Here is a 57,671-nt window from a genome sequence, read left to right as displayed (position 1 = left end):
CGAGGTCGACTTCGCGAGGGTCACCACAATGGCGTCCTCCAGCGGCTTCACGGAGTCGACGAGGTAGTTGTTCTGGACGACGCTGTAGACGAGCAGCCGCCCGTCGGCGTCCTTCACGTAGCCCGAGAGCGCGGAGGCGCCCGTCAACGATCCGGTCTTTCCACGGGCGTTGAGAGCGGCGGGCGTGTCGCACATCCGGCTCCGCAGCGTCCCGCCGACGAACCGGTCCGGGTCGCAGGCCACGGGAAGCGACGTGTACCAGTCGGCGTACCAGGGCTCGTCCTGTACGGAGAGGAGCAGGTCGGCGAGTTGCCGGGCGGCGAAATTGTCCTTGCGCGAGAGCCCGGACCCGTCGACCTGCCGGATCTTCGTGGCGTCGACCCCGGCGCCCTTCAGATAGTCGGCGACGGCGTCGATGCCGTCACCCCAACTCCCCGGCTTTCCGGTCGCCTTGTAGCCCATCGCCTTGGTGAGGGACTCGGCGTGCATGTTGTTGGACAACTTCATGAACGGGATCAGCAGGTCCTTCAGCGCCATGGAGTCGTGCCCGGCGAGCCGCTTCGCGTCCTTGGGCGTCGCCCGGCCGAGCTTGGTGGAGCCGGCGACCTTCACCCCGTGCGCGGCGAGCGCGTCCCGGAACACGGAGGCCGCGTACCCGGTCGGCTCCCACACGGTCACCCACTCCTTGGTGGTGTCCCCGCCCACCGGCACCGTCCCGCTCACGGTGATGGTGTTGGTCCCGTGCCGCCGCTCGACGGCCACGGTGTCGTCTCCCCCGGACCCGACGGTGCTCGCCCGCACGTCCAGGTGCACGTAGTCGTTCTTCGGCGTGACGCTCACGGCGGGCTTGTCGCCGACCCTGGCTCCGGGCTTCACCTCGACGATGACGGTCCCGGTGTCGTAGTCGGTGTCGGGGGCGACGCTGAGCGCGGAGATCTGGGCGGCGTAGTACGAGGACTCGTCGTCGCCGCCCCAGGTGTCGCCGATCCGGTGGTCGTCGAACCGGGTGTCGTCGGCGACGAGCCGCCCGCCGACCCGCTTCACACCGGCCGCGGCGACGTCGGCGGCCAGCCGGTCGTAGTCGGCGGCGAGGGTGGTCGGGTCGCCGGTGCCGCGCAGATACAGGTCCCCGCCGAGCACCCCGCCCTTCACCCGCCCGTCGGCGAGCACGTCCGTACTGAACCGGTAATCGGGGCCGAGCGTCCCCATGGCCGCGGCGGAGGTGGCGAGCTTCGTGTTGGAGGCGGGCATCAGCCGCCCGGTCGGATTGTGCTGGTACAGGGTCTTCCCGGTCTTCGCGTCGGCCACGACCACGCTCGCCGCGCCGCCCTCCATCCGCGGATCCCCGAGAATCGTGTCGATGGCCTCCGGCAGCCCGCTGGGCGCGGAATCGGCGCCGGCGGACCCACCCCACGACAGTCCGGCGGCGGCCACAACGAGCACGAGGGGCCAGGCCCACCTTCGAGCTGATCCATCACGTCTACTCATGCCACAGGAGAATGTCGGAAGCGCACCCCCCCGCCAAGACCTACAACTGAGCCACCGAGCCACCGCGCAAACGACAAAGGCCCGGCTGTGTGAACAGCCGGGCCTGAATCGCATGGGATGCGGTGGTGGAGATGGCGGGAATCGAACCCGCGTCCAACGGTGCAGCAGCAGGGCTTCTCCGTGTGCAGTTCGCTTCGATTTTCTCGGCCCCGGTGATCACGCGAACAAGTCGCCGACGGGCCCAGTCACTGTTTGATTTCCTTTTCCGCCCCGTGACCGGACGGAAAAGTTTAGTTTCCTAGATTATGCCAGGATCCGGGTCGGAAACATCCCCGGGCTGACACCCTTTTAGGGTCCTTCAGTCGCTGTTATTAGGCAGCGAGGGCGAAGGACTGGGAATCGCTCTTGGTGTTGGCGATTATTGGTTGCGACATATGGTTAACGAGATCATTGCCGCTTCCTCGACACGCTTCCCCTGCTTCGACATCCGCTGTCGAAACCGATCATCCCCATGTTGGCACGCTATTCAATTGGATACTGCTCAAGGTGGACCTTGCGGTCCGGCGCCCCTGCGTGAGGAGCAGTCCCATCGTACGTGACCAACGCACGACGGTGCCAGCCTATTCCTGACGGGCGTCAGCCCATCCGCTCGTTGTTCCGCTGCCGCCGCTTCGCCGCCGCGATCGCCCGGTCCGAGTCCCGGCGGTCCTGCTTCTCGCGGAGCGTCTGCCGCTTGTCGTACTCCTTCTTGCCCTTGGCGAGCGCGATCTCGGCCTTCGCCCGGCCGTCCTTGAAGTAGATCGCCAGGGTGACGATCGTGTGACCGGTCTCCTGGGACTTCGACTCCAGCTTGTCGATCTCGTCGCGGTGCAGGAGCAGCTTGCGCTTGCGGCGCACCGCGTGGTTCGTCCACGTGCCCTGGTTGTACTCGGGGATGTGCGCGTTGTGCAGCCACGCCTCGCCCCCGTCGATCTGGACGAAGGCGTCGGCCAGGGAGGTACGGCCCTGACGCAGCGACTTGACCTCCGTGCCGGTCAGCACGATGCCGGCCTCGTAGGTGTCCATGATCAAGTAGTCGTGGCGCGCCTTCTTGTTCTGCGCGACCATCTTGCGCTTGCCGTCCTTGTCGGACGACGCCCCCTTCTTGCCCTGCTTGGGCTGGGACTCCTTCGGTACATACATTGCCTTGGCCATAGTGCTGACCATTTTCGCACTAGGAGGGGTGCCCGAGGCCAGTCAATACTGTCTCCGCCCGCCGCAGGGTGTCCGCCTGCGTCTCCAGGTCCGGGGTGATGCCGCGGCCGTCGACCGTGCGGCCCGAGGGAGTGCGGTAGTGCCCGACGGTCAGCTCCGCCACGGAGCCGTCGGGGAGCCGGCTCGGCATCTGGACCGAGCCCTTGCCGAAGGTCCTGGAGCCCACGACGACGGCGCGGCCGCGGTCCTGCAGGGCTCCGGTGAGCAGTTCGGCCGCGCTCATCGTCCCGCTGTCGACGAGCACGACCACCGGTCTGGACGTGTCCGCCCCGCGCTCCGCGTGCAGGGACCGCTGGGCCCCGCGCACGTCGTAGGTCGCCACGAGTCCGCCGTCGAGGAAGGCGGAGGCCGCCCGGACCGCCTCGGTGACCAGCCCGCCGGAGTTGCCCCGGAGGTCGAGCACGACGCCCGCGCGCGCGGGTACCGCGGCGACCGCCGCCCGCACCTGGTCGCCGACGCCCTTGGTGAAGGCGCTCACCTTCACGAGCGTCGCCCCGTCGGGCAGCCGCGTGGCGGCCACGGAGTCGGTCGACAGGGTGGCGCGCCGCAGGGTCTCGCTCCACGCGCGCGTGCCGCGCTGCAGGCCTACGTGCACGGCCGTGCCCGCGTGCTTGCCCCGCAGGAGCGCGAGGACTTCGGTGACGGGGTGTCCCGTGACCGGCTCGCCGTCGACCGCGGCGATCCGGTCGCCCTCGCGGATGCCGGCGAGCTGCGCGGGCGAGCCCTCGCGGACCCTGGTGACCTGGACCTGGCCTTCGGCGGTGCGGCGGGCCCGCAGGCCGATGCCGGTGTACTCGCCGTCGAGGGCCTGCTCGAACTTCTCGTACTCGCGCCGGGAGTAGACGGATCCCCAGCGGTCGCCGCTGCGGCTGACCGCGTCCTCGGCGGCCTTCGTGGGCGACTTCCCGTCGGCCATCGCCTCGGCCGCCGCGTCCGCCGGGTCGGTCGGGCCCACCAAGGGCTTCTCGTGCGCGGCGACCAGCGAACTGTCCCCGGTCTCCGCGGCCTTCCGGTCCTCACCCGGCCAGGAGCCGGTCGCGGCGCCCGCCCCGAGGACGGTCACGAAGATCAATGTCAGGGTCGCCCCACGGCCGATGCGGCGGGGCCTGGAGGACATTTCCGGACCTGACATGTCGGTGAGTCTAGGACAACGAAGGGCGCCGTACGGGTCGTTGACCCGCACGACGCCCCGTGGCGCGAAGGACTCTCGTCACACCTTCAGGTACTTGCGCAACGCGACAAACGCGGCAAGCGCCGGCATCAGCACGCTCACGGCCAGGATGAGCGGCAGCTTCGTCAACACCGAGTCCCAGCCGATGAAGTTGATGAGCTGCAGCTTGTCGGAGAGCGCGACGCCATTGTCGATCACGAAGTACTGGCCGGCCGCGAGGAACACACAGGCGATGCCGCCGCCGATGAGCCCGGCGACCGCGGCCTCCATGATGAACGGCGCCTGGATGTAGAACCCGGACGCGCCGACGAGCCGCATGATGCCGGTCTCGCGGCGGCGGCTGAACGCGGACACCCGGACGGTGTTCACGATGAGCAGCAGCGCGACCACGAGCATCACCGCCATCACCGCGCCCGCCGCGTAGTTCAGGTAGCCGAGCAGCCGGAAGAGGTTGTCGAGGACGCCCTTCTGGTCCTGCACGGACTGCACACCGGGCCGCCCGTTGAACGCGGTCGCGATGACGTTGTACTTCTCCGGGTTCTTCAGCTTGATCCGGTACGACTCCTGGAGCTGGTCCGGCGTCAGCGAGCTGGCCAGCGGGGAATCGCCGAACTGCTCCTTGTAGTGCTTGTACGCCTGGTCCTGGGACTCGTGCGCCACCTTGTCGACGACGGGCAGCTTGTTGAGGTCCCTCAGGATCTCCTTCTTCTGCTCGGTCGTGACCGGACCCTTGGCGCAGTTCGGGTCGGAGTCGGCGTCCCCCTTGTTGCACAGGAAGATCGAGACGTTGACCTTGTCGTACCAGTAGCCCTTCATCTGGTTGACCTGGTCGCTCATGAGCAACGAGCCGCCGAACAGGGCGAGCGAGAGGGCAACCGAGATGATCACGGCGAAGGTCATCGTGAGATTACGACGGAGGCCTACGCCGATCTCCGACAGAACGAATTGGGCACGCATAGCGTCACTAACGCCTTTCGCAGCTTTCTTGCTCGGTACTTCTCGCGGTTCTCAGTGCTGGTAGCCGTAGACGCCGCGCGACTGGTCGCGCACGAGGCGGCCGTGCTCCAGCTCGATGACGCGCTTGCGCATCTGGTCCACGATGTTCTGGTCGTGCGTGGCCATGACGACGGTGGTGCCCGTCCGGTTGATCCGGTCGAGCAGCTTCATGATGCCGACCGAGGTCTGCGGGTCGAGGTTGCCCGTGGGCTCGTCCGCGATCAGCAGCTTGGGCCGGTTCACGAAGGCCCGCGCGATGGCCACGCGCTGCTGCTCACCACCGGACAGCTCGCCCGGCATCCGGTCGTCCTTGCCCCCGAGGCCGACGAGGTCGAGGACCTGCGGCACCGACTTGCGGATCTCCCCGCGGGACTTGCCGATGACCTCCTGTGCGAAGGCGACGTTTTCACCGACCGTCTTGTTGGGAAGAAGACGGAAGTCCTGGAAGACCGTGCCGAGCTGGCGGCGGATCTGCGGGACCTTCCAGTTGGATACGCGGCCGAGGTCCTTGCCAAGGATGTGCACCTGGCCGTGGCTGGCCCGCTCCTCACGCAGGATGAGGCGCAGGAACGTCGACTTGCCGGAGCCGGACGAGCCGACCAGGAAGACGAACTCACCACGCTCGACCTCCAGGGAGACATCCCTGAGGGCGGGCCGGGTCTGCTTGGGGTAGACCTTGGAGACGTTGTCGAATCGGATCACGGTTGCGCCTCGGTGGGTCGGGGGGCGTCGGCGGTAGGTGTGCGTGACCATACGCGAAGCCGCATGCGGAGCGCAGGCGCCGTCCCTCGTTGAGCGTTTTGTCCCGCTGTGATGCCCGATACGGCGCCGGAATTGTCCCTCCCGTGGCTGGTCAGGGGCGGTACTTCCGGGGGGACGCGCCGAAAATCCGGGAAGCTGGCACAGTGGTAGGGGGAACGGTTGCGTTTCCCGGAGCGTTGAGCGGAGAGAACCCAGGGGTACCCGGTGGCAGGCTCCGCCGCGCGGGAGGAGGAGAAGCGCATGACCTACGACCGATTGGTGTGCGCGAACTGCGCGGCCCCTGTGAGCGAGGGCCGCTGCCCGGTGTGCCGGGCCAATCGCGAGCGGCTTCAGCAGCAGAACCCGCTGGCCGCGCTGAGCCCCATGGCGCTGGTCGCCCTGGTGGCGGTGCTCGTGGCAGCGATGGCACTCCTCGCGCATCAGACGGTGTAGCCGCCGCACACAGACATGCGAAAGGGCCCGGAGCCGATCGGCTCCGGGCCCTTCGCGTGTTCGTACTGCTACGCGGCAGCGCCGCCGCGGTTGTTCGCGAGGCGCGGCAGGAGCCGGAAGCCGACACCGCCCGCGATCATCGTGGCCGCACCGATCACCAGGAACGTGGTGCCGGAGGAACCGGTCTCGGCGAGCTCACCGCTGGCCTTGGCGTTGCCGGAGCCGGTCTGCTGGGCCGGGGCGGAGCCGGTGTCCTGCAGGCTGTCCTTGCCCTGACCCTGCTCGACGGGGTTGTTGTTGCCGTCGGGGGTGGTCTGGTCGCCACCGCCGGTGGACGAGCCACCGGTGCTGGAGCTGCCACCCGTGGAGTCGTCGCCGCCGGTCGAGGAGCCGCCCGTGGAGGACGAGCCACCGGTGGAGGACGAACCGCCGGTGGAGTCGTCCCCACCGATGCCGCCACCGTTGTTGCCGCCGCCGGTGGAGTCGTCCCCACCGTTGCCGCCGCCGTTGGACTGGTCGCCGTTGGCGCCACCGTTGGACTCGTCGCCGCCGTTGGCACCGCCGTTGTCGTTGCCCTCGGTGACACCCGCGACGCCGCCGTTGGTGTTGCCCTCGGTCACACCGGCGACGCCGCCGTTGGTGTTGCCCTCGGTCACACCGGCGATGCCGTTGCCCGGGTCGCCGTCGTCGCCGCCGTCCTCGCCGCCGTCGTCATCGCTGCCGGACTTGCTGTCCCAGCAAATGAGGCCGAGCGGGCCGCAGGTCTTGCCGCTCTGCTCATCGATCGTGTCGGCGGATGCCACACCCGCGGCGGTCAGCGAGGCACCCGCGGCGATCACCGCACCGGCCGCTATCCGCGCAACACGGATCCGCGTCTTCTTGGTCATCAGTCTGCTACCCCCAGTAGCCAATCGTCAGTGGAGCAGCGCCAGGGACTGCGTTCAACCGGAGGCAGCAGGGGACACGTTCGCCCCTCCCCCGTTCACACGCGTCCCACGAATACGCATGCCGCGCGCCAGCCTTTCCACTTTTGGGATCAACGTCAAGGGCGTTGCGCACGCTATGTCCACAAGTAGGCGATCTGACCGCCTTACGAACATGTGACTGTGACGTAAATGCCAGTCCACTCTTCACGAGTGGCACACATCTGAGGTCGGGAGTTCGAAAAAACGAAAGGCAACTACCGTTCAGCGAACGGCAGTTGCCCTCGTTTTCGTTGAATCCCGGAGTTACTTCTCCTGCTGCTTGCGCCAGCGGATTCCGGCCTCGATGAAGCCGTCGATCTCGCCGTCGAGAACGGCCTGCGGGTTGCCGACCTCGAACTCCGTACGCAGGTCCTTGACCATCTGGTACGGGTGCAGGACGTACGAACGCATCTGGTTGCCCCAGGAGCTGCCGCCGTCGCCCTTGAGCGCGTCCATCTTGGCGCGCTCCTCCTGGCGCTGACGCTCGAGGAGCTTGGCCTGGAGGACGTTCATCGCCGTGGCCTTGTTCTGGATCTGCGAGCGCTCGTTCTGGCAGGAGACCACGATGCCGGTGGGGATGTGGGTCAGGCGGACCGCGGAGTCCGTCGTGTTCACGCCCTGGCCGCCGGGGCCCGAGGAGCGGTAGACGTCCACGCGCAGGTCCGACTCGTCGATCTCGACGTGGTCGGTCTGCTCGACCACCGGGAGCACCTCGACGCCCGCGAAGGACGTCTGGCGGCGGCCCTGGTTGTCGAACGGCGAGATGCGCACCAGGCGGTGCGTGCCCTGCTCGACGGAGAGCGTCCCGTACGCGTACGGCACCTGGACGGAGAAGGAGGTCGACTTGATGCCGGCCTCTTCCGCGTACGACGTCTCGTAGACCTCGGTCTTGTAGCCGTGGCGCTCGGCCCAGCGCAGGTACATGCGCTGCAGCTGCTCGGCGAAGTCCGCGGCGTCGACGCCGCCGGCCTCCGCGCGGATGTTGACGATCGCCTCGCGGGAGTCGTACTCGCCGGACAGGAGAGTGCGGACCTCCATCTCGTCCAGCGCCTTCTTCACGGCCGTGAGCTCGGACTCGGCCTCGGCGCGGGTGTCCGGGTCGTCCTCCTCCTCGGCCATCTCGAACAGCACACCGAGGTCGTCGAGCCGGCTGCGCAGCGCCTCGGCCTTGCGGACCTCCGCCTGGAGGTGGCTCAGCTTGCTGGTGATCTTCTGCGCCGCCTCCGGGTCGTCCCACAGGGACGGCGCGGCCGCCTGCTCCTCGAGCACGGCGATATCTGCCCTCATCTTGTCGAGGTCCAGGACGGCCTCGATCGACTCCATGGTCGAGGAGAGGGACTTCAGCTCTTCGGATACATCGACGACTGCCACAGGACCAGCCTAACGGCTGGTGCAAGTGATCCGTCCCGGCCGCCCCCAGGGCCCGTCCCGGCCGCCCCCAGGCCCTAAGGCTGCTCGGGCGCGGAATTGTTGCTGTCCGCGGGCGGCGCCTCGTCCGAGCCGGACGAGGTGGCGGCCCAGACGCCGCCGCCGACCGCGGCCACGAGGACGAGCCCGGCCACGCCGAGCGTGATGCGTCTGCGGCGCGCGGAGTGCCGGTTGCGGGCCGATCCGGGCCGGGGCGAGCCGTGGGCGCGGGGCGCGCGGGCCGTGCCGCGGGCGCCGCCCGCCAACTCGTCCGGTGCCGGGACCCTCATCGACGTATGGGTGTCGCGGTTGGCGTCCTTGGGGGCGGAGCCGGGGATCAGGGAGACGGCGCCGCGGCGGGGCCGCTCCGGGGGCTCCTCCGGCGTCTCGGTCCGCGGCTCCGGCTCGTCGGGGGCGGTCTCCGTCTCCGGCTCGTCCACGTCGAGCGGGGGCAGGCCGGTGAGCATCGGCTGGAGTTCGCGCAGGCGCGCGGCCAGCTCGGAGGCGCGGAGGCGGGAGGCGGGGGCCTTGGCGAGGCACTGGATGAGCAGCTGCCACAGCTCGTCGGGGATGCCGGGGAGCGGGACCACCGTCTCCGTGACGTGCCGCCGCAGGATGGCTCCGGGGTGGCCGCCGCCGAACGGGGTGAACCCGGCGAGGAGTTCGTACAGGACCGTCGCGAGCGCGTAGATGTCCACGGCCGCGCGCGCGGGCAGGCCCTCGATGACCTCGGGGGCGAGGTAGTCGGGGGTTCCAATGATCTTCGTCGCGCGCGTGCGGCGCGGGGTGTCGATCAGCTTGGCGATGCCAAAGTCGGTGAGCAGCGCCGGGTGGGCGCCGCCGGGGCCGAGCTCGCCCTGCATGTCCAGGAGGATGTTCTCCGGCTTGACGTCGCGGTGCACGATGCCCGCGGCGTGCGCGGCGGCGAGGCCCTCGGCGACGTCCGCGACGACGGCGACGGCGGCCTCGGGCGGCATCCGGCGCTCGCGGTCGAGGCGGGTGCGCAGGTCCGTGCCGCGGACGAGATCCATGACGAGCGCCAGGTCGTTCCCGTCGACCACCAGGTCGCGAACGCCCACCACGCGCGCGTGGTCGAGGCTCAGCAGGGCGGTGCGCTCCTGGACGAAGCGGCCGACCAGTTCCTGGTCGGAGGCGAGGTCCTCGCGCAGCAGTTTGATGGCGACCGGACCCTCGGGTCCCTCGCCCAGCCACACCGTGCCCGCACTGCCGCGACCCAGGATCTGGTGTGCGGTGTACCGGCTGCCGATCTTCCGTGCCAAGGCTGCTCCTACAGACGCGTGTTGGCGCCCAAGCTACGCGGCTCGGACGCCAACCTACGCATCAGAGGGGGAAATCACCCGTCGGATGTCGACAAATCTCCAACGTCGCGGACCGGGCACGGTCCTGACGCCGGTTCAGCTGCCGGTCCTGGCGCCGGTTCAGTTGCCTGTTTTGTTCCCGACGGTGCTGATCCAGTCCGACACCTGGGAGAACCAGTCGGAGAGCTGGGCCCAGTAGCCCTTGCCGGTGCCGATCCAGTCCTGGAGCGGGGTGAACTCCCAGACGAGCCAGCTGACCACGAAGAGCATCACGATCATGAACAGGCAGCCCTTGAGGCAGCCGAGGCCCGGGATCCGCATCCGGTTGGGGCTGCGGCGCCGCGGCTCGCGCGGCTCCGGCTCCCGGCGCGGGGCCTGGCGGGGCGGGGGCTGCTGCGGCGGCGCGTACTGCTGAGGCCGCTGCTGGGGGCGCTGCGGTGGCTGCTGCGGCTGCTGGTACTGCTGCGGCTGTTGCTGCTGCGGGCGCGCGACCTGGCGCTGCGGGCGGCGGCGCAGCGGGTCATCGTTCGGGTCGAGGTACTGGACCTGCGTCTGCTCGTTGCGGTCGCGGGCGGCGCGCAACTGGTCGCCCCAGGCGTCCGGCATCTGCTGTGGCGGGCCCTGCGGCACCGGCGGCATCACGGCCGTCGGATCGGCGGCGTCACCGCCCTGGTCGTTGCCCTGCTGCTGCATGATGCTGGTCGCCGCGTTCGGGTCGTACGCGGACGCCGCCGCGGCACCGGCCGCGGCCCCCGCGAGGCCAGCTGCCGCCGCGTTGTTCGGCAGGACCTGCGTGGGGTCCGCGTCCGAGGTGCCGGGGGTGTCCGGGACCTGAGCCGGGGTGGGGTCCGGCATCAGGAGCGCGCCGACGCCCTCGGCGGCGGCGATCTGCGCGCTGCTCGCGTGCACGCCGATGCCCTCGGCGACGGTGCGCAGCCCGCGCGCGAGGTTCTCCGCGCTGGGCCGTTCGTCCGGATTCTTGCGCAGGCAGCGCTCGATGACCGTCCACAGCGGGTCGGGAACCGTGGACGGGCGGCGCGGTTCGGCGCTGAGGTGCTGGTGCAGGACTTCGAGCGCGGAGCCGCCGGAGAACGGCGGCCGGCCGGTGACCAGCTCGTACATCAGGATGCCCGCGCCGTAGATGTCGACGGCGCTGGTCTGCGGGCGGCCCTCGGCGGACTCGGGCGCCACGTAGGCGGGCGTGCCGACGAACTCGTGGGTGCGGGTCAGGCCCGGGGAGTCGGCGAGGCGGGCGATGCCGAAGTCGGTGAGCATCGGGGCCATCTCGCCGTCGGCCTGCTTGAGCAGGACGTTCGCCGGCTTGAGGTCGCGGTGCACCACGCCGTCCGCGTGCGAGGCGGCCAGCGCGTCGGCGATCTGGGCCGTCATGAGCGCGGCGCCGACCGGGGAGAACGGTCCGTTCTCCCGCAGGTAGCGGTGCAGGTCGGGGCCCTCGACGAGGTCCATGACGAGGGCGAGCAGATCGCCCTCCACCACGAGGTCGCGCACCCGCACGATGTTCGGGTGGGTCAGCCGCAGCAGGACGGAGCGCTCCCTGAGGAAGCGCATCACCACGTCCGCGTCGTTGGCGAGCTCCTCCTTGAGGACCTTGATCGCGACGGTCTCGCCGGGCTGCCCGGCGACGGCCGCCTCGGCGCCCGCCGTCTCGCGCTGGCGGGCTCGCCAGACGGTGCCCGTGGCGCCGCGTCCGAGCGGCTCCTCGAGCAGGTACTTGCTCCCTACCGGCCGCACGTCATGCGCTCCCTGCATCGGTACTTGCTATGGGTCACCTGGTTCCGGGTGTTCCGACCCACTCTAGTGGCGGATTCCCCGGCGGTTGCTGTCGATCTTCTGTGGTCCCCGGTTCGAACCGGTCCATTCCGGCCTCCCCGCACACGGTCCGCGGTACGGCCCGGAGTACGGCCCGGGGCCTACCCGTGTTCGACGGAAAGACGCACGGTTGGGGCCGTTGGTTGCCGAGGGACGACGTGACTGATCTCAAGCGGGCAGCGAGCAGGCACTTTTGCGGGCAGAGCCGACCAATCAAGATCACTTACGGGTGGCTGGCGGGCGTGTTGTCGGTGGCAGGTGACAGGATGCCTCCAGCACTGGCTGACGTGCCCGTGGCGGTGGGGGGAATCTGCGGTGGGGGACCGCGGGCAGCCCCTCTGTTTCCGGGCGCCCGCGCAGAAGGGACCGCAGGCGGCGATGCAGATCCGGCTTACCGTCGTAGACCCCCTGGGCACGCGCCCCGACATGATCGCACGTGGTGACGACACACTCGCGCGCGGTGTTGACGTGCTCGTCACGGCCCCCGCGGGCACCGCGCTGGCCGCGGTCGCCACCGGTCTGGCCACGGCCGTCGCGGGCGGCGAGGCCGGGACCACGACCTTGTACGCGGGCATGCAGCGGCTCGACGCCCAGCGCTGCGTCCTCGGTGAGCCCCCGCTGATCGACGGCGCGGTGGTCGCCCTCGGCGCCCCGGTGGATCCGGGCCCCGAGCCGGACGGGGCGGCGGCCCAGCTCCATGTGGTGGCGGGGCCCGACGCGGGCGGCGTCCACCTGCTGCACGGCGGGCAGATCCGCATCGGCCGCTCCGCCGACGCGGACGTGCCGCTCGACGACCCGGACGTGTCCCGCCTGCACTGCGCGGTGACGCTCGGCGCCGACGGCCGGATCTCGGTGGAGGACCTGGACTCGACGAACGGGACGTCGGTCGACGGCCGCCCGATCGACACCCGCCCGGTCCGCCTGTCCCCCGGTTCGCTCGTGCGCCTCGGCGAATCCGCGCTGCGGGTCTCCGTGGCCGGTGACGCCGCCCGGCCCACGCCGCTGCGGACGGCGTCGGACGGGGAGGGGCACGTACGAGTGCTCTTCGCCGAGCAGCCGGTGGACGCGCCCGCACCGCCCCTCGCCACCGACCCCGCCCAGGAGACCCGGCACGCGTACGGGGACTCCGCCTGGGGCTCCGCGGGTGACACCACGGACGGCGACGGCGTCGCAGGCACCGCGGACGGCGGGCAGGGCGGCTCCCGGCCCCTCGTGCCCGAGCCGGAAGCAGACGAAGAAAACGAGGGGCGCGCACTCACCCCCGCGCGCGGCACCACACTGCCGCGCACCCCGCGCAAGCGCGGCGGACTCTCCCGGCTGCTGCGCCGCGGCAGGCGGGACGAGCGCGACGGCTTCGACATGGACGACCAGCAGCACGAGATCCACGAACCGCACGTACTGCGCGCCCCCCAGCGCTCCGAGTCCGTGACCGGCCCCGCCGCACCGCCCGAGGCCCCCGCGTACGAGGAGGAGCCCCGGCCCGCCGCCGCCGAGACCTGGCCCGACGCCGCGGCCCTGCTGCTCACCGCGCTCGGCCCCGGCCCCCGGCTGTGGGAGCGCGGGCCCGGCCACCCGGAGAGCCTCGCTGTACGGCTCGGCAGCGTCGACCGGCCGGGCCCCGGCGGGGTCGGGCTGCTGCCCGCCGTGCCGGTGACCGTGGGCCTCGCCGAGGCCGGGGCCCTGGGGCTCGCGGGACCGCGCGCGCGGCTCGCGGGTCTGGCGCGCTGCGCCGTCGCCCAGCTCGCGACGCTGCACGCGCCGGAGCGCCTGGAGCTCGTGCTGATCTCCACGGACCGGGCGCGGCCCCTGGAGGAGCGGGTCGCCGAGTGGTCCTGGCTCGGCTGGCTGCCCCAGGTGCGGCCCGCCCACGGGCAGGACTGCCGGCTGCTGCTCGCGTACGACCGGGAGCAGGCGACCGCCCGCACGGACGAGCTGCTGCGGCGGCTCAACGACCACGCGGCGGGATACCGGCCCTCGACGCAGGACCCGGACGAGCCGGTGGCCTCCACGGTCGTCGTGATCGACGGCGACCCCGGCAGCGCCTCGCTGCGGGAGGCCACGGTGCGGCTCGCCGCCGAGGGCGGCCCGGCCGGGATCCACGTCGTGTGCCTGGCCGAGGCGCCCGCCGCCTCCCCCGCCTCACCGGCCGCGCAGAGCTACGAGGCGGCGTGCGCCGCGAGCCCGGCGTTCCGCGCGTGCGGGGCGGTGGCGCTGCTCAGCGGCGACGTGGCGACGACGCTTCGGCTGCACAGAGCGGCGCAGGGACAGCTCGTCGGGCACGGGACGGTCGGCACGGCCGACGCGGTGTCGCTCGCCTGGGCGGAGCGGTTCGCGCGGGCGCTCGCGCCGTTGCGCACGGACGCCGTGGGCGGTTCCGGTGCCCGGCCCGGCGCGCGGGTGTCGGCGCCGCTGCCCCAATCGGCGCGACTGCTGGACGAGTTGGGGCTCGCCCGCGCCACCCCGGCGTCCCTCATGGCGCGTTGGGCGGCGGCCGGGGACGATCCGGACTCGCTCGGCGGGCGGGTGTGGGCGGTGCTCGGGGCCGGTCCGCGCGGCCCGCTGACCGTGGACCTCGCCGCCGACGGGCCGCATCTGCTGATCGAGGGGCCCGCGGGCAGTGGCCGTACGGAGCTGCTGCGGTCGGTCGCCGCCTCGCTCGCCGCGGCCGAGCGGCCGGACCGGCTCGGGATGGTGCTCGTCGACGGGACGTCGGGCGGGGAGCGCGCGGAGGGCCTGCGGGTCTGCACCGACCTGCCGCACGTCACGACGCACCTCGCCGCCAACGACCCGGTGCGGATGCGGGAGTTCGCCCAGGCGCTGAGCACCGAGCTGAAGCGACGGGCCGAGCTCATCGGGCGTACGCACTTCTCGGAGTGGCACACGCAGCGGGCCGTGTCGGGGCGGGTCGTGTCCCAGCGGGGCGCGCCGGCCGCCGAGGGGACCGGGGACGTGGACGTGCCGTCGAGTTCGACGATGCGGTTGCGGCCCGGTGCCGTACGGGAGCAGGCGGAGGCCGGGCCTCCGCTGCCGCGGCTCGTGGTCGTCGTGGACGACCTGGACGCGCTGCTCTCACCGCCGCTCGGGTCGATGGGGCGGCCGGCCGCCGGGTCGGTCGTGCGGGCCCTCGAGGCCGTGGTGCGGGACGGGGAGCGGCTCGGGGTGCACCTCGTCGCGGCGTTCGCCTCCGGCGGTGCCGCGGGGTGGACGGCTCGGCCGCGCGTCGTGCTCGACGCCGTGGGGACCGGGAGCGAGGATCCGGCGCCGGGGCGCGGGGTGTTGCACGGGGCGGACGGGCGTGACGTCGAGGTGCAGGCGGGTCGGGTGACCGGGCGCATCCCCCGGACGGCCACGCAGCGGCCCACCGTGGTCGCCCTCGAATGGGCCCGCATGGGCGACCCGCCGGACCGCCGCCCCGTCCGCGAACTGGGCAACGGGCCGACCGACTTGGCCCTCCTTGCCAGCGCACTGGAGCGCGCGGCCCGCTCCGTCTCGGCAACCGAGGTCCCGTCCCTCCTCTGAACTGTGCGGCGCAGGTGGCCAATTCAAGCCCCTGCGGCGCAGGTGACCACATCAAGCCCCTGCGGCGATTGAGCAGCGGGGTCCGGGGCAGAGCCCCGTGACCGAGGGACGGCCGACCGCACCCCAAACGCATCACGACCCCGTCACGATCACCGCGGATGCGCCCCTGGCACTCTTGCCGGTTCTCCCTGGCCCGGCGTACAACCAGTGCGCACGGGACAGCGCTCAGTACGTACGTTCAGCGTTCAGGACGAGAACGGGGCAGTGATGAGCAGCACTCTTCGTACACGCATACCCAGCACCCGCAGGAGCACCTTCCACACCGCCCTCGTGGGCATCGCCATCGGCTCCCTCGCGCTCGCGCTCACCGCCTGTGGAGGCGGCGACGACAACGGCAAGGGCGGCGGAGGGGGCAGCTCGTCGCCCGCCTCCTCGCTCAAGCTGCCGAAGCTGGACGGCAAGTCGCTGGAGATCGCCGCCGTGTGGACCGGCGACGAGCAGAAGAACTTCAAGCAGGTGCTCGCGGAGTTCGAGAAGCGGACGGGCGCGAAGGTCACCTTCGTCCCCGCCCAGGACCCGATCATCAACTTCCTCGGTTCGAAGGTGGCCGGCGGCGCCCCGCCGGACATCGCGATGCTGCCGCAGCCCGGCGCGATCAAGCAGGCCGTCGACAAGAAGTGGGCGAAGCCGCTCGGCAAGGACGTCCAGGCGCAGCTCGCGAAGAACTACTCCACCGGCTGGCAGGACCTCGGCAAGGTCGACGGCAAGAGTTACGGCGCGTACTACAAGGCGGCCAACAAGTCGCTGGTCTGGTACAACACGAAGGTCTTCGAGAACGCGGCGGCCAAGGAGCCGAAGACCTGGAAGGAGTTCCTGACCACCGCGCAGTCCATCTACGACTCCGGGGTCACGCCGATGTCCGTCGGCGGCGCCGACGGCTGGCCGCTCACCGACTGGTTCGAGAACGTCTATCTCTCGCAGGCGGGCCCGGAGAAGTACGACCAGCTCGCCAAGCACGAGATCAAGTGGACCGATCCGTCCGTGAAGGAAGCGCTCACCACGCTCTCCGAGCTGTGGGGCAAGAAGGACTACCTCGCGGGCGGCAACAAGGGGGCCGTGCAGACCGAGTTCACGAAGTCGGTCGAGCAGACCTTCACGGGCGGCGAGCAGCCCAAGGGCGCCATGGTCTACGAGGGCGACTTCGTGCAGGTCAACATCCAGCAGACGAAGGCGAAGGTCGGCACGGACGCGAAGGTGTTCCCGTTCCCCGCGGTCGGCTCGGGCAAGCTCCCGGTAGTCAGCGGCGGTGACGCCGCGGTGGTCCTGAAGGACTCCCCGGCGGCGCAGGCGCTGGTGACGTGGCTGGCCTCGCCGGACGCGGCCACCATCCAGGCCAAGCTCGGCGGCTACCTCTCCCCGAACAAGAACGTGGACCTCGCCTCGTACCCGAACGCCGTGCAGCGCGAGATCGCCAAGCGGCTCGTGGACGCGGGCGACGACTTCCGCTTCGACATGTCGGACCAGATGCCGCAGGCCTTCGGCGGCACACCCGGCAAGGGCGAGTGGAAGGCGCTGCAGGACTTCCTGATGAACCCCAAGGACGTCTCGGGCACCCAGAAGGCCCTGGAGGCCGAAGCCGCCAAGGCGTACAAGGACTGACGCGGCGATGACATCGGCCGTCGGCGGCGGCACCCCGGGCTCCGGGACAGCCGCCGCACCGTCATCACGCAGCCGCAAGAGCGTCACCGGCACCCGCAGGACCGTCGCCGCGTTCTTCCTGCTGCCCGCGCTGATCCTGCTCGGCGCCCTCGTCGTGTATCCGATCGGGTACTCGGTCGTCCGGAGCTTCTTCGACGCGTCGGGCGGCTCGTTCATCGGGCTCGACAACTACGAGACGCTGTTCACCCGCGAGGACACCAAAGCGGCGATCAACAACAACATCTGGTGGGTGGTGCTGGCCCCCGCGGTCGCCACGGCGCTCGGCCTGATCTTCGCCGTGCTCACGGAGCGGATCCGCTGGGCCACCGCGTTCAAGTTGGTGGTCTTCATGCCGATGGCCATCTCGATGCTGGCCGCGGGCATCATCTTCCGGCTGGTGTACGACCAGGATCCGGAGAAGGGCGCGGCGAACGCGGTCCTGGTGTCCGTGCACGACACGTTCGCGCAGTCCTCCGCGTTCCCGAAGGCGCATCCCCGCCCGGGCGGGGATCTGGCGGGCAGGAGCGGCGGCCCGTTCCTCACGAAGGGACCGGTCGAGGCGGGAACTCCCGTGCTGCTCCCGCTGGTCGGCGTGGCCGCCGACCAGATGCCGGAGGGTGCCAAGCCCGCGAAGCAGGCCACGGCCTCGGCGTCCGGGGTCACCGGCACCGTCTGGCAGGACTTCACCATCGGCAAGGGCGCGGGCGCCCGCGACAAGGTCGACGCGACGGAGCTCGGCTATCCCGGCATGCGCGTGGAGGCCGTCAAGAACGGCACGGTGGTGGCCTCGACGAAGGCCGCGGCCGACGGCACGTTCAAGCTGCCCGCCGCCGCGGACGGAGCCCAACTCCGCCTGCCTGCCGAGAACTTCAAGGAGCCGTACAACGGCGTCGACTGGCTCGGCGACAAGAAGTACTTCACGCTGCACCTCGGCGGCTTCGATCTGTACCTCAACATCGTGACGACCTCGATCATGCTCGCGTACGTCTGGATGTGGGCCGGGTTCGCGATGGTGCTGATCGGCGCGGGCCTGGCCGGCATCCCCCGGGAGCTCCTGGAGGCCGCGCGCGTCGACGGGGCGACGGAGTGGCAGGTCTTCCGGAGGGTCACGGTGCCGCTGCTGGCGCCCGTGCTCGCGGTCGTCCTCGTCACGCTGATGATCAACGTACTCAAGATCTTCGACCTGATCTTCATCATCGCGCCGGGGGCCACGCAGGACGACGCCAACGTGCTGGCCCTGCAGCTGTACCGCTCGGCGTTCAGCGAGGACAACGAGGGCCTGGCCAGCGCGATCGCCGTGCTGCTCCTGCTGCTCGTGATCCCGGTGATGTGGTTCAACATGCGGCGACTGCGGCGGGAGGCACGACGGTGACGACCATCGACGAGACCGTCAAGGCCAAGCGCACGCTCGCGGGCCGGATCGGCGACAGGCTCAGCGGCGGGTTCATCCAGTTCGTGCTGCTGCTGGTCGGCGCGCTGTGGCTGGTGCCCACGATCGGGCTGCTCCTCTCGTCCCTCCGCTCGCCGGAGGACATGGCGGACAGCGGCTGGTGGACGGTGTTCAGCAAGCCGGCGCAGCTGACCTTCGAGAGCTACGCCAGCCTCCTGGAGAACTCCGACATCACCCGTTCCCTGGTCAACACGGCCCTGATCACGGTGCCCGCGACGCTGCTCGTGATCGTGATCGGCTCGCTGGCCGGGTACGCGTTCGCGTGGATGGAGTTCCCCGGCCGCGACTGGTGGTTCCTGGTCGTGGTCGGGCTGCTCGTGGTCCCCGTGCAGGTCGCGCTCGTGCCGATCGCCCGGCTCTTCGGCGACATCGGGATCTTCGGCTCGATCCTCGGCGTGATCCTCTTCCATGTCGGGTTCGGGCTGCCGTTCGCGGTGTTCCTGCTGCGGAACTTCTTCGCGGACATTCCGCGCGAACTCCTGGAGGCGGCCCGCCTGGACGGCGCGGGTGAACTCCGCCTGTTCCTGCGGGTCGTGATGCCGCTCGGCGCGCCGGCGATCGCCTCGCTCGGCATCTTCCAGTTCCTGTGGGTGTGGAACGACATGCTCGTCGCGCTCATCTTCACGGACACCGACAGCCAGCCGATCACGGTCGCGCTGCAGACCCAGGTGCGGCAGTTCGGCAACAACATCGATGTGCTCGGGCCCGGCGCGTTCATCTCGATGGTGATCCCGCTGGCCGTGTTCTTCGCCTTCCAGCGCCAGTTCGTGTCCGGCGTGATGGCGGGCGCCGTCAAGTAGCGCAGCGGACGGCCGGGGGGATGATCGGAACAATGGTGCCGATCAGGGATTTGTCGTGCGAGACGGTCTCTCGTTCCCTCCCGGCCACTGCGCGGACATCCCGCGCACCTACCCAGTGCTGATGGCCTCCCGGACCCGGCGGGCAAGCGCGTCACCCGCCGGTCCCGAAACCACGTCATCCGTACTGGAGTTGACATGCAGCACGAGCCCCACACCGCGCCCCCCGAGCTGCCGCGCCCGGCCGCGCTCGACGACGTCAAAGGCTGGTTCCACAACATCGATCAGGTGCTCTTCGACTGGTTCCTGAGCCGGCAGCGCGCGCTCGGCCAGGACGGGGATCTCCTCGAACTCGGCGTCTACCTGGGCAAGAGCGCCATTTTCATGGGGCAGTACCTGGAAAAGGAGGAGACGTTCACCGTCTGCGACCTCTTCGACTCACCCGCCGACGACGCGGCGAACGACAAGGAGATGACCAAGTCCTACAGCACCCTGACGCGCACCGCTTTCGAGGCCAACTACCGGGCTTTCCACGATGAGCTGCCGGAGGTCGTGCAGGGCCCTTCGAACGTGATCACGTCGCTGGTCGCCCCCGGCAGCTGCCGCTTCGTACACGTGGACGCCTCGCATCTGTACGAGCACGTGCACGGCGACATCGAGGCGTCCCGCGAGCTGCTCGGCGAGGACGGCATCGTCGTGCTCGACGACTTCCGCGCCGAGCACTGTCCGGGGGTCGCTGCGGCGACGTGGGGCGCCGTCGCCACGACCGGCCTCAAGCCGCTGTGCATCACGGCGACGAAGTTCTACGGGACGTGGGGCGCGTTCGATCCGGTCCGCACCGAGCTCGGCGCGATGCTCGCGGGGCGCGACGACTTCTGGCACGGCGCGGAGGAGGTCGCCGGGCACTCGATGATCCGCATCGACGGCCGGAAGGCGAAGCGCCCGGCCCAGCCGGCGTCGCGCCACGCGTCGACGTCGTCGTCGGCCGTGCCCCCGCAGTCCCCGGCCCCGCGCCCGAAGCGCCTGCTGCGCTCGCTGCTCGGCCGCTGACGCACCCTCCCGGCCCGCCTTCCGTGCGCCCGCGCTCACCCGCACGGCCCACGAAAGGCGGGCCGGACCGCGCCCGCGGGGCACACAGTCCCCATGCCGTACATGACGACCACCGCACTCGCCCGGGGAGCGGCGCGCGGCGCGACGGCGCTGCGCGGCGGCCACTTCTGGCGCCCGACCCCGTTCTTCGTCTTCGGCGGCCTGTGCTGGCTGCTGCTGACGCTGGCGTACTGGTGGGTGCCGATGGCGTACGACTACGGGCTGCACGCGGCGGTGATCGAACGGCTGAAGGTGAGCCTGCTGCACCCGCGCCACCCGCTGGTCGACCTGCCGGGCGCGGGCAGCCCTTACCTCGTCTCCCCGTACGCGATGGCGGAGGGCCTCTTCGCGCGGGCGACGGGTCTGACGGGCTGGGAGGTCATGAAGCTCGCGGGCCCGGTCAACCTGCTGGTCCTGCTGACGGGCCTGAACCGTATGGTCCGCACCCTCACGTCCCGCGATGGGGTCTCCCCTGCTCGGGCGGAGCCGAGAGCTTGGGGATGGGCGCCGGTCCTCGCCCTGTTGACGCTGACCCTTCTCTGGGGGACGAGCACGGACTGGCGGACCGAACCGCTCGCCCTGCGCTCCCTGACGATCGACCTCGGCTACCCGTCGACGTTCGCGATCGGGCTCGCCTTCTGGGTGTGGGCGGGGGCATGGCGGCTGCGGCGGACGGGGGCGCGCTGGGCGCTCGCGGGGGCCGCGGTGGTGGGCCTGGTCTGGCTGTGGCCGGACTCGGATCCCGCGACGCCGCACGTCCCCTGGTGGGCGCTGATCGGTCTCCCGGCCCTGTGGCTGCGCTTCCGGCGCGACCGCGGGGACCCGCTCGTACTGCTGTGCGCGGCGGGCGTCGCGGCCCTCGCCTACGCGGCGCTGCTCCACCCCGCCGCGTACGGAGCGGCCATGGTGCTCACGGTGGTGCCGCTCCAGTGCGCCCTGGCGATCGCGCTCGCGGCGCCCCGGCCGTGGCCGCGGCAGCGCCGGGCGCTCGGTGCGCTGGCGGCGGCGGGCGCGGTCGCCGGCCTCGTGGCCACGGCGCTCGACCCACCGCCCCGGTGGCCCGCGTACACCTGGGCGGCGCAGCACATCGCGCCCGGCGACGTGGTCCTCACCGGCGGCTTCCGCCCGGTCCGCGCACTGCCCGGCCACGGAGCGACGGTGGTCGCGCCCGCCCGCCCCGACCCGGTCGTCGACCACGCCGAATGGGACCGGCGCCGGGCGGCGGTGCGCGCCTACCTCTCCCCCGCCTCGACCCGCGCCGAGCGGCAGACGATCGCCGAGCGCTACCGCGTGCGCTGGCTGCTGCTCGACCGGGGCGAGCGGCTGCCGCCGGAGGCGGTCGTCGTGGCGTGGAGCCCCCGCACGGGCGAGGCGCTCGCGCGGGTCAACGGGGGATCACCGAGGCGCCGTTGACCTGCCGGGCTGGACTACTCGACGACGAGCTGCACGTCGATGTTGCCGCGGGTCGCGTTCGAGTACGGGCACACCTGGTGCGCCTGCTCGACCAGCTTGCGGCCGGTCTCGGCGTCGACCGAGTCGGGCAGCTCGACGCGGAGCACGACGGCGAGACCGAAGCCCTCGCCCTCCTTGCCGATGGAGACCTCGGCGGTGACGGCGGCGTCGGCGACGTCCACCTTGGCGCTCCGGCCGACGAGGCCGAGCGCGCTGCCGAAGCAGGCCGCGTAACCGGCGGCGAAGAGCTGCTCGGGGTTGGAGCCCACGCCGTTGCCGCCCATGGCGGTGGGCACGCCGAGCTGAAGGTCGATCACGCCGTCCGAGGAGACGGCGCGCCCGTCGCGGCCGTGGGTTGCGGTGGCGACGGCGGTGTAGATGGCGTCCATGGTGGACCTGCCTCTCGGTCGGTGAGTCACTCTCTGACGTTCCTGCCCTACAAATGAAGCACACAATTCAATTGCGCACAACTTAATCGCGTGAGCGTTACCCTGGACGCATGCCCAGCACCGACGAGTACCTCCGGCTCGACCGCCAGATCTGCTTCTCGCTCAACGCGGCGTCGCGCGCCTTCGGCGGCGTCTACCGCACGCTGCTCAAGGACCTGGGCCTCACCTACCCCCAGTACCTGGTCATGCTGGTGCTCTGGGAGGCCGCCGACGGCGAGGGCCCGCTCCCGGTCAAGCGCCTGGGCGAACGCCTCCGCCTCGACTCCGGCACCCTCTCCCCGCTCCTCAAGCGCCTGGAGGCGAACGGCCTCGTACGCCGCGAGCGCAGCGCCACGGACGAGCGCTCGGTGACGGTCGCCCTCACGGACTCCGGCGCGACCCTGAAGACCGCCGCGTCCGAGGTCCCCCGCAAGATCGCCTCGGCCACGGGCTTCGACCTGGAAGAAATCGAAACGATGAGATCCCAACTGGACCGCCTGACCCGGGCCCTGGACGCGGCGGATCTCTAGGGCCTGTCGAGGGCCTGTCGTCAAACTCCCGTCTGCCTAGCGGCGGGTGGGCAAAATCAAGCCCCGCCGGCGATTGAGGCGCGGGGTCCGGGGCGGAGCCCCGTGACGTCCACCCCGCCTCGGCGAAACACTCACGGCACCGGCCGCCCGAACCCTCCGCACCAGTTGCGCGGCCTCCCCCGCAAGGCCCACGCCCACGGCAATCGCCAAGGTCACCGCCGCCGCATGCACAAGCCCCCCGATCCCCGTCGTGGTCCGCCCGGAGGCCAGCGCGGCCAACGCCACGTACAACGCACTGCCCGGCAGCAGCGGCGCGATCCCCGGCACGACGAGCGGCAGCGCCGACTCCCGCCTGCGCCGGGCCACGGCATGCGCGGCGCACCCGACACCGGCCGCCACCACCGCCGTACCGACGAGCGAGGGCAGACCGAGGACGGCGAACTCGGCCGCCACCACGAACCCGCCGAGCCCGAGCAGCGCGACGGGCAGCCAGTCCCGCCGCGGCGTGCGCGCCCGCGCCGCCACGGCCACCGAGAACACGGCGGCGCCCACCGCGGGCATCCCCAGATACGCGGCCCGCTCGGCCGTCGGCACGACCGGCGCCTCGAACCCGAAGAGCCGCCCCACACCGAGCACGGCCACCACGCCCGAGACGACGGCGGCGAACACCAGCATCGCGTCGAAGAGCCGCCCGAGCGCGGTCAGATAGTGCCCGGTGAGCGCGTCCTGCACGGCACTGACGAAGGTGACGGTCGGCAGCAGCCCCAGCACCCCCGCCACCACGACGGACTGCACGGTCGCCGGCGGCGCGCTGTGACTGATGGCGACGGCGAGCACGGCGGCCGGCATCGCGGCGACGGCCGACCGGTAGAACGCGGGCACGCCGTGGCGCCCCAGCCAGCCGCTCAGCAGCGCCCCGAGCAGCCCGGCGACGAACGCGCACACCGAGGTCAGCGCGCCACCACCGAAGGCGATACCACCACCGGCCGCCACGAACCCGGTCTGCACAGGCACACGCCACCGCACCCACCGCCCCCGCTCGGCAGGGACGTCGAGTATCCGCCCGATCGCGGCCCGCGCCTCGTCCAGGTCGAGCTGCCGCGCGCTGATCCGCTCCACGAGCGCGTGAATGCGCCCCAACGTACGGAAGTCGGTGGCGTGCTTTCGGATCACGCGGTTCGCGTGCAGCGGCGTGAGTTCGCCGGGCGCGTGCGCGGACAGCGACACGGTGGCGAGGGTGACGCCGGGCTCGCAGTAGCTGAGCCCGTACGTCTCGGCGACGACCAGCATCCCGGCGACCGCCTCCTCTGCGGAGGCCCCGTACGACAGGAGCGCCTCCCCGACCCGCGTCGCGAACTCGGCGACACGAGCGCCGTAGGCCTCCATGTCGGCCCGGCCGTCGTCGTGCAGCAACTCGCCGCCGTAGCCGTAGCTTCTGATGGGCTCGACGCCGCGCAGCCGGGGCAGCGCCTTGGTCAGCCAGGGGTCGGTGCGGTCGACGGCTACGGCCGGACGAGTCCTCGAAAGCATACAAATGGAGCGTAACGGACATCACACTTGAACGGCTTAAGAGTTTTGGGCCGACATCGAAGCGGGCCGCGGGAGGTACCGGCCGGGCAAGCCCCTACAGCGCCTTGAGCGCTGCCGCCGTCGCCGCCGACAGGCGCTTCAGGTGCCCCTTGGGGAGCTTCGGGGTGCGGACCACCACCGCGCGCCAGTACAGCGGGCCCGAGATCAGGTCGAGCGCCAGCTCCTCGTCCAGCCCCTCGCGCAGCTCACCGCGCTCCACCGCCGCCCGTACGATCCCGCTCGCCACTCCGTGCTGGCCCTCGCGCAGCGCCTTCTGCAGAGCCTCGGCGATCTCGGGGTTGCGGGCCGCCTCGGCCTGGAGGTCGGGGATGATCTGGCCGGCCACGGGGTGCCGCAGCGCGCGCGACGTGACCTCGTACAGGAGGCGGAGGTCGTCCTCCAGGGAGCCCGTGTCCGGGGCGGGCAGCCCCTGCACCGCTATCGCCGAGACCAGGTCGAGGACCAGGTGGAGCTTGGACTTCCAGCGGCGGTAGACGGCCGTCTTGCCGACGCCCGCGCGGCGCGCGATGCCCTCGATGGACATCCGGGCGTAGCCGACGGAGGCCAGCTCCTCGAAGACGGCGGCGCGGATGGCCTCCGTCACGTCCTCGCGCAGGACGGCCGCGCCGGCGGGGGCCCTGCGGCGCGTCGGCTTGGGGGTGTCGGCGTTGGTCGTCATATGGCAAAGCATAGGCGGGCGACGACGAAACGGTTGCGTTCCGACGTCGATCCGCCCTACGCTCACGTCACGACGATACGGGTCCGTCCCGACGTGAACGGCGGATGAACAGCAGCCGTCGCCCCACCCCCGACCGAAAGCAGCGGATGTGAGCCAGGTACTGGACACGCCTCCCCCGCAGGAGGCGCCGCGGTCCACCCCTGAGGATCCGGCGGCCCTCGCCGCCCGGTACGGGCTGAGCGTCAGCGGCGCCCGGCCCTCGCTGCCCGCGTACGTACGCCAGCTGTGGCAGCGCAGGCACTTCATCACGTCCTTCTCGACCGCCAAGCTCACCGCCCAGTACAGCCAGGCGAAGCTCGGGCAGGTCTGGCAGGTGCTGACGCCGCTGCTGAACGCGGCGGTCTACTACTTCATCTTCGGCAAGCTGATGGGGACCAGCCGGGGCGTGCCGGACTACATCCCGTTCCTGGTCACGGGCGTGTTCGTGTGGACGTTCACGCAGTCGTCGGTGATGGCGGGGACGCGGGCGATCTCCGGGAACCTCGGGCTCGTGCGGGCCCTGCACTTCCCGCGGGCCTCGCTCCCGGTCTCGTTCTGCCTGCAGCAGCTCCAGCAGCTGCTGTTCTCCATGTGCGCGCTCGTGGTCATCCTGCTGGCGACGGGGGTGCCGCCGGCGCCGTCCTGGATTCTCGTCGTGCCCGCGCTGACGCTGCAGTTCGTGTTCAACACCGGGCTCGCGCTGATCATGGCCCGGCTCGGCTCTAAGACCCCGGACCTCGCGCAGCTGATGCCGTTCCTGCTGCGTACGTGGATGTACACGTCCGGCGTGATGTGGAGCCTGACCCGGCTGACGGAGAAGCAGGACATGCCGTCGTTCGTGCGGACGCTGCTCCAGGGCAATCCGGCCGCCGTCTACATCGACCTGATGCGCTTCGCGCTCATCGACAGCTTCGGCGCGCGCCAACTGCCGCCGCACATCTGGGCGCTGGCGACCGGCTGGGCGCTGCTCGCCGGGCTCGGCGGGTTCATCTACTTCTGGAAGGCCGAGGAGACGTACGGTCGTGGCTGACAACACCAGCGAACAGGTTCCCACCGTCATCGCCGACGGCGTCGACATCGTCTACCGCGTCAACGGCACCGGCGCGGGCCGCGGCGCCGCGACCGCCGCCCTCAGCCGCATCCTCGGCGGCAAGGGGAAGGCCGAGCGGCGGGCGGGCGTGCGGAAGGTGCACGCCGTGCGGAACGTGTCGTTCACCGCCTACCGGGGCGAGGCCATCGGGCTCATCGGGACCAACGGGTCGGGGAAGTCCACCCTGTTGAAGGCCGTCGCCGGGCTCCTCCCGACCGAGAACGGGCGGATCTACACCAACGGGCAGCCCTCCCTGCTCGGCGTGAACGCGGCCCTCATGAACGACCTCACCGGCGAGCGCAATGTGCGGCTCGGCGGGCTCGCGATGGGCATGTCCCGCGAGCAGGTGCGAGACCGCTACGACGAGATCGTCGACTTCTCCGGGATCAACGAGAAGGGCGACTTCGTCACGCTGCCCATGCGGACCTACTCCTCCGGCATGGCCGCCCGGCTGCGCTTCTCCATCGCCGTCGCCAAGGAACACGACGTGCTGCTGATCGACGAGGCGCTCGCCACCGGCGACCGGTCCTTCCAGAAGCGGTCCGAGCAGCGGATCAAGGAACTGCGCAAGCGCGCCGGCACCGTCTTCCTCGTCAGCCACAGCAACAAGTCGATCCGCGACACCTGCGACCGGGTGCTGTGGCTGGAGCGCGGCGAACTGCGGATGGACGGGCCGACCGAGGACGTCCTCAAGGAGTACGAGGCGTTCACCAACGCCGCCGCCGACAAGCCGAAGCCCAAGAAGCCGAAGACCCCCGTCGCCGCGTAGCGGCGCGACGAGCACGAGAAACGGGGGCGCCCCGAGCCGAATCCGGCCCGGGGCGCCCCCGTTCTTCGTATCCGCTACGAGTGCGTGCGCAGCAGCGTGCGCATCGTGCGCATGGCGACCGAGAGGTTCGCCAGGTCGAACGAGTCCGAGCCCTGGATCTCCTCGAGGGTCGAGCGCGCCCGGCCCAGGATCGCCGCGTTCTTCTCCTCCCACGCCTTGAACCGCTGCTCCGGCGTCGAGGTCCCGTTGCCCGCCGCCAGTACGTCGGCGGTGAGCGCGGCGTGCGCCGCGTACAGGTCCTCGCGGATGGAGGCGCGGGCCATGGACTGCCAGCGGTCGGCGCGCGGCAGCTCGATGATGCGGTCCATGAGCTGCGTGATGGAGAGCCGGTCGGCGAGGTCGTAGTAGACCTCGGCGACGGCCAGCGCGTCCTTGCCGGTGCGGTCGGCGATCTGCACGATGTCGAGCGTCGGGAACGCGGACGAGAATCCGGCGACCCGCTCCGCCAGCTCCTCCGGAACCCCCGCGCCGGTCAGCTCGTCGAGGATGCCCTGGTACCACTCGGCGTCGGCGCCGCTCAGCATCTTCGGCATCTCCGCCCAGACCTTGGTGACGTCCTCCTTGAAGAAGTCGATGGTCTCGGCGAGCTGGAGCGGCTGCGGACGGTTGTTGAGCAGCCACCGCGTGCCGCGCTCGACGAGGCGGCGCGAGTGCAGCCGGATCCGGGTCTGGACGTCGGCGGCGACGACATTGTCGAGCGCCTCGACCGCGTCCCACACCTCACTGAGGCCGAAGATCTCGCGCGCGGCGAGCTGCGCCCGCACGATCTCCTCCAGGGACGCGCCCGTCTCCTCACGGAGGCGGTGCAGGAACGTCGAACCGCCCGTGTTCACCGTGTCGTTGACGAGGACCGTCGTGATGATCTCGCGGCGCAGCGCGTGCCCCTCGATCGCCTCGCCGTACTTCTCCCGCAGCGGCTGCGGGAAGTAGGCGTGCAGCAGGCGGCGCAGGTACGCGTCGTCCGGGAGCGACGTGTGGATCAGCTCGTCGGCCGCCGTGATCTTCGTGTACGCGAAGAGGACGGCGAGCTCCGGCTGGCTCAGGCCGCGGCCGGAGTTGAGGAGTTCGCGGATCTGCCGGTCGTTCGGCAGGAACTCCAGCCCCCGGTCGAGGTGGCCCTGCTTGCCCAGGCGGCGCATGAACCGCTGGTGGGCGTGGAGCAGGGACGGCGCCTGGGCGCAGGAGTTGGCGAGCGCCGTGTTCTGCGCGTAGTTGTTGCGCAGCACCAGGTGGCCGACCTCGTCGGTCATGGCGGCGAGCAGCTTGTTGCGCTGCTTGACCGTCATGTCGCCCTCGGAGACGAGCCCGTTGAGCAGGATCTTGATGTTCACCTCGACGTCCGAGGTGTTGACGCCCGCGCTGTTGTCGATGGCGTCGGTGTTCACGCGGCCGCCGCTGCGGGCGAACTCGATGCGGCCCAGCTGGGTCGCGCCGAGGTTGCCGCCCTCGCCGATGACCTTGGCGCGCACGTCCTGGCCGTCGACGCGGATCGGGTCGTTGGCCTTGTCGCCGACGTCCGCGTTGGACTCGACCGACGACTTCACGTACGTGCCGATGCCGCCGTTCCACAGCAGGTCGACCGGCGCCTGGAGGATGGCCTTCATCAGCTCGGCCGGGGTCATCTTCGCCTGGCCGGACTCGATGCCGAGGGCCTCACGGATGTGGGCGTTGAGCTGGATCGACTTGGCGGAGCGCGGGAAGATGCCGCCGCCCGCCGAGATCAGCTCCTTGTTGTAGTCCGCCCACGACGAGCGCGGCAGCTCGAACATCCGGCGGCGCTCGGCGTAACCGGTGGCCGCGTCGGGCTTCGGGTCGATGAAGATGTGCCGGTGGTCGAAGGCGGCGACCAGGCGGATGTGCTCGGAGAGCAGCATGCCGTTGCCGAACACGTCACCAGACATGTCGCCGACGCCGACGACCGTGAAGTCCTCGGACTGGGTGTCGACGCCCAGCTCCCGGAAGTGCCGCTTGACGGACTCCCAGGCGCCGCGGGCCGTGATGCCCATGCCCTTGTGGTCGTAGCCGGCCGAGCCGCCGGAGGCGAAGGCGTCGCCGAGCCAGAAGTTGTACGACTCGGCGACCTGGTTGGCGATGTCGGAGAACGACGCCGTGCCCTTGTCGGCCGCGACCACGAGGTACGTGTCGTCCTCGTCGTGCCGCACGACGTCGGCGGGCGGGACCACTTCACCGGCGACGAGGTTGTCGGTGATGTCGAGGAGCGCCGAGATGAAGGTCTTGTAGCTGGCCACACCCTCGGCCATCCACGCGTCCCGGTCCACCGACGGGTCGGGCAGCTGCTTGGCGACGAAGCCGCCCTTCGCGCCGACCGGCACGATGACGGTGTTCTTCACCATCTGCGCCTTCACCAGGCCGAGGATCTCCGTACGGAAGTCCTCGCGCCGGTCCGACCAGCGCAGACCACCGCGCGCGACCTTGCCGAAGCGCAGGTGCACACCCTCGACGCGCGGCGAGTACACCCAGATCTCGTAGGCGGGCCGGGGCTCGGGCAGGTCGGGGATGGCCTGCGGGTCGAGCTTCATGGAGACGTACGTGTGCGGCTTGCCGCCGCCCGCCTCCTGGAAGAAGTTCGTGCGCAGCGTCGCCTTGATGACGGTGAGGAAGGACCGCAGGATCCGGTCCTCGTCGAGGGACGCGACCTGGTCGAGGGCGCCGTCGACCTCTTCGAGCAGCCCGTCGATCAGCTCGGTCCCGGCACGCTGCCGGTCCGGCGACATCCGCGCCTCGAACAGCGACACCAGCAGACGCGTGGTGTGCACGTTCGTACGGAGGGTGTCCTCCATGTAGTCCTGCGAGAACGTGGAGCCCGCCTGGCGCAGGTACTTGGCGTACGCGCGAAGCACCATCGCCTGACGCCAGGTCAGACCGGCGCCGAGGACGAGGGAGTTGAAGCCGTCGTTCTCGGCGAGCCCGGTCCAGGCGGCGGCGAAGGCGTCCTGGAAGCGCTCGCGGCCGTCGGCCCCGAGGTCGTCGCCGTTACCGTTCGCCGGCTTCGGCATGCGCAGGCCGAAGTCGTAGATCCACGCGGTCTTGCGGTCGCTGCAGCGCAGCTCGTACGGGCGCTCGTCGGTGACCTCGACGCCCAGGCGCTGGAGCACCGGCAGGACGGCGGACAGGGAGACGGGCGCGCCGATCCGGTAGATCTTGAAGCGGCGCTCGCCGGGGGCCGCGCCCACCGGCTCGTACAGGGAGAGCTCGAAGTCCTTGTTCTCCCGCGTGAGCTGTTCGAGGTGGACCAGGTCGGCCACGGCGGCGCGCGGCGAGTGGTCGGCCTTGAAGCCCTCGGGGAACGCCTGGCCGTAGCGGCGCAGCAGTTCGGCGGCGCGCTCCTCGCCGCACTCGGCGTTCAGCGCCTCCCCGAAGCCGTCGGCCCAGGAGCGGGCGGCCTCGACGAGGCGGGCCTCGATGCGGTCCTTGTCGGCGTCGGAGAGCTCCGGCAGCTCGGTGCCCTGCGCGACGCGGACGACGAAGTGCAGCCGGGAGAGGATCGACTCGGTGTTCCAGGCGGTGAAGTCGACGCTGGTGCCGCCGAGCTCCTCCTTCAGGATGTCGATGATCCGCAGGCGCACGCCCGTGGTGTAGCGGTCGCGCGGCAGGTAGACGAGGGCCGAGTAGTAGCGGCCGTACTCGTCCTGGCGCAGGTAGAGCCGCAGGCGGCGGCGCTCCTGGAGGTAGAGGACGCTCGTGACGATGGACCGCAGCTCGTCGGCCGGGGTCTGGAAGAGCTCGTCGCGCGGGTACGTCTCCAGGATCTGCAGCAGGTCGCGGCCGTCGTGGCTGTTGGGCGAGAAGCCCGCGCCCTTGAGGACCTCGGCGACCTTGCGGCGGATGACGGGGACGCGGCGCACGGACTCGGTGTACGCGGCGGAGGAGAACAGACCGAGGAAGCGGCGCTCGCCGACGACATTGCCCTCGGCGTCGAACTTCTTCACGCCGACGTAGTCGAGGTAGCTCGGCCGGTGCACGGTCGCGCGGCTGTTGGCCTTGGTGAGGACCAGCAGGCGGTGCTCGCGGGCCTTGGCGCGGGCGTCGGCCGGGAGCCGGTTGAAGGACGGGGACACCGGGTGGTGCTCGTCGCGCTCGTGGTGCGGGTCGGAGCGCAGGATACCGAGGCCGGTGCCGGGGACGGCGGCCAGCGAGTCGTCCTCGGAGAGGTCGTACTCGCGGTACCCGAGGAACGTGAAGTGGTCGGCGGACAGCCAGCGCAGCAGCTCGCGGGCCTCCTCGACGTCCTGCTCGGGCAGGTCGCCCGCGGTCGGCTCGCTCGGCAGCTCCTCGGCGATGCGCAGCGCCGAGTCCCGCATCTTCTCCCAGTCCTCGACGCACTCCCGTACGTCGGACAGGACGCGCAGCAGGTCGGAGGTGATCTGCTTGAGGTCGGCGCGGTCGGTCTCGCGGTCCATCTCGACGTGGATCCACGACTCGGTGAGCACGTCGTGGCCCTCGGCGGACGCTCCGGCCGGCAGCACCTCGAGGAGCTTGCCGGCGACGTCGCGGCGGACCGTGATCTGCGGGTGGATGACGACGTGGATGCCGCGGCCCTGGCGGGACAGCTCGTTGGTGACGGAGTCCACCAGGAACGGCATGTCGTCCGTGACGACCTCGACGACCGAGTGGCTGCAGGTCCAGCCGTTCTCCTCGACGGTCGGCGTGTGCACCTTCACGTTGGCCGTGCCCTGCGGGCGGTTCTCCGCGAGGCGGTAGTGCGAGTGTGCGGCCCCGAAGACATCGACCGGGTCGCGGTCGCTCAGGTCCTCCGGTGCGGTGTGGAGGTAGTAGCGCTGGAGGAACGCGAGCACGCTGTCGATGTTCTCCGTGGCGGTCGTGCCCTCGCCCGTCGCCCCAGTCGGTAGGTTCCCCCCTACCGGGCTGTTCTCAGCTACCCGGGCGGCCCTGGTGAGCAGCTCGGCTTTGGCTTCGTCCAGCTTGGTCTGCATTGTCCTCTGGCTCCTGTCGCGCGCCGTTGCGAGACGTAGATGTGGCGTAGATGAATCGCCCGGCACAACGTCTCGACGCGGGGTGTCCGGTCTGAGACGACGTTATGCCTGGATGGGTGATGGGTGGACGACAATGCGCCGTTTTCAACGAAGAGGCCATCCGCCCGAAATGATCAGCGGCTGAGCGCCGGGCACGACCGCTGTGGCAGGTCGTGATCTCCCGGCGCGGGCAGGGGGCGACGATGCCCCCGCGAGATATCGCGCTGATCACGGGACCAGGCTATCGCTCCCCGAGGGGGCATCGTCATGAGCCGCATGTGTACAAAACAGGTGGTGGAACTTTGACGGTCTGCACAGAACCGCTGAAGCCCTTGCGTAGTACGGGCTCTTGCCAGCCGCGCGGCGCGGCGACACGTTGAGCACACGACACGGCGGATCCCGGCGAGGGGAGCGTGTGACCAATGGCACCCAAAATCCTGATCGTCACCGGCGACGCCGCGGAGTCGCTGGAAGTCCTCTACCCGTACCAGCGGCTGCGCGAGGAGGGGTACGACGTCGACATCGCGGCGCCGACCCGCAAGAAGCTCCGGTTTGTGGTGCACGACTTCGAGCCCGGTTTCGACACGTACACGGAGAAGCCCGGCTACTCCTGGCCCGCCGATCTGGCCTTCTCCGAAGTCGATCCGGGCCAGTACGCCGCATTGGTGATCCCCGGCGGCCGGGCGCCGGAATATCTGCGCGGCGACGCCGAGCTGCGCAAGATCATCAAGGCCTTCTTCGACACCGACAGGCCCGTCGCGCAGATCTGCCACGGACCGCTCCTGACGGCGGCGGTGGACGGGCTCCGGGGCCGGCGCGTCACCGCGTACCCGGCGCTCGAGACGGACATGCAGGCGGCGGGCGCCACCTTCCGGGACGCGGAGGTGGTCGTCGACGGCACGCTGGTCTCGTCCCGCTCCTGGTCGGACCACTCGCAATGGATGCGGGAGTTCCTGACGGTGCTGCGGGCGAAGGCACCGGTCGTGGGCTGACACCCCGGCCGGGAAGCAAATGCGGTGGCTGCCCCGCCGACGAGGGCAGCCACCGAAACGCGCGCCGCTCCGGACGCAGCGACGGGGGGCCGATGCCATGACAGCCGTGGGGAGTTGACCAATGCCGTCCGGCGCCCCGCCACGCGATTCCTCCGGAGCACGCGACACACATACAGCGTGAGGGGCAAGCCCCGCCTCCGACATCGGTATCGACGGGGACCGGTATACGCATCTGTGCGTGGCGAGCAGGGATCCGTATACCTAAATCAAGCCCCGCCGGCGATTGAGGCGCGGGGTCCGGGGCGGAGCCCCGCGGCGTCACACCGGCACGGCTAAGCCCCGCCGGAGGAGATCGCCGCGATCGCCGCGATCTCCGTACGCGAGCCGACGCCCAGTTTCGCCAGGATGTGCTCCACATGCGCGTCCGCCGTCCGCTTCGAGATCACCAACCGCTCGGCGATCTCCCGGTTCGACATCCCCTCCGCCACCAGCGCGGCGACCTCCCGCTCCCGCCGGGTGAGCGCATCCACCCCGCCCCCACGCGCCGCGGGCACCGGCGCCGCCAAAGGCGCATCGGCCCCGGCCCGTACGGCATCGAGCACCTGCACCCCGGAGAGCCGCGCCCCCGCATCCCACCACCGCTGGAACTCCTCCTCGCCCAGCGCCTCCCGCACGGCGCCGCGCACCGACTCCTGCTCCTCGAAGAGCGACGGCAGCATCCCGACCGGGTCACCACCACCCAGCCGCCGCGCGTTCTCCGCGTACCCGAGCAGCCACGCCGCCCGCACGTGCCGCTTCTCGTAGGCGGCGGACCAGGCGAGCCCGAGGCAGCACAGCGCCGCGATCAGCACCTCGTCGATCTCGGCCGCCGCCTCCAGGCCCCGGCACAGCGAGTCGACGGCGCCCTCCCTGTCCCCGGCGAACCAGCGGATCAGCCCCTGCACCATGAGCGTGGACCCGAGCAGCTGCCGCTCCCCCGTGCCCTCCAGGTGGGCGAGCCCCGTACGGCACAGTTCGAGCGCGCCGTCCGTGTCCCCGAGCACGCCGAGCAGCAGCGCCCCCTCGTAGTGAATGACTCCGATGCCGAGGCCGTCGCCGCGCGCCAGGATCCGCTGCCGCGCGTCCTCCAGCGCGTCGAGGCCGTCGTCCTCCCCGCACAGCGCGCCGAGCCCGCCCAGATACGCCTCGCAGAACAGCTCGACCCGGTCGTTCCCGGAGCGGCGCGCGACGTCGACGGCCCGCTGGAACAGTTCGAGCGCGCCCGGCAGGTCCCCCTGCCACACCGAGAACAGGGCGACCATGAACCGCCCCCACGCCTGCTCCTCGCCCACCTCGTCGAGGAGCGCGAGCCCCTTCTCGATCCAGTACCGCCCCTCGGAGAGCAGGCCGATCGCCCGCCAGTACGGCCCGAGCTGCGCGGCGAACCACACGCCGGCGGCCACCGAATCGGGTTCCTGGTACGCGTATTCGAGCGCGGCCCTGACATCGGCCCGCGCCGCGCTCAGCGTCCGGTAGTGGCCGACCTGCTCCGAGGTCAGGAAGTCGTCCCAGTACCGCTGCCCGAGCTCGCGGTGGTACGCGCAGTGCCGCTGCCGCACCGCCGCCGCCTGCCCCGTCTCCTCCAGCCATTCGGCGCCGTACTCGCGGATGGTGTCGAGCATCCGGTACCGCCCGCCGTTCTCCCCGATCCGCTGCACGACGGACTTGTCGACGAGCCCGATGAGCTGCTCAAGGACGTCACCGCCCGCCAGCTCGCCGCCCGCGCCCACGACCTCGGCGGCGGCCAGTTCGAAGGAGCCCGCGAAGACGGAGAGCCGCGCCCACAGCAGCCGCTCCTTCGGCGTGCACAGCTCGTGCGACCAGCCGATGGCCGTCCGCAGCGTCTGGTGCCGGGTCAGCGCGGTGCGCCGCCCACCCGTGAGCACTTCGAAGCGCTGCCCGAGACGCTGCACCAGATGCTCAAGGGGCACGGCCCGCAGCCGTACGGCCGCCAGCTCGATGGCGAGCGGAATCCCGTCGAGACGCCGGGCGAGGACCGCCAGCTGCTCCCGGTTCGCCTCGTCCACGGCGAAGGACGGCACCACGGCGGACGCCCGCTGCACGAACAGCTCCAGGGCGTCGTCGGGGCCGAGCGGCGCGATCGCGCAGCAGCGCTCCCCCGGCACGTCGAGCGGCTGTCTGCTGGTCGCGAGCACGCTGACACCTGCCGCCTCCCGCAGCAGTACGTCGGTGAGCATGGCGCAGGCGTCGACCAGGTGCTCGCACGTGTCGAGGACGATGAGCAGCCGCCGCCCCTGAAGGTGTGCGACGACGGCGTCGAGCGGCTCCATGCCCGCCTGTTCGGGCAGTTCGAGCACGGCGGCCAGGGTGGCGGGGATCAGCTCGGGGTCGCGCAGCGCGCTCAGCTCGACGAGCCACACCCCGTCGGGGAACCGCTCGGCGAGCCGGGCCGCGGCCCGCATCGCCGTACGGCTCTTGCCGACGCCGCCGGGACCCACCAGGGTGACGAGGCGGGCACGCTCGAACCCGGCCCTTACCTCGGCCAGTTCGGCTGTCCTGCCGACGAACGTGGTGACTTCCACGGGGAGTTGACCGCCCCGCCGCTGACCGAATCCGAATCCCATGGCTCTCGCCCCCGTCGCATCGCCGCACCCACAGGCACCTGCACAGCGTACGCAGTCGACAACGGAGCGTGAGTCGAGTCGGTGCAAAACCGTGCGCCGAGTCGGCACAAGAGGGTGCGGAAACGGGCCGGTTCAGGCCGCCGCGGCCATCCGTTCGGCCTCGCGCACCGCGTCCGCCAGGCTGTCGACGACGGGCGCCCCCACCCCTTCGAGGCTGGCCCTGCTGTGCGAGCCACCGGTGTAGAGCACGGCGCGCGCGCCCGCCGCGAGCGCGGCCACCGCGTCGTCGGCGGCGTCCCCGATGACCACGGTCCGCTCCGGGGCCACGCCGTCGAGGGCCCCCAGGTGCCGCACCATGTGCTCGGCCTTGCTGCCGCCGGAGGGGCCGGTCCGCCCGTCGACCCGTACGAACCGCTCGGCGATGCCCAACCGGCTCACCAGCGGCACCAGTTCCTCGTGCCCGTACATGCTGAGGATGGACTGGCTGCGCCCGGAGTCCTGCCAGCCCGCGAGCAGCAGTTCGACACCCTCGGCGAGCCCGCAGTCCACCGCGTGCCGCGCGTACTGCCGCTGGAACTCCTTGTCCATCAGGGCCCATTCGACCTCGGTGGGCAGCCGGCCCATCAGCCGCTCGTAGAACTTGGGAATGGGCACGCAGTACAGCTCGCGGTACTTCTCCAACGTGATCGGTGGGAGCCCGACCGCCGCGAAGGCGGCGTTGCTCGCGCGTATGACGGCGTCGTTGTCGTGGAACAGCGTGCCGTTCCAGTCCCAGACGATGTGCGAGTCCGTGTGTCTGCCGACGAGATTCCCGAATTGCTTCCCCATGACAAGAAACTACCCGCTCCCCCGGAGGGGTCGGTCAGCGGTCGCCCTCGCCGACGAGGCCGGGGATCTCCTGCGTGGCGAACCACAGCAGGTCGTGGTCCTCGGCGCCGTCCACGACGAACTGCGCGTCGGCGTCGCCCCGGTCCGCCGCGGCGAGCGCCTCCGCGGCGGCCGTGACATCGGCGTCGGCGTCGCCCGAGTCGACGTGCACGGCGGCGGCCTTCGCCAGCGGCACGACCTCGCGCACGGTCAGCTCGCCGAGCGCGGCCGGGTCGAGCCCGCGGTCCGGATCGCCGTCGGCCGCCCCGTCCGGCACGTCCACGGCGACGACGACCCTGCGGCGCGCGGCGCCGGGGTCGGCGGCGACGATCCGCAGCGAGGCGAGCGCGGCCCGGTTGAGGGCGGCGTACTCCAGCTCCTCGATGTCGTCCGACAGGTACCACTCGCGCAGCGCGGGCGTCACGGCGAAGGCGGTGACGGGCGCGGGCCCGATCTCGCCGGCCTTGTACGCCTCTGCGAGTCGAGGCAGGGACAGAGGTACGTACACGCGCATGGTCCGGCTGCTTTCTGGTCTGCGTCGGGGCTTTCAGGATACGTGGGGGCGTCCCCCTTCGGGCCGCCGCCCGCGCCCGCCGCACGTCAACGCCCACCCGCGACCTGCCTCCCCGCGCGCCCCGAGAATCGGCCCCCGATTCCGGCCCGGTCACCCTGATAGGCGAACACTTCGCCCCACCCCGGCGCCGCCCACCGGGCCTTGCCGCCGCGCCCCCGGCCTCGTACAAGATCCCCACGAGGAGTTACCGGTCGGTATCGGGAGGCGGCATGCAGAAGGTCATGAACAGGCGGGGGCCACGCGGGAACACCCGGCCGCCCACCCGCCACGACAGCCGTCGCCCCGGCGCCGCACCGCGCCGGGTCCCGCCGCACGTCCCGCCCCACCCCACCGAGCTGTTCACGCAGCGCCTCCTCCTGGTGCTCAGCGGCGACCGGCCCCTGCACTGGTTCGCCCGGCACGCCGCCCACCAGGCCTTCGACGATCTGCTGTGGCTGGTGGAGCGCCGCGCCCTGCTGCCCGGCGCGGGCCTGCGGCCGACCGTGCACGGCATCGGCCACTTCGAACCCGCCCCGGGCAGCTACGAGGTGTTCGCCCGCATCGCGGTCGGCGCCCGGCTGCACGCCCTCGCCTTCCGGCTCGCCCTCGGCGAGGACCGGCGGTGGCGCTGCACGGCGGTGGAACTGGGCGGCCGACCGCCACGGGAGTCCCGGGACGACGACGCGTGACGGCGGCCCGCACCCCGCCCCGGCCGATGCTCCCGGCCCGCCCCGGAACGCGTGGAGGGGCCGGACACCCCGTGCCCGGCCCCTCCGCCCACCTCACGTCACTTCTTGCGACGGCGGCCCTTCTGCTGCTTGCGCCGCTCGGCACGGGTCAGCCCGTCCGCCGAGGAACGCGTGGGCCCGCCCTCGGTCACGAAGTCGCCCTCGTCGACACCGCCCTCGGCGTTCGGCGCCTGGAAGTGCAGCCGGTCGGGCCGCTGCGGAGTGTCGAGGCCCTTGGCCCGGATCTCCGGCCGCGCCCCGGCCTGCGCCGGCACCGCGTCCTGCTTCTCCAGGTTCGCGGCCGGCGCGTCCTCCACCGGGACCTCCTCGACCTGCTGCTCGACCTGGACCTCCAGGTTGAACAAGTAGCCGACGGACTCCTCCTTGATGCCCTCCATCATGGCGGTGAACATGTCGAAGCCCTCGCGCTGGTACTCGACCAGCGGGTCCTTCTGCGCCATGGCGCGCAGGCCGATGCCCTCCTGGAGATAGTCCATCTCGTAGAGGTGCTCACGCCACTTGCGGTCGAGCACGCTCAGCACGACCCGGCGCTCCAGCTCACGCATGATCTCGGAGCCGAGCTGCTCCTCGCGCGCCTCGTACTGCGCGTGGATGTCGTCCTTGACGGCCTCGCCGATGAACTCGGCGGTGAGACCGGCCCGGTCCCCGACCTCGTCCTCGAGCTCCTCCACGGTGACCTTGACCGGGTAGAGCTGCTTGAACGCGCCCCACAGCCGGTCGAGGTCCCACTCCTCGGAGAAGCCCTCGGCGGTCTCGGCGCCGATGTAGGCGTCGATCGTGTCGTCCATGAAGTGCTGCACCTGGTCCTGGAGGTCCTCGCCCTCCAGGACGCGGCGCCGCTCGCCGTAGATGACCTCGCGCTGCCGGTTGAGCACCTCGTCGTACTTCAGGACGTTCTTACGCGTCTCGAAGTTCTGCTGCTCGACCTGCGACTGGGCGGAGGCGATGGCGCGGGTCACCATCTTGTTCTCGATCGGGACGTCGTCCGGCACGTTGGCCATCGCCATGACGCGCTCGACCATCTGCGCCTTGAACAGCCGCATCAGGTCGTCGCCGAGGGAGAGGTAGAAGCGCGACTCGCCGGGGTCGCCCTGACGGCCGGAACGACCGCGCAGCTGGTTGTCGATACGCCGCGACTCGTGCCGCTCCGTACCGAGGACGTAGAGCCCGCCGAGGTCCTTGACCTCTTCGAACTCGGCCTTGACGGCCTGCTCGGCCTTCTCCAGGGCGGCGGGCAGCCGGGCCGCCCACTCCTCGACGTGCTCGACCGGGTCGAGGCCCGCCTGGCGCAGCTCGGCCTCGGCGAGGTCGTCCGGGTTGCCACCGAGCTTGATGTCGGTACCACGACCGGCCATGTTCGTCGCGACCGTGACGGCGCCCTTGCGGCCCGCCTGCGCGACGATCGTGGCCTCACGGTCGTGCTGCTTCGCGTTCAGCACTTCGTGCTGAACGCCGCGCTTGGAGAGCTGCTGCGACAGGTACTCGGACTTCTCGACGGAGGTCGTGCCCACCAGGATCGGCTGGCCCTTGGCGTGCTTCTCCGCGATGTCGTCGACCACCGCGTCGAACTTGGCGACCTCGGTGCGGTAGATCAGGTCCGCCTGGTCCGCACGGACCATCGGCCGGTTCGTCGGGATCGGCACGACGCCCAGCTTGTAGATCTGGTGGAACTCGGCGGCCTCGGTCATGGCCGTACCGGTCATGCCGGAGAGGCCGCTGTCGTACCCCTCGCGCTTGTAGAGGCGGAAGAAGTTCTGGAGGGTGATGGTCGCCAAGGTCTGGTTCTCGTCCTTGATGTCCACCCCTTCCTTCGCCTCGATCGCCTGGTGCATGCCCTCGTTGTAGCGGCGGCCGGCGAGGATACGGCCGGTGTGCTCGTCGACGATCATGACTTCGCCGTCGATGACGACGTAGTCCTTGTCCTTCTTGAAGAGTTCCTTGGCCTTGATGGCGTTGTTCAGGTAACCCACGAGCGGCGTGTTGACCGACTCGTAGAGGTTCTCGATGCCCAGCCAGTCCTCGACCTTGGCGACACCCGGCTCGTGGATGGCCACGGTGCGCTTCTTCTCGTCGACCTCGTAGTCGCCGGTCTCCTCGATGCCCTTCAGCGTGTTGCCCGCCTCGCCCTTCTTGAGGCGGGTGACGAGCTTCGCGAAGTCGCCGTACCACTTGGTGGCCTGGTCGGCGGGGCCGGAGATGATCAGCGGCGTACGGGCCTCGTCGACGAGGATGGAGTCGACCTCGTCGACCACCGCGAAGTTGTGGCCGCGCTGGACGAGCTCGTCCTGGGACCACGCCATGTTGTCGCGGAGGTAGTCGAACCCGAACTCGTTGTTCGTGCCGTACGTGATGTCGCAGTTGTACATCTCACGGCGCTGCGCCGGGTTCATGTTCGCGAGGATGCAGCCGACGGAGAGGCCGAGGAACTTGTGGACGCGGCCCATCATCTCGGAGTCGCGCTCGGCCAGGTAGTCGTTCACCGTGATCAGGTGGACGCCCTTGCCGGACAGCGCGTTCAGATACGTCGGCAGCGTGCCGACCAGGGTCTTGCCCTCACCGGTCTTCATCTCCGCCACGTAACCGAGGTGGAGCGCGGCGCCACCCATCAGCTGCACGTCGTAGTGACGCTGGCCGAGTACGCGCTTCGCGGCCTCACGGACGGTGGCGAACGCCTCGGGCAGCAGGTCGTCCAGGCTCTCGCCGTCCTCGTACCGCTGCTTGTACTCGTCCGTAAGGGCGCGCAGCTCGGCGTCGGAGAGGCTGATGAAGTCCTCTTCGATGGAGTTGACCTGGTCCGCGATGCGGTGCAGCTTGCGCAGGATCTTGCCTTCGCCTGCACGCATGAGCTTCTGGAGGACGGACACGGGGGTTGGTCTCCTTGCCGGTCGGGCCTGGCACGGTCGGTTTTCTCTGAAAACTGCTCGGTATTACTGGGGACTACTGGGAACTACTAAGGACTACTAGAGCAACGGCCATCGTATGCGAGGACCCCACCGTGCCGGGAGGTCTGCCATCACGTCCAACGCACGGGCCACCGGGAAGGTGCCGGTACGCGCCATGAAAAGTCATGGCGCCCCTGCCGCGTGCCGAGCAGAATCGGGCGATGGACCCCGTGACGCTGACCACCGACCGCCTGCAGCTGCGCACGTTCGTCCCCGCCGACATCGACGAGGTCTACGCCGCGGCCCAGGACCCCGACATCCAGCGCTGGACCACGATTCCCTCGCCCTACGCGCGCGTGGACGCCGAATACTTCATCAACCGGGTCGTCGCGGAGGGCTGGCGCAGTGACGCGGAGTACACCTTCGCGATACGCACGGAGGGCTTCGGCCCGGTGATCGGCGCCGTCGGACTGCACCACCCGCGCGGGGGCGGCTGGGAGGTCGGCTTCTGGACGGCCAAGCGGTTCCGCGGCCACGGCTATATGACCGAGGCCGTCCTGGCCGTGGCCCACTGGGCCTTCACCCAGCTGTCCTGTACGCGCCTGGAGTGGCGCGCGGAGGTGGGCAACGTGGGCTCGCTCACGGTGGCGGAGCGCGCCGGCTTCACCCTGGAGGGCACCCTCCGCGCGGCCCTCCCCAACAAGGGAGTCCTCCGCGACTGCTGGCTGGCCTCCCTCCTCCCCTCCGACCTGGGCCTCCCCACCCCCCTCCCCTACCTCCCAACCCCACCCTGACCCTCACCCGCCTACCGACTGCGCCTTGGGCAATCTGCCGCCGGAACGCCTCCCCACCCGTGACGGCAAGCCGCCACCTCGCCTCGGGCAATCCGCCGCCGACCGGGCCTTGGGCACTCCGATGCCGACTGCGCCTTGGGCACTCCGATGCCGCCGTCGCCTTGGGCACTCCGATGCCGCCGTCGCCTTGGGCACTCCGGTACCGCCGTCGCCTTGGGCAATCTGCCGCCTTGGGCGGCAGGGTGGGCAAGGCGGCACCCCGGTGCCGCGCACCCCTCACGACAGGCGCCGCCCCCGGCACAGCAGGGCCCCACGGCTCCCGCAACGGGTTGTCAGACCCGCCCTCTATCGTTCCGGCCATGACGACCTCGCCGCGTCCCACCACCACACTGTCCGCCGACGAAGCCCGCCGCATCGCCCTCCGCGCCCAAGGCTTCCTGGGCGCCCCCGACCGCAAGGCCGGCGTACGAGGCGTACTGCGCCACCTGGGCGCGGTCCAGCTCGACACGATCTCCGTACTCGCCCGCTCGCACGAGCTGATTCCCTACGCCCGCCTCGGCCCCGTCCCCCGCACCAAGGTCGAATCCGCGTACTGGTCCCCGTCGGACACGACCCCCGCCACCCCGCACGCCTTCGAATACTGGTCGCACGCCGCCTGCGTCCTGCCCATCGAGGAGTGGCCGCACTTCGCCTTCCGCCGCCGCGCCTACCGCGCCCGCCCCCACTGGCACCACCACCTCCCCGACGGCGCGTACGAGCAGGTGATCAAGCAGCTCCGCGCCGAAGGCCCGCTCACCGCCACCGAATTGGGCGGCGCGAAGAACAAGGGCGAGTGGTGGGACTGGTCCGAGTCGAAGATCGCCGTCGAGCGCGCGCTGATGTACGGCGAGGTGGTCTGCGTGGAGCGCCGCGGCTGGAAGCGGATCTACGACCTCGCGGAGCGCGCGATCCCCTCACCCCTCCTGCACGACGAGCTCGACGACACCGAGTGCGTCCGCCGCCTGGTCCGCCAGGCCGGCGAGGCCCTGGGCGTCGGCACGCGCGCGGACATCGCGGACTACCACCGCCTGAAGAGCGAGCAGTTCGAGGCGGTCATCGAGGACACCGGCCTGATCCCGGTCACGGTCGAGGGCTGGGGCGGCAAACCGGCCTGGGCGGACCCGGCGGCCCTGGAGTCGACGCCGCGCGGCCGCCACCGCACCACGCTCCTGTCCCCCTTCGACTCCCTGATCTGGGAGCGCGCCCGTACGGAGCGGATCTTCGGCTTCACGCACCGCCTGGAGGCGTACGTCCCGAAGCCGAAGCGGATCCACGGCTACTTCGCGATGCCGGTCCTGTCCGGCGGCCGCCTGGTGGGCCGCGTCGACCCGGCGCGCGCGGGCAGCACGCTGGTCGCCAAGCAGGTCTCCCTGGACGGCCCGAAGGCCGTACCGGCGGTGGCGGCGGCGCTCGTCGAAGCGGCGAGCTGGGTCGGCTGCGACAGCGTGAGAGTGGAGCACATGGACTCGGCGCCCCTGAAGAAGTCCCTGATCGAAGCCCTGCCCTAGCTCGAGCCCGATCCCCAGCCCGAGCCCGAGTCCGAGTCCTAGTCCTAGTCCTAGTCCTAGCGGATCTCCAGGATCTTCTCCCGCATCGCGTACACCACGGCCTCCATCCTGGAGTGCAGCTGCAGCTTCTCCAGGATGTTGCGCACGTGGTTCTTCACGGTGTTCTCGGAGATGAACAGCTCCTTGGCGATGTCCCGGTTGTTCATGCCCGTCGCCACCAGCTTGAGCACCTCGAGCTCCCGGTCGGTCAGCCGGGGCGCGGGCACGAGCCGGCGCTCGTCGGTGCGCTGGATCATCGACTTGAACTCGGTGAGCAGCTTCGACGCCATGGACGGGCTGATCTGCGACTGCCCGTCGGCCACGGCGCGGATGGCCGTGGCCACCTCGTCGGTCGAGATCTCCTTCAGGAGGTATCCCGTCGCGCCCGCCTTGATCGCGTCGTAGAGATCGGCTTCCTCGTCGCTGATCGTCAACATGATGATCTTCGCGCTGGGTGCCACCTCCTTGATGGAGGTGCACGCCTCGATGCCGCCCCTCTTGGGCATCCGGACGTCCATGAGGACGATGTCCGGCAGCAGATCGGCCGCCTTGTCCACGGCCTCCGCCCCGTCGCCCGCCTCACCGACGACCTGGATGTCCTCCTCGGCCTTGAGGACGATCTCAAGCCCGCGCCGGAACAGGGCATGGTCGTCCACCACGAGCACCCGAATGGGCTCCTGGCGAGGGGTCCCGGCATCCGGCCCCATGTCGGCGCCGTCCTCACCGGCACCGGCGTCCTCGCCCCGCATCAGTCCGAAGCTGTCCGCCATCGTTCCTCCCCCTGAAGGCCGCGGCCCGTGTTCCTGTGCCGCGCCAACCCGAGGCACCAGCACGCCGGTTGACCCGGCACGGCCATGATTTCATGCCCGGCCGTCGGCGCGACGGCCGCGCGGTGCACAAGGGGGTCGCACAAGGGTGCCCCCGGGGGCGCACATGCACCCCAGGGGCACCCGATGAGTGGGTGTCAGTTGTGGTCAGCCGCCGATGGCGTCGCCCGCGTCGGCTCCCCTGGCCTGGGCCTGGGAGATCATCGGGTCGGTGCTCAGGTGGATGACGCCGTAGTCGTACGCGTGCCGCCGGTAGACGACGCTGGGTTCCTTGGTCTCGGAGTCGACGAACAGATAGAAGTCGTGCCCGACCAGCTCCATCTCGTAGAGCGCCTGGTCGAGCGTCATGGGTGCCGCCACGTGGGTCTTCTCACGGACGACGAGCGGGCCCTCGCCCTTGACCTCGAGCGAGCCCATCCTGGTGGTCGGTACGCCGTCGCTCTCGGCCTCTTCGGTCTTGGCGATCGTGCCGTCCCCGTTGAGCATGGCGGCGTCCGGGACGTGCTCGGCGACCTCGGCTGCCGAGATCCGCTTGCCGCGGCGCGACGACCGCTTGTCGTGCTGCTTGCGCAGGCGTGCGTCCAGCTTGTCCGTGGCCAGGTCCAGCGCCGCGTACGGGTCGTTTGCCGCGGCTTCCGCCCTGATCACCGGACCACGCGTGCGCAGCGTGATCTCCACGCGGTCGCAACGGTCCGCCTGCCGGGGGTTCGGCTCCTTGGACACCTCGACGTCGAGGCTGATCACCTTGCCGTCGAGCTTCTGGATCTTGTCCAGCTTCAGCTTCTCGGCCACGTGCTTACGGAACCGCTCAGGTACCTCGGTCTTGCGGCCCTTGACGACGATGTCCACGCAGAACTCCGTTCCCGGATAGCTCCGCTCCTTGGGCGGAGCATCTCCCTCTTGCACCAGACTCCGGCCATTTCCGGAGTCTCGGACTCGGTGACTTCCACCTCCTCCTCCCCCGTGAACAAGATCTACACCCCACCACGTCGGGTGATTGCGAAATCTCCTGTGCAATGTCCCGGCGACGCAATCCAATGGCGAGGAGCGGCGCCCGCCTTTCCTGCCGACTTCCTCACAACCGAACATATCTCGCTCGGACGGATGTCGGCACCCTCTACTGGCGCGTACCTCCAACCGAGCGAATGAACCCTGTCTCTACCTGCAACGATGCAGATTCTCGGTTAGTTCCGGTTTATTTCGAAGGAATCCGGTGACGCGGCTACGACGGCCGCCCGGAACGTGATCCCGTCGATCTCGCCCGCCTTTCCCCGGCCCGCCGCAGTGCGGGTCCGCTCCTGCCTGCGTTCCTTCCCGATCTTCCCGGAACCCGTCGCGACCGCTATTGCGCGCGCCGCCTCCGCCAAAGAAGCGCCCGTCGTGATCAGGTCGTCCACCAGCACAATCCGGCCACTTTCAGCGAGCAGCCCACCGGCACCGCCCACCGTCTCCAGCGCCCCCGCCACATTCACCAGCCGCTGCCCGGCGTCCAGGCCCGCCTGATCGGCCACCACGCGGCGCTGCCGCAACACGGCGAGGACCCGCGCCGGGACGCCCGTACGGCGCAGCTCGGCCGCCGCCGCGTACGCGATCCGCCGCGTCGGGTCGTGTCCGCGCGCCCGTACGGACCGCGGCGCCGACGGCACGGGGACGAGCGTCACGGGCCCCACCGGCGCGCCGTCCACGAGCCCGGCGCGCACCGCCCCGGCGAGCGCCGCGCCCAGCGGCCGGGCGAGGCCGAGCGCGCCCCGCTCCTTGTGGGCGAGGAGCACCGCCCGCACCGCGTTCCGGTACGGGACGGCGCCGTGCACGACCGGCAGTCCCGGCGGCGTGGGCCGCGGCCGCACCCGGACCGGCACGGCGCCGCGCAACGCCGCCGCGCACCGCGCGCACAGCGTCGTACGAGACCTGCCGCAGCCGGCGCACTCGGCCGGCAGCACCAGATCGGAGAGGTCCTGCCACCACCCCCGCATACCCACCACTGTGGCCGATCCGCGGGCCGGCCGACCACCCCTGTGGACAACGGTCTGTGGACAACTCGGCCGTTGTGACCAGGGGTTGAGCACGTGTGGGTGACACCCCGTCCATGAGTTCGGGCGGGCAGCTCCAGGCCGCCCGCCCAGACTCGAAAGCGAACCGGACGACGAACCGGAACCAACTACCCCGGATAGACCGGAGCCGTCCCGTCCTTCAGCACCGACTGCCACGCCGCCCCGGAGGGCAACCGGACGACCCCGTCGTCGGAGTGCGCGAGCAGCGGCAGCTCGTCGTTGTCCGAAGCCGAGATCTCCGTGACCCGGGTCAGGCCCGGCAGCGCCTGCCCGGTCGGCGTCGAGCCGTCACTCAGCACGTACTGCATCTGCTGCAGCCCACCGGGCTCCCGGCCGACGACGACGAGCCGGCCGTCGCCCGCCCACGACACGGCCGTGACATCCTCCATCTGCGGTGCGGCCCGGCGCAGTTCGGTCACCGAGACCTCCGTGTCATCGTTCGCGTCAGGGCGCCGCTCGACGCGCCCGACCCACAGCGAGGTGGTGTCCTTCCGCGTCACGAGGAGCCCGATGCGCACCCCGTCGGCGGACATCTTCACCGTCTCGATGGTGGCGTCGTCGTCGAGCCCCTCGACCCGCACCTTCTGTTCCTTCTCGGCCTGTCCCTGACCGAACATCAGCAGCTGCCGGTGCTTCGGGTCACGGTCGGCCACCCACAGGTCCCCGTTCCCGTCCCAACTGGGCGTCGTGAAGCCGTTCTTCTCCACCTTGGCGCTGCTGCGCGCGACCGGATCGCCCAGCGAGGCGCCCGAGATCAGCGACGCCACGTACAGGGAGCGCCCGTCGTTCGAGACCCCTGCCGCGCGCTCCTGGTCGCGCGAGACGGCCACGGAGCGCAGCACCTGCTCGCCCTCGCCCAGCGGCCCCGGCACCTGCTCGGGGGTCTTGTCGGACCTGCTCTTGCCCGGCATCCGCACCAGGCGGCCCTTGCCGTCGAGGAAGTACTGGTCGGGGATACGCCCGGTGGACCGCGGCGCCGCGAGGGCGTCCGCCCCGTCCTCGGTCATCCCGCACATGAACCGGCCGTCGGAACGCTTCAGTTCCACCTCGTTCACGCTCGACGACGACAGGTCCCGCAGCGAGAACAGCAGTTGGGCCGCCATCTCCTTGCACTTGGCCTGTCCGGCCCTGCTGCCCGCCTGGTTCAGCGGCACCGTCAGCTTGTTCGCATCGTCCGGCGCCAGCGAGTCGACGCCCTTCTTCAGCGCCGCGTGCGAGGGGAACGCCGTCCGCACCACCGGATTCAGCCAGCGCGTCGGCCCCTGCAGCAGCTCCTTGACGGTCTCCGTCAGCGGGTCGGTCCACTGCCGCACGAAGACGGGGTCCGCGACGAGGCGCCGCTGCCCGGCCTCGCCGTCGGAGGTCGAATCCACCGCGTAGTAGTACTTGTTGACGGAGCTGTAGATCCGCTGGAAGTCGGACTCGCCGAGCACGACCCCCTCCGGAAGGGCATCGATCCGCCACTGCTTGCCCTTGGAGGTGTTCACCTGCGTCAGGTGCAGATCCCCCTTGTACGGCCTGCCCTCGGGCTGGTACGCCTGCTGCTGGTCGACTGTGGCGACCTGATGTCCGGTCAGCTCGTAGGAATGCCCGTCGTCCCCCGCGTTCGGCCGGCCCGTCGGGCGCGTGCTGGGGCCCTCGTCGAGCACCACGGTCTGCCGCTCGGGATCCCAGGCCTTCGCGGCGCTCGACGTCAGGTACTTGCGCGCCATCGTGTACGAGGGATCGTCGCTGGTCAGTGCCTCGAGGAAGCCCTCGACGATGGAGGAGGGACCGACGTCGTCCTTCGGAGGCAGCGCGAAGACACGCACCTGCGAGTCCGGTCGCTGCGAGGCCTCGACGGATTCGAGCCCTCCGTTGTCCGGCATCGACGCGCATCCGGCGAGCACGAGCGCACCGCACCCGGCCAGGATCCCGGCCCGCATCCCGCGCCGCTGACGCGGCACCCGCTGCTCATCCACGACCGCCGTCGCTCCCCTCACCACGCGATGTCGCCGCCGTGCGCTCCGTACGAGCCCGCTCGGCCGCCCCGGACTCGGCCGACGCCTCGCCCGCCTCGTCCGCCGCGCCCGTCACATCTGCCGCGCCTGCCGCGTCCGGCTCGCTGCGCTCGTCCAGGGCGCCGTGCTCGTCCGGGACGCCGTGCTCCGCACGGTCCTCGGCCTGCTGCGGCACATTGTTCGCCCCGCCACGCGCCACTACGCGCGCGCCGCTGCCCGGCAGCGCCGTGGGGTCGGCGGACGCCGCCTGCACCTGGCGCGGGGCGATCGGGGCCTTGGCCGGCACGGGCGGCGACTGGGCCGGCACCGTGGCGAGCTTCTGGCCCTCGCCGCTCGGAAGCCCGGCGTCACCGATCCCCCGATTGCGTCGCGAGTCGTCCGGCTCCAGCGGTATCGGCGAACCGCGCAGCGCCTCGTCCACCGTCCTCGGCAGCGTCAGCCGGAACTGCGAGCCACCACCCGGCTCGCCCCACGCCTGCAGCCACCCGCCGTGCAGCCGCGCGTCCTCCAGGGCGATCGACAGGCCGAGCCCGGTTCCGCCGGTGGTACGCGCGCGTGCCGGGTCGGCCCGCCAGAACCGGCTGAACACGCGGGTCGCCTCGCCGGGCTTGAGCCCCACTCCGTAGTCGCGCACCGCGACGGCGACCGCGCCGCCCGCGGCCGCGAGCCGCACCACGACGTCCCGGCCTTCGCCGTGCTCCACGGCGTTCACCACAAGGTTGCGCAGCACGCGCTCCACACGCCGGGCGTCCGCCTCGGCGACCACCGGCTGCTCGTCGCCGACGATCAGGATGTGCGTGCCCTTGCGCTCGGCGAGCGGCTCGGCGCCGCCCACCACACGTCGTACGACCTCCCTGAGGTCTATCGGCTCGGCCTCCAGCGCGGCGGCCCCGGCATCGAACCGGCTGATCTCCAGCAGGTCGGCCAGCAGCGACTCGAACCGGTCCAGCTGGTCGGCCAGCAGCTCCGCGGACCGCGCGGTCACCGGGTCGAAGTCGACCCGCGCCTCATGGATGACATCGGCGGCCATCCGCACCGTCGTCAGCGGCGTACGCAGCTCATGGCTCACGTCCGAGACGAAGCGCCGCTGCATCCGCGACAGGTCCTCGAGCTGCTGAATCTTCAGATAGAGGTTCTGCGCCATCTTGTTGAAGGCCTCGCCGAGGCGCGCGATGTCGTCCTCGCCGGTGACCTTCATACGTTCCTGGAGGCGCCCCGCGGAGAGCCGCTCGGCGACCCCGGCCGCCATCCGCACGGGCGTGACGACCTGCCGTACGACGAGCCAGGCGATGGCCCCGAGCAGCACCACGACGAACAGGCCCGCCGTGGCGAGCGTGCCCTTGACCAGGCCGAGGGACTTCTCTTCCTGCGTCAGCGGGAAGAGGTAATACAGCTGGTAGGCGTGCCCCTGCGGATCGTTGAGCCGCTTGCCGACGACGAGGCCCGGCTGGGCATCCTTGCCGCCGTCGTAGACGATCTTCGTGTACTGCTGCGAGGCACCGGCGATCCGGTCGACCTGCACCCGCAGATCGTCGGGCACGCTGCGGTTCGGATCCACCAGGCCCGAGCCGCGCGGCGCCCGCCCGTTGCCGCTGTCGGCATCGTTCGAGCTGAGGGTCACGACGTCGAACGCGCCCTTGCCGCCACTGGCGAGCTGCGTGACGAGCTCGCTCATCCAGTTGTTCGGGTTCAGCGTGGTGCGGCTGTCGCCGGACGCGCCGTCCCGCACCCCGGCCGCAGCGGAGTCCGCCTTGTCCTTGGCCGCGCGGAATCCGCCCTCGGCCTGACTCTGCGAGGCCTTCACCTTGGCATCGAGCAGCCCGTTGCGCACCGAACCGATGACGACGATGCCGAGCAGCAGCACGACACCGAGCGACATCAGCAGCGTCGTGACGACGACCTTCAGCTGGATGTTCCGCCGCCACAGCCGCATCGCGGGCAGCAGCGGGCGCCGCACCCAGCGCGCGAACAGGCGCAGCACGGGGCTGCCCTTCATCCCGCCCTGGAGCAGCAGACCTCCGTCGAGGGCCCGGCGCAGCCGTGAACCACGAGCGGCGGTCGGCCCCGCCGCGGGTCCCACAGGCCGCTCCGGGCGGGACCCCTGGGCCCCGGGCGCCGAAGCGGCACTGTTTCGGGACACGTCAGCTCGGTCCTGCCTTGTAACCGACGCCTCGGACGGTCACCACGATCTCCGGCCGCTCCGGGTCCTTCTCGACCTTGGAACGCAGCCGCTGCACATGCACATTGACCAGGCGCGTGTCCGCCGCGTGCCGGTAGCCCCAGACCTGCTCGAGGAGCACCTCACGCGTGAACACCTGCCACGGCTTGCGCGCGAGCGCGACCAGCAGGTCGAACTCCAGCGGCGTCAGCGCGATCGGCTGGCCGTCCCGCTTCACCGAATGCCCGGCCACATCGATGACCAGGTCACCGATGGCGAGCTGCTCCGGCGCCGGCTCCTCCGACCTCCGCAGCCGCGCCCGGATCCGGGCGACCAGCTCCTTCGGCTTGAACGGCTTCACGATGTAGTCGTCGGCCCCCGATTCGAGGCCCACCACCACATCGACGGTGTCGCTCTTCGCCGTGAGCATCACGATCGGCACCCCGGACTCCGCCCTGATCAGGCGGCACACCTCGATACCGTCCCGGCCCGGCAGCATCAGATCGAGCAGCACCAGATCGGGCTTGGTCTCACGGAAAGCGGCCAGCGCCTTGTCGCCGTCAGCTACGAACGACGGCTCAAAACCTTCACCACGCAGCACAATGCCGAGCATCTCGGCCAGTGCGGTGTCGTCGTCGACGACAAGGACTCGTCCCTTCATGGACCACATCATCCCATTAGCTCATCGATACCTGGAGTGAGCTGTCACACAGCTCACCCAAGCCCTCACGTGTCACAGGCGACACAATGCCCCTCTCCGTGACGATCGCCGTCACCAAATCCGGCGGCGTCACGTCGAACGCGGGGTTGTACGCCTGCGTCCCCAGCGGTGCCACCGGAATCCCGCCACCTGCCTCCACTCCGGCCAGCGGCACCCGCGGCGCCGTGACCTCCGTCACCTCATGCCCGGCCCGCTGCTCCACCTCGATGGAAGCCCCGTCCGCGGTCTCCGGGTCGATCGTCGTCACCGGCGCGACCACGATGAACGGCACATGGTGATAACGCGCCAGCACCGCGAGCGGATAGCTCCCCACCTTGTTCGCCACCGAACCGTCCGCCGCGATCCGGTCGGCGCCGATGAGCACGGCGTCCACCTCACCCGCGGCGAACAGCGACCCCGCCGCGTTGTCCGTGAGCAGCGTGTACGTCATCCCGGCGCGCGCCGCCTCGTAGGCGGTCAGCCGGGCGCCCTGCAGCAGCGGACGCGTCTCGTCCACCCACAGCCGGCGCAGCCGCCCCGCCCGGTGCGCGGCGAGCGCGACCGCGAAGGCCGTGCCCTCACCGCCGGAGACCAGCGCCCCGGTGTTGCAGTGCGTCAGGATGCGGTGATTGCCACCGGGCACCAGCTCGTCCAGGAGCCGCAGCCCCCGCTCGGCCATCATGGCGCTGGCCCGGGCGTCCTCCGCGTGAAGCGCCCGCGCGGCGTCGAGCGCCGCGGCGGCAGCCCGCTCCCGCGCCTCGTCCCCGGTCCCGCCCGCGAGCGCGGACCGGTACGCCTCCTGCGCCCTGCGCACCCCGTACGCCAGATTGACCGCGGTGGGCCGCGCGTCCGCCAGCGCGTTCGCCGCCTCCTCGACGTCGAAGCCGCGGGCGGCCGCGAGCGCCAGCCCGTACGCCCCCGCGATCCCGAGCAGCGGCGCCCCTCGCACGGACAGCGAACGGATCGCCTGCACCAGGGCCTGCGGGTCCGTGCACACGAGCTCGACCTCTTCCGCGGGCAGCCGCGTCTGGTCGAGCAGCACCAGAACGGGCCCCTCCGCCGGCTCCTCCCAACGGATCGCCGGGATGTCGACGACCTCGGACTGTTTGTCGTCGATGGGCCGTATGTCCTCGCCGGATTGCGCGTACTGATCAGCCATCCGCCCAGTCTGCCCCGGACCGCCCCGACAATTGAAGGCGTACAGCCCTTACGGGGCCCGGTCATCAGGTGCCCACCCCATGGCACGATGGCAGCCAACCTGCTGCCGCGACCGCGGACGGGCACTTTGAAGGAGCGACGATGAACGACACTCCGGGCTGGGCATCGCCCGGATCTGCCCCCTCCGACGGCCCGGACGGCAACCGCGAGGACAACCCCGGCCAGAGCGGCGACGCACAGGGCGCCGGCCCTCAGGACACACCGCCGCAGGACGCCGCCGGCCAGGGCCCGAAGTGGTCCAAGGAGCAGCCGCCCCCCGCCCAGTGGTCCGCCCCCTCCGGCTCCGCCCAGACCCCTCCTCCGCCCCCGCCGGCTCCCGGCCAGGGCCAGGGCCAGGGCTGGGGCGGCCAGAACTGGGGCGGTCAAGGCTGGGGCGGCCAGGGTGGCGGCGGCTACGGCCAGGGACCGGGCGGCCCCGCAGGCGGCTACCCCGGCTGGGGCGGCGGCTGGCAGGGCAAGCCCCCGGCGGCCAAGCCCGGCGTCATCCCGCTGCGCCCGCTCGGCGTCGGCGAGATCCTCGACGGCGCGGTGTCGACCATGCGCACCTACTGGCGCACCGTCCTCGGCATCTCGCTGACGGTCGCCGTGATCACCCAGCTCCTGTCGGTCCTCCTGCAGGGCTTCGTCCTCAATGACGCGGCGACCAGCGCGGCCCTCGACAACCCGGACGCCACCCCGCGCGAGATCCTCGACGCCCTGGGCGGGCTCTTCATCGGCTCCGCGGTCGTCGGCATCGTCACGCTGCTCGGCACGATCGTCGCGACGGCCCTCCTGACGACCGTCACCAGCCGCGCCGTGCTCGGCCAGCCCGTGACCATAGGAGAGGCCTGGCGCGATGCCCGGCCCCAGATCCTGAGGCTGCTCGGCCTGACGCTGCTGCTCCCGCTGATCGCCGCCGCGATCATGCTCGTGAGCGTCGCGCCCGGTGTCCTCGTCGGCGTACTCGGCTCCACCGGAGGCGGCGTCGCGCTCGGGGTCGTCGGCGGTCTCGCCGGCTTCGCCGTGACGATCTGGCTGATGATCCGCCTGTCGCTGGCCTCGCCCGCGCTGATGCTGGAGAAGCAGACCGTCGGCAAGGCCATGGGCCGCTCCGTCAAGCTCGTCCGCGGCTCCTGGTGGCGGGTGTTCGGCATCACGATCCTGGCGTCCCTGATCGCCGGGATCGTCTCGCAGATCATCCTCGTCCCGTTCACCGTCATCGCCGGAGCCGTCAGCGGAGACGGCTTCGCCGGTCTCCTGGACAGCGGCGGCAACCTCGGCTGGGCCTTCCTCATCGTCACCGGCATCGGCTCGGTCGTCGGCTCCACCATCACCTTCCCGATCACGGCCGGCGTCACCGTGCTCCTCTACATCGACCGCCGCATCCGCCGCGAGGCCCTCGACCTCGAGCTCGCCCGCGCCGCGGGCCTGCACGACTACGGGTCCGCCTCCGGCGCCACACCGGGGAGCTGATGGGGTGAGCGCACCCGGGGGAGTGCTCCACACGACGATCCGGTCGGTACTCGCCGGCGGCGACGAGCCGCCGGTGACGATCCCGCGCGACCCCGCGCGGGAGGCGGCGAAGCACGAGCTGTCCAAGCCCGCGTACCACCAGGACGACCCGAACTGGTTCATGCGCGCCCTGAACAAGTTCTGGGACTGGATCGACGAGCTCTTCTCCGCGGCGGCCGACGCCACCCCAGGCGGCACCGTCGGCCTGCTCGTGATCCTGCTGGGCGTCGTCGCCTTGGTGGCCGCCCTGTGGTGGCGCCTCGGCACGCCGCGCCGCTCCCCCACCTCCGCCGCCCCGCTCTTCGACGACCGTCCGCGCAGCGCAGCCGAGCACCGCGCGGCCGCCGAGGCGCACGCCGCCCAGGACCACTGGAACCAGGCCGTCCAGGAACGGATGCGCGCCCTGGTCCGCTCCCTGGAGGAACGCGCCCTCCTCGACCCGCGCCCCGGCCGCACCGCCGACGAGGCCGCAGCCGAAGCCGCCCGCCCGCTGCCCGCACTCGCGGACCGCCTGCGCGCGGCCGCCCGCGACTTCGACGACATCGCGTACGGCGGCCGCACCGCGACCCCGGAAACGTACGAGCGGCTGTCCGCCCTGGACACCGAAGCGGAACGCACCGCCCCCGCCCTCACCTCCGCCGCGGGAGCGCCCCGGTGACCGACCCGACCGACCCCCGCACCCCGAACCCGCCCCGCGAACAAGGCGACCTCACGCCCGACGGGCGGGCCACCGCCGCCCACCCGGGCCACCACCCGACACGCCAAGCGGAATCCGGTCCAGGCACGCACCAGGAGGCCACCGCCACGGCGACGCTCACCGCGCCCCCACCGCCACCGGCTCCCGACGGCGCCACCTCCATCACGCCCACGGCCCGACAGATCTGGACCCGTACCCGCGGCATCGCCCTTGCCCTGGTCCTCCTCCTGGTCGCGGCCGTGGTCATCGCGGTGATCCGCTCCGGCGAGCAGCACGGCGCCCTCGATCCGCGCTCCGCCGACCAGCGCGGCAGCCGCGCCGTCGCCGAACTCCTGGCCGCACGCGGCGTCGACACGCGCGTGGTCACCACGACCGCCGAGGCCCGCGCCGCGGCAGGCCGCGACACCACCCTCCTGGTCGCCGCCCCCGACCAGCTCACGGACCACCAGCAGTCCCAGCTCCAGGCCGCCACCACCGACTCCGGCGGCCGCACCGTCCTCGTCGCCCCCGGTGCCACCGCCGTCGACCGGCTGGCACCCGGCGTCTCCGTGGCCCCCGAGCCCGCCGCAGGCAAGTCCCTCGCGCCCGACTGCGCGCTGCCCGCGGCCCGCCGCGCCGGCCCCGCGGACACCGGCGGCCACCGCTACAGCTCGACCGTCACCGGCGCCGACTCCTGCTACCCGAGCGACGACTCCCCCACGCTGCTGCGCCTTCCGGCCCCCACCGGCGGCGGCGACACGGTCGTCCTCGGCGCCCCCGACATCCTTCTCAACGACAGCCTCGACAAGCAGGGCAACGCCTCGCTCGCCCTCCAACTCCTCGGTTCCCGCCCTCATGTCGTCTGGTACCTCCCCTCCCTCTCCGACGAGGCCGCGGCCGGCGACGCACAGAACAAGCGCAGCTTCGTCGACCTGATCCCCAGCGGCTGGCTCTGGGGCGCCCTTCAGCTCTTCATCGCGGCAGCACTGGCCGCGCTGTGGCGCGCACGCCGACTCGGCCCCCTGGTCCAGGAGCGCCTGCCCGTCGCGATCCGCGCCTCCGAAACCGTCGAAGGCCGCGCCCGCCTCTACCGCAAGGCGAACGCCCGCGACCGCGCCGCCACAGCCCTGCGTATCTCCACCCGCACCCGCCTGGCCCCCCTCATCGGCGTCCCCGTGTCCCAGGCACACTCGCCCGAGACCTTCCTCCCAGCCCTGGCACGCCAACTCCCCACGCCAGACCGGGCCCCGCACACCCTCCTCTTCGGCCCGCCACCCGCGACCGACGCAAGCCTCATCGCACTCGCCGACCACCTCGACGCCCTCGAAAGAGAGGTACGGAACTCATGATGGACCCGACCACTGACAACGCCGGGCCCACGACCGATCCCCGCAACTCAAGGGCGTCTTTGGAGGCCCTGCGCACGGAGATCGCCAAGGCCGTGGTCGGCCAGGACCCCACCGTCACGGGCCTGGTCGTGGCCCTCCTCTGCCGCGGCCACGTCCTCCTCGAAGGAGTGCCCGGCGTCGCCAAGACCCTCCTCGTGCGGGCCCTCGCCTCGTCCCTCGAACTCGACACGAAGCGCGTGCAGTTCACCCCCGACCTGATGCCCAGCGACGTGACGGGCTCGCTGGTCTACGACACCAACACCGCACGCTTCTCCTTCCAACCGGGCCCGGTCTTCACCAACCTCGTGCTCGCGGACGAGATCAACCGCACGCCGCCCAAGACCCAGTCCTCCCTCCTCGAAGCGATGGAGGAGCGCCAGGTGACGGTCGACGGCACGCCGCGCCCGCTCCCGGAACCGTTCATGGTGGTCGCGACCCAGAACCCGGTCGAGTACGAGGGCACGTACCCCCTCCCCGAGGCCCAACTGGACCGCTTCCTGATCAAGTTGAACGTCCCGCTGCCCACCCGCCAGGACGAGATCGACGTCCTGACCCGGCACGCCTCCGGCTTCAACCCCCGCGACCTGCAAGCGGCGGGCATCCGCCCCGTGGCCACGGCGGCCGACCTCGAAACGGCCCGCGCGGCGGTCGCCAAGACCACGGTCTCCCCCGAGATCACCGCCTACGTGGTCGACATCTGCCGGGCGACCCGCGAATCCCCGTCACTCACCCTCGGCGTCTCCCCGCGAGGAGCCACGGCCCTCCTCTCCACGGCCCGCGCCTGGGCCTGGCTGACCGGCCGCGACTACGTCACCCCCGACGACGTCAAAGCCCTCGCACTGCCCACCCTCCGCCACCGCATCCAACTGCGCCCGGAGGCCGAGATGGAAGGCGTCACCCCGGATTCCGTCATCAACGCGATCCTGACCCACGTCCCCGTCCCCCGCTGACCGGCACACAACGGAGGACGACACGACAATGGCTCTGACCGGACGCACGGCCCTGCTCGCCGCCCTGGGCTCCCTCCCCGTCGGCATCTGGGAGCCCAGCTGGACGGGCATCCTGGCCGTCAACACCCCCTTGGCCCTGGCCTGCGCCTGCGACTTCGCCCTGGCCGCCCCCGTACGCCGCCTGCGCCTCACACGCACGGGCGACACCTCCGTACGCCTCGGCGACCCGGCCGACGTCACCCTCACGGTCACCAACCCCTCGCGCCGCCTCCTGCGCGCAAAACTCCGCGACGCCTGGCCCCCGAGCAGCTGGCGTTCCGGCACGGAACACGAGTCGTCCCGCCACCGCGTGAACGTCCCCGCAGGCGAACGCCGCCGTGTGACAACGCGCCTCCAGCCCACCCGCAGAGGCGACCGCACGGCCGACCGCGTCACCATCCGCTCCTACGGCCCCCTCGGCCTCTTCACCCGCCAGGGCACCCACCGGGCCCCCTGGACGGTCCGCGTCCTGCCGCCCTTCCACAGCCGCAAGCACCTCCCCTCCAAGCTGGCCCGCCTCCGCGAACTCGACGGCCGCACCAGCGTGTTGACCAGGGGTGAAGGCACAGAATTCGACAGCCTCCGCGAGTACGTTCCCGGAGACGACACCCGCTCCATCGACTGGCGTGCGACAGCCCGCCACTCCTCGGTGGCCGTGCGCACCTGGCGCCCGGAACGCGACCGCCACATCCTCCTGGTCCTCGACACCGGCCGCACCTCCGCAGGCCGCGTCGGCGACGCCCCGCGCCTCGACGCCTCCATGGACGCCGCACTCCTCCTGGGAGCCCTGGCGTCCCGCGCCGGCGACCGCGTGGACCTGCTGGCCTACGACCGCCGAACCCGCGCCCTGGTCCAGGGCCGAACCGCAGGCGAAGTCCTCCCGGCCCTGGTCAACGCCATGGCACCCCTGGAACCAGAACTGATCGAAACAGACGCCCGAGGCCTCACGGCAGCAGCACTGCACACGGCCCACCGCCGCTCCCTCATCGTCCTTCTTACGTCCCTGGACGCAGCCCCCATCGAAGAGGGCCTCCTCCCCGTGCTCTCGCGCCTCACGAAACGCCACACGGTGGTCGTGGCCGCGGTGGCCGACCCGAAAATCGAATCGATGGCATCGGCTCGTGGCACGACAGAGGCGATCTACGACGCCGCGTCAGCGGCCCAGGCCAAGGCCGAACGCCAACGCACAGCGGAACAACTCACCCGCCACGGCGTCACCGTCGTGGACGCCACCCCGGACACACTGGCCCCGGCCCTTGCGGATGCCTACCTGGCCCTGAAATCCGCAGGCCGCCTCTGAGTGCTGGGGCAGGGGCAGGGGCAATGGCAGGTTGGTGTG

The 57,671-nt window shown here is 71.2% G+C and carries 43 protein-coding genes and 1 other RNA gene (1 of these 44 running past the window's edge); 19 read left to right on the top strand and 25 right to left on the bottom strand.

Features of this window, described 5'->3' with window-relative positions; all coding sequences use genetic code 11:
• The 6 genes from dacB to ftsE all read right to left on the bottom strand — a co-directional run.
• A protein-coding gene (gene dacB / locus ACY34M_RS00220) for a D-alanyl-D-alanine carboxypeptidase/D-alanyl-D-alanine endopeptidase (RefSeq protein ID WP_462718974.1) crosses the window boundary here: on the bottom strand, positions 1 to 1,488 show its 5' portion. 102 nt of this gene lie to the left of the window's left edge; 1,488 of the gene's 1,590 nt are visible here — the first part of the coding sequence; it begins with the start codon at positions 1,486 to 1,488; its stop codon lies beyond the left edge, outside the window.
• Between the two features lie 123 nt (positions 1,489 to 1,611).
• Positions 1,612 to 1,999, bottom strand: a transfer-messenger RNA (tmRNA) gene (gene ssrA / locus ACY34M_RS00215).
• Positions 2,000 to 2,124: 125 nt separating this feature from the next.
• Complete coding sequence (gene smpB, locus ACY34M_RS00210) at positions 2,125 to 2,670, bottom strand: SsrA-binding protein SmpB (RefSeq protein ID WP_462719209.1); 546 nt, start codon at positions 2,668 to 2,670, stop codon at positions 2,125 to 2,127.
• 31 nt (positions 2,671 to 2,701) lie between these two features.
• Positions 2,702 to 3,874 (bottom strand): S41 family peptidase, encoded by a 1,173-nt coding sequence (locus ACY34M_RS00205; protein WP_462718973.1) that lies wholly within the window; start codon positions 3,872 to 3,874, stop codon positions 2,702 to 2,704.
• A 78-nt stretch (positions 3,875 to 3,952) separates the two neighbouring features.
• Positions 3,953 to 4,870: a permease-like cell division protein FtsX gene (ftsX, locus tag ACY34M_RS00200; RefSeq protein WP_462718972.1), complete on the bottom strand. Its 918-nt coding sequence runs from the start codon at positions 4,868 to 4,870 to the stop codon at positions 3,953 to 3,955.
• A 51-nt stretch (positions 4,871 to 4,921) separates the two neighbouring features.
• Positions 4,922 to 5,611 carry a cell division ATP-binding protein FtsE gene (gene ftsE / locus ACY34M_RS00195; protein WP_462718971.1) on the bottom strand — a complete coding sequence of 230 codons (690 nt, stop codon included), beginning with the start codon at positions 5,609 to 5,611 and terminating at the stop codon, positions 4,922 to 4,924.
• Positions 5,612 to 5,911: 300 nt separating this feature from the next.
• On the opposite strand from ftsE, the gene ACY34M_RS00190 reads away from it, so the two are divergent.
• The gene (locus ACY34M_RS00190) at positions 5,912 to 6,103 is read left to right on the top strand and encodes a hypothetical protein (protein WP_266710885.1); all 192 of its coding nucleotides are present in this window, start codon (positions 5,912 to 5,914) and stop codon (positions 6,101 to 6,103) included.
• A 68-nt stretch (positions 6,104 to 6,171) separates the two neighbouring features.
• Here the strand turns inward: ACY34M_RS00190 and ACY34M_RS00185 are convergent, their stop codons facing one another.
• From ACY34M_RS00185 to ACY34M_RS00170, 4 genes are all read right to left on the bottom strand, one after another.
• The gene (locus ACY34M_RS00185; RefSeq protein ID WP_462718970.1) at positions 6,172 to 6,990 is read right to left on the bottom strand and encodes a hypothetical protein; all 819 of its coding nucleotides are present in this window, start codon (positions 6,988 to 6,990) and stop codon (positions 6,172 to 6,174) included.
• A 342-nt stretch (positions 6,991 to 7,332) separates the two neighbouring features.
• The gene (gene prfB, locus ACY34M_RS00180; protein WP_462718969.1) at positions 7,333 to 8,439 is read right to left on the bottom strand and encodes a peptide chain release factor 2; all 1,107 of its coding nucleotides are present in this window, start codon (positions 8,437 to 8,439) and stop codon (positions 7,333 to 7,335) included.
• A gap of 74 nt (positions 8,440 to 8,513) precedes the next feature.
• Positions 8,514 to 9,755 (bottom strand): serine/threonine-protein kinase, encoded by a 1,242-nt coding sequence (locus ACY34M_RS00175; RefSeq protein WP_462718968.1) that lies wholly within the window; start codon positions 9,753 to 9,755, stop codon positions 8,514 to 8,516.
• A gap of 159 nt (positions 9,756 to 9,914) precedes the next feature.
• Entirely contained in the window at positions 9,915 to 11,546 is a 1,632-nt protein-coding gene (locus tag ACY34M_RS00170) for a serine/threonine-protein kinase (RefSeq protein WP_462718967.1), read from the bottom strand.
• A 456-nt stretch (positions 11,547 to 12,002) separates the two neighbouring features.
• Here ACY34M_RS00170 and ACY34M_RS00165 point away from each other — a divergent pair, with 456 nt between their 5' ends.
• From ACY34M_RS00165 to ACY34M_RS00140, 6 genes are all read left to right on the top strand, one after another.
• Positions 12,003 to 15,143 (top strand): FHA domain-containing protein, encoded by a 3,141-nt coding sequence (locus ACY34M_RS00165; RefSeq protein ID WP_462718966.1) that lies wholly within the window; start codon positions 12,003 to 12,005, stop codon positions 15,141 to 15,143.
• 267 nt (positions 15,144 to 15,410) lie between these two features.
• Positions 15,411 to 16,802, top strand: coding sequence for an ABC transporter substrate-binding protein (locus ACY34M_RS00160; protein ID WP_462718965.1), 1,392 nt, complete (start codon positions 15,411 to 15,413; stop codon positions 16,800 to 16,802).
• 7 nt (positions 16,803 to 16,809) lie between these two features.
• Positions 16,810 to 18,213 carry a carbohydrate ABC transporter permease gene (locus ACY34M_RS00155; protein WP_462718964.1) on the top strand — a complete coding sequence of 468 codons (1,404 nt, stop codon included), beginning with the start codon at positions 16,810 to 16,812 and terminating at the stop codon, positions 18,211 to 18,213.
• The gene (locus ACY34M_RS00150) at positions 18,210 to 19,091 is read left to right on the top strand and encodes a carbohydrate ABC transporter permease (protein WP_462718963.1); all 882 of its coding nucleotides are present in this window, start codon (positions 18,210 to 18,212) and stop codon (positions 19,089 to 19,091) included. The genes ACY34M_RS00155 and ACY34M_RS00150 overlap by 4 nt, the downstream gene beginning before the upstream one ends.
• A 195-nt stretch (positions 19,092 to 19,286) precedes the next feature.
• Complete coding sequence (locus ACY34M_RS00145) at positions 19,287 to 20,138, top strand: class I SAM-dependent methyltransferase (protein WP_462718962.1); 852 nt, start codon at positions 19,287 to 19,289, stop codon at positions 20,136 to 20,138.
• 102 nt (positions 20,139 to 20,240) lie between these two features.
• Positions 20,241 to 21,590 carry a hypothetical protein gene (locus tag ACY34M_RS00140; protein ID WP_462718961.1) on the top strand — a complete coding sequence of 450 codons (1,350 nt, stop codon included), beginning with the start codon at positions 20,241 to 20,243 and terminating at the stop codon, positions 21,588 to 21,590.
• A 14-nt stretch (positions 21,591 to 21,604) separates the two neighbouring features.
• On the opposite strand, the gene ACY34M_RS00135 is transcribed toward ACY34M_RS00140, so the two are convergent.
• Positions 21,605 to 22,018 carry an organic hydroperoxide resistance protein gene (locus ACY34M_RS00135; protein ID WP_462718960.1) on the bottom strand — a complete coding sequence of 138 codons (414 nt, stop codon included), beginning with the start codon at positions 22,016 to 22,018 and terminating at the stop codon, positions 21,605 to 21,607.
• 110 nt (positions 22,019 to 22,128) lie between these two features.
• Here ACY34M_RS00135 and ACY34M_RS00130 point away from each other — a divergent pair, with 110 nt between their 5' ends.
• On the top strand, positions 22,129 to 22,587 hold the full coding sequence (locus ACY34M_RS00130; RefSeq protein WP_462718959.1) for a MarR family winged helix-turn-helix transcriptional regulator: 459 nt from the start codon (positions 22,129 to 22,131) through the stop codon (positions 22,585 to 22,587).
• A 36-nt stretch (positions 22,588 to 22,623) separates the two neighbouring features.
• Here ACY34M_RS00130 and ACY34M_RS00125 read toward each other — a convergent pair whose 3' ends face one another.
• Positions 22,624 to 24,117, bottom strand: a complete 1,494-nt coding sequence (locus tag ACY34M_RS00125) for a threonine/serine exporter family protein (RefSeq protein ID WP_462718958.1) — start codon at positions 24,115 to 24,117, stop codon at positions 22,624 to 22,626.
• Positions 24,118 to 24,211: 94 nt separating this feature from the next.
• A complete protein-coding gene (locus ACY34M_RS00120) occupies positions 24,212 to 24,835 on the bottom strand; it encodes a TetR/AcrR family transcriptional regulator (RefSeq protein WP_462718957.1) in 624 nt (207 codons plus the stop codon).
• 148 nt (positions 24,836 to 24,983) lie between these two features.
• On the opposite strand from ACY34M_RS00120, the gene ACY34M_RS00115 reads away from it, so the two are divergent.
• Both ACY34M_RS00115 and ACY34M_RS00110 read left to right on the top strand, forming a co-directional pair.
• On the top strand, positions 24,984 to 25,904 hold the full coding sequence (locus ACY34M_RS00115; protein WP_462718956.1) for an ABC transporter permease: 921 nt from the start codon (positions 24,984 to 24,986) through the stop codon (positions 25,902 to 25,904).
• Positions 25,897 to 26,733: an ABC transporter ATP-binding protein gene (locus ACY34M_RS00110; RefSeq protein WP_462718955.1), complete on the top strand. Its 837-nt coding sequence runs from the start codon at positions 25,897 to 25,899 to the stop codon at positions 26,731 to 26,733. The genes ACY34M_RS00115 and ACY34M_RS00110 overlap by 8 nt, the downstream gene beginning before the upstream one ends.
• A gap of 74 nt (positions 26,734 to 26,807) precedes the next feature.
• Here ACY34M_RS00110 and ACY34M_RS00105 read toward each other — a convergent pair whose 3' ends face one another.
• On the bottom strand, positions 26,808 to 31,748 hold the full coding sequence (locus tag ACY34M_RS00105; protein ID WP_462718954.1) for an NAD-glutamate dehydrogenase: 4,941 nt from the start codon (positions 31,746 to 31,748) through the stop codon (positions 26,808 to 26,810).
• Between the two features lie 461 nt (positions 31,749 to 32,209).
• On the opposite strand from ACY34M_RS00105, the gene ACY34M_RS00100 reads away from it, so the two are divergent.
• The gene (locus ACY34M_RS00100; RefSeq protein ID WP_462718953.1) at positions 32,210 to 32,779 is read left to right on the top strand and encodes a DJ-1/PfpI family protein; all 570 of its coding nucleotides are present in this window, start codon (positions 32,210 to 32,212) and stop codon (positions 32,777 to 32,779) included.
• A gap of 332 nt (positions 32,780 to 33,111) precedes the next feature.
• Here the strand turns inward: ACY34M_RS00100 and ACY34M_RS00095 are convergent, their stop codons facing one another.
• From ACY34M_RS00095 to ACY34M_RS00085, 3 genes are all read right to left on the bottom strand, one after another.
• Positions 33,112 to 35,403, bottom strand: coding sequence for an ATP-binding protein (locus tag ACY34M_RS00095; RefSeq protein WP_462718952.1), 2,292 nt, complete (start codon positions 35,401 to 35,403; stop codon positions 33,112 to 33,114).
• Between the two features lie 132 nt (positions 35,404 to 35,535).
• On the bottom strand, positions 35,536 to 36,231 hold the full coding sequence (locus ACY34M_RS00090; protein ID WP_462718951.1) for an HAD family hydrolase: 696 nt from the start codon (positions 36,229 to 36,231) through the stop codon (positions 35,536 to 35,538).
• A 34-nt stretch (positions 36,232 to 36,265) separates the two neighbouring features.
• Entirely contained in the window at positions 36,266 to 36,784 is a 519-nt protein-coding gene (locus tag ACY34M_RS00085) for a DUF6912 family protein (protein WP_462718950.1), read from the bottom strand.
• Between the two features lie 269 nt (positions 36,785 to 37,053).
• Between ACY34M_RS00085 and ACY34M_RS00080 the strand changes: the two genes are divergently transcribed.
• Positions 37,054 to 37,512: an Rv3235 family protein gene (locus ACY34M_RS00080; protein ID WP_462718949.1), complete on the top strand. Its 459-nt coding sequence runs from the start codon at positions 37,054 to 37,056 to the stop codon at positions 37,510 to 37,512.
• 98 nt (positions 37,513 to 37,610) lie between these two features.
• Here the strand turns inward: ACY34M_RS00080 and secA are convergent, their stop codons facing one another.
• Positions 37,611 to 40,436, bottom strand: coding sequence for a preprotein translocase subunit SecA (secA, locus tag ACY34M_RS00075; protein WP_462718948.1), 2,826 nt, complete (start codon positions 40,434 to 40,436; stop codon positions 37,611 to 37,613).
• A 239-nt stretch (positions 40,437 to 40,675) separates the two neighbouring features.
• Here secA and ACY34M_RS00070 point away from each other — a divergent pair, with 239 nt between their 5' ends.
• Positions 40,676 to 41,248 (top strand): GNAT family N-acetyltransferase, encoded by a 573-nt coding sequence (locus tag ACY34M_RS00070; RefSeq protein WP_462718947.1) that lies wholly within the window; start codon positions 40,676 to 40,678, stop codon positions 41,246 to 41,248.
• A 359-nt stretch (positions 41,249 to 41,607) separates the two neighbouring features.
• Complete coding sequence (locus tag ACY34M_RS00065; RefSeq protein ID WP_462718946.1) at positions 41,608 to 42,795, top strand: winged helix-turn-helix domain-containing protein; 1,188 nt, start codon at positions 41,608 to 41,610, stop codon at positions 42,793 to 42,795.
• Between the two features lie 56 nt (positions 42,796 to 42,851).
• On the opposite strand, the gene ACY34M_RS00060 is transcribed toward ACY34M_RS00065, so the two are convergent.
• The 7 genes from ACY34M_RS00060 to mtnA form a co-directional block, all read right to left on the bottom strand.
• Entirely contained in the window at positions 42,852 to 43,604 is a 753-nt protein-coding gene (locus tag ACY34M_RS00060) for a response regulator (protein WP_462718945.1), read from the bottom strand.
• A 204-nt stretch (positions 43,605 to 43,808) separates the two neighbouring features.
• Complete coding sequence (hpf, locus tag ACY34M_RS00055) at positions 43,809 to 44,510, bottom strand: ribosome hibernation-promoting factor, HPF/YfiA family (protein ID WP_462718944.1); 702 nt, start codon at positions 44,508 to 44,510, stop codon at positions 43,809 to 43,811.
• A 335-nt stretch (positions 44,511 to 44,845) separates the two neighbouring features.
• Positions 44,846 to 45,634 carry a ComF family protein gene (locus tag ACY34M_RS00050; protein WP_462718943.1) on the bottom strand — a complete coding sequence of 263 codons (789 nt, stop codon included), beginning with the start codon at positions 45,632 to 45,634 and terminating at the stop codon, positions 44,846 to 44,848.
• Between the two features lie 185 nt (positions 45,635 to 45,819).
• Positions 45,820 to 47,673 (bottom strand): LpqB family beta-propeller domain-containing protein, encoded by a 1,854-nt coding sequence (locus ACY34M_RS00045; protein ID WP_462718942.1) that lies wholly within the window; start codon positions 47,671 to 47,673, stop codon positions 45,820 to 45,822.
• Complete coding sequence (gene mtrB, locus ACY34M_RS00040) at positions 47,666 to 49,852, bottom strand: MtrAB system histidine kinase MtrB (RefSeq protein ID WP_462718941.1); 2,187 nt, start codon at positions 49,850 to 49,852, stop codon at positions 47,666 to 47,668. Before mtrB ends, ACY34M_RS00045 begins: the two co-directional genes overlap by 8 nt.
• Position 49,853: 1 nt before the next feature.
• Positions 49,854 to 50,543, bottom strand: coding sequence for a two-component system response regulator MtrA (gene mtrA, locus ACY34M_RS00035; RefSeq protein ID WP_306324333.1), 690 nt, complete (start codon positions 50,541 to 50,543; stop codon positions 49,854 to 49,856).
• A 4-nt stretch (positions 50,544 to 50,547) separates the two neighbouring features.
• Entirely contained in the window at positions 50,548 to 51,729 is a 1,182-nt protein-coding gene (mtnA, locus tag ACY34M_RS00030) for an S-methyl-5-thioribose-1-phosphate isomerase (protein WP_462718940.1), read from the bottom strand.
• A 140-nt stretch (positions 51,730 to 51,869) separates the two neighbouring features.
• Here mtnA and ACY34M_RS00025 point away from each other — a divergent pair, with 140 nt between their 5' ends.
• From ACY34M_RS00025 to ACY34M_RS00005, 5 genes are all read left to right on the top strand, one after another.
• Positions 51,870 to 53,240 carry a glycerophosphoryl diester phosphodiesterase membrane domain-containing protein gene (locus tag ACY34M_RS00025; protein ID WP_462718939.1) on the top strand — a complete coding sequence of 457 codons (1,371 nt, stop codon included), beginning with the start codon at positions 51,870 to 51,872 and terminating at the stop codon, positions 53,238 to 53,240.
• 4 nt (positions 53,241 to 53,244) lie between these two features.
• Positions 53,245 to 53,937 carry a DUF4129 domain-containing protein gene (locus tag ACY34M_RS00020; RefSeq protein WP_462718938.1) on the top strand — a complete coding sequence of 231 codons (693 nt, stop codon included), beginning with the start codon at positions 53,245 to 53,247 and terminating at the stop codon, positions 53,935 to 53,937.
• 200 nt (positions 53,938 to 54,137) lie between these two features.
• Positions 54,138 to 55,304 (top strand): DUF4350 domain-containing protein, encoded by a 1,167-nt coding sequence (locus ACY34M_RS00015; protein WP_462719208.1) that lies wholly within the window; start codon positions 54,138 to 54,140, stop codon positions 55,302 to 55,304.
• Complete coding sequence (locus ACY34M_RS00010; RefSeq protein WP_462718937.1) at positions 55,304 to 56,293, top strand: AAA family ATPase; 990 nt, start codon at positions 55,304 to 55,306, stop codon at positions 56,291 to 56,293. Before ACY34M_RS00015 ends, ACY34M_RS00010 begins: the two co-directional genes overlap by 1 nt.
• 28 nt (positions 56,294 to 56,321) lie before the next feature.
• Positions 56,322 to 57,632: a DUF58 domain-containing protein gene (locus tag ACY34M_RS00005; RefSeq protein ID WP_462718936.1), complete on the top strand. Its 1,311-nt coding sequence runs from the start codon at positions 56,322 to 56,324 to the stop codon at positions 57,630 to 57,632.
• Positions 57,633 to 57,671: the final 39 nt, after the last annotated feature.

The organism is Streptomyces sp. EDA2-14 (genome assembly GCF_054963755.1).
The sequence above is the reverse complement of the archived record's forward strand: the minus strand, read 5'-3'. Positions and strand labels throughout refer to the sequence as shown.

Coding starts and splice junctions, on each gene's coding strand:
- ACY34M_RS00205 (WP_462718973.1), bottom strand. CDS start 3,874: ATGTCAGGTCCGGAAATGTCCTCCAGGCCCCGCCGCATCGGCCGTGGG.
- ACY34M_RS00090 (WP_462718951.1), bottom strand. CDS start 36,231: ATGGGGAAGCAATTCGGGAATCTCGTCGGCAGACACACGGACTCGCAC.
- ftsX (WP_462718972.1), bottom strand. CDS start 4,870: ATGCGTGCCCAATTCGTTCTGTCGGAGATCGGCGTAGGCCTCCGTCGT.
- ACY34M_RS00005 (WP_462718936.1), top strand. CDS start 56,322: ATGGCTCTGACCGGACGCACGGCCCTGCTCGCCGCCCTGGGCTCCCTC.
- ACY34M_RS00025 (WP_462718939.1), top strand. CDS start 51,870: ATGAACGACACTCCGGGCTGGGCATCGCCCGGATCTGCCCCCTCCGAC.
- ACY34M_RS00155 (WP_462718964.1), top strand. CDS start 16,810: ATGACATCGGCCGTCGGCGGCGGCACCCCGGGCTCCGGGACAGCCGCC.
- ACY34M_RS00190 (WP_266710885.1), top strand. CDS start 5,912: ATGACCTACGACCGATTGGTGTGCGCGAACTGCGCGGCCCCTGTGAGC.
- ACY34M_RS00095 (WP_462718952.1), bottom strand. CDS start 35,403: ATGGGATTCGGATTCGGTCAGCGGCGGGGCGGTCAACTCCCCGTGGAA.
- ACY34M_RS00080 (WP_462718949.1), top strand. CDS start 37,054: ATGCAGAAGGTCATGAACAGGCGGGGGCCACGCGGGAACACCCGGCCG.
- ACY34M_RS00050 (WP_462718943.1), bottom strand. CDS start 45,634: ATGCGGGGGTGGTGGCAGGACCTCTCCGATCTGGTGCTGCCGGCCGAG.
- ACY34M_RS00130 (WP_462718959.1), top strand. CDS start 22,129: ATGCCCAGCACCGACGAGTACCTCCGGCTCGACCGCCAGATCTGCTTC.
- ACY34M_RS00165 (WP_462718966.1), top strand. CDS start 12,003: ATGCAGATCCGGCTTACCGTCGTAGACCCCCTGGGCACGCGCCCCGAC.
- ACY34M_RS00105 (WP_462718954.1), bottom strand. CDS start 31,748: ATGCAGACCAAGCTGGACGAAGCCAAAGCCGAGCTGCTCACCAGGGCC.
- ACY34M_RS00010 (WP_462718937.1), top strand. CDS start 55,304: ATGGACCCGACCACTGACAACGCCGGGCCCACGACCGATCCCCGCAAC.
- ACY34M_RS00065 (WP_462718946.1), top strand. CDS start 41,608: ATGACGACCTCGCCGCGTCCCACCACCACACTGTCCGCCGACGAAGCC.
- ACY34M_RS00185 (WP_462718970.1), bottom strand. CDS start 6,990: ATGACCAAGAAGACGCGGATCCGTGTTGCGCGGATAGCGGCCGGTGCG.
- ACY34M_RS00125 (WP_462718958.1), bottom strand. CDS start 24,117: ATGCTTTCGAGGACTCGTCCGGCCGTAGCCGTCGACCGCACCGACCCC.
- smpB (WP_462719209.1), bottom strand. CDS start 2,670: ATGTATGTACCGAAGGAGTCCCAGCCCAAGCAGGGCAAGAAGGGGGCG.
- mtrA (WP_306324333.1), bottom strand. CDS start 50,543: ATGATGTGGTCCATGAAGGGACGAGTCCTTGTCGTCGACGACGACACC.
- ACY34M_RS00160 (WP_462718965.1), top strand. CDS start 15,411: ATGAGCAGCACTCTTCGTACACGCATACCCAGCACCCGCAGGAGCACC.
- ACY34M_RS00100 (WP_462718953.1), top strand. CDS start 32,210: ATGGCACCCAAAATCCTGATCGTCACCGGCGACGCCGCGGAGTCGCTG.
- ACY34M_RS00120 (WP_462718957.1), bottom strand. CDS start 24,835: ATGACGACCAACGCCGACACCCCCAAGCCGACGCGCCGCAGGGCCCCC.
- mtnA (WP_462718940.1), bottom strand. CDS start 51,729: ATGGCTGATCAGTACGCGCAATCCGGCGAGGACATACGGCCCATCGAC.
- ACY34M_RS00145 (WP_462718962.1), top strand. CDS start 19,287: ATGCAGCACGAGCCCCACACCGCGCCCCCCGAGCTGCCGCGCCCGGCC.
- ACY34M_RS00070 (WP_462718947.1), top strand. CDS start 40,676: ATGGACCCCGTGACGCTGACCACCGACCGCCTGCAGCTGCGCACGTTC.
- ACY34M_RS00085 (WP_462718950.1), bottom strand. CDS start 36,784: ATGCGCGTGTACGTACCTCTGTCCCTGCCTCGACTCGCAGAGGCGTAC.
- ACY34M_RS00060 (WP_462718945.1), bottom strand. CDS start 43,604: ATGGCGGACAGCTTCGGACTGATGCGGGGCGAGGACGCCGGTGCCGGT.
- ACY34M_RS00135 (WP_462718960.1), bottom strand. CDS start 22,018: ATGGACGCCATCTACACCGCCGTCGCCACCGCAACCCACGGCCGCGAC.
- ACY34M_RS00140 (WP_462718961.1), top strand. CDS start 20,241: ATGACGACCACCGCACTCGCCCGGGGAGCGGCGCGCGGCGCGACGGCG.